Genomic DNA, 53,931 nt, shown 5'->3' on the forward strand with positions numbered 1-53,931 from the left:
TGAAGCGCCTGCGGCTGTCGTCGATCGATTCGATCGAGGCCGATGACGAACTGCTCGACGCCATCGCCATCGAGCCCAGGCTAATGCCGCATCTGCACCTCTCGCTGCAGTCGGGCGACGACATGATCCTGAAGCGCATGAAGCGCCGCCATCTGCGCGACCAGTCGATCCGCTTCTGCGAGGATGTGCGCAAGCTGCGCCCTGCAATCGTCTTCGGCGCCGACATCATCGCCGGCTTCCCGACCGAGACCGACGACATGTTCGAGAACTCGATCAATATCGTCGCGGAGTGCGGCCTGACCCATCTCCACGTCTTTCCGTTCAGCCCGCGCGAAGGCACGCCCGCGGCACGCATGCCGCAGCTGCGCCGCGAGGTGGTCAAGCAGCGCGCCGCCCGGCTGCGCGCGGCCGGCGAAGCCGCCTATCGCCGTCACCTGTCGTCACTTCCCGGCACGCGCCAGTCGATCCTGATCGAGCGTGACGGGCTTGGCCGCACCGAAGGCTTCACGCTTGCAGCGCTCGGCACCGGCACGCCGGGCGAGATCGTCGAAGCGACAATTACTGGCCACGATGGCGCCCGGCTGATCGCGGCCCCGCTTGCCGCTTGCGCCGCCTGAGAAACGCAAAGCATGGCTGGTTTTTTCAAGAAGATATTTTCGTTCGGCAAGAAAGAAATTGTCGAGGAGCGGATCGACGAAACCGCGCCCCTCCCGCCGATCAAATGGGATGCGCTGGACGCGCTGAAGCCGGCGGCCGAGCCTGCGCCCCACCCTCCCCTCGAGGGGGAGGTAAAGCCCGCGCCTCAGCCGGCACCCGAAGAACCAGCACCCGAGCCGGCGCCCACCATCCCGCCTGCGCCCGAGCCGACGGTTCCATCCGAGCCGGAACCGCTGCCCGGACCGGAGCCGGACGAGGAGCCGGCACCCGCGCCAGAGACCCCGGAGCCACCGGCGCCAGAGGAAATTCCGGTACCCCCGGCGGCTCCGGAGCCCGTTCCCGAGCCTCAGCCGCAAGAAGTTCCTGCTCCCGCGCCGGCCGAGCCGGAAATTGTTCCGTCGCGCCCGGAGGGACCGCCGGAACAAGCGCCCGTCGAAGTGCCGGTCCCGCCTGCCGAGGTCCCAGCCGAACAGCCCGCACCTGTCGAGGTGCCGCCGGCCGCGCCTTCCGCACAGCCGACTTCAAAGGCCAGCGCCGCCCCTCATCCGCCTGCCGGCACCTTCTCCTCGTATAGGGACGGGGAGAAGGAAGAAGCACCAGCGCCCCACCCTCCCCTCGATGGGGAGGGTCGACGCGAAGCGGCGGGGTGGGGTGATAGCGCCGACGCCGACGCCAGTCACCCCCACCCCCAAGCTTCGCTTGGGACTTCCCCCATCGAGGGGGAGGTAAAACCAGCGCCTGTTCCGCCACCGCCGGCGCCGGAGCCCAAACCCGCTCCTGGCAAGGTGACCGTCACCAAGAAGGTCGAGCAGAAGGCCGAATCGGCGAAGGCGCCGGAGCCGGCACCGAGGCGCTCCTGGTTCCAGCGCATGCGCGACGGGCTCGCCCGCTCCTCGCGCGAACTCACCGGCAACATCGCCGGCGTCTTCACCAAGCGCAAGCTGGACGAGGACACGCTGCAGGACCTCGAAGACGTACTGATCCGCGCCGATCTCGGCATGGAGACGGCCTTGCGCGTCACCGATGCTCTAGCCTCCAGCCGCTACGGCAAGGACGTCTCCGACACCGAAGTGCGCGCCATCATGGCGGCCGAGGTGGAGAAGGTGCTGACCCACGTCGCCATGCCGTTGGAGCTCGACCTCTCGCACAAGCCGCATGTCGTCCTGGTGGTCGGCGTCAATGGCACCGGCAAGACCACGACCATCGGCAAGCTCGCGGCAAAACTGACCGATGGCGGCCTGTCGGTTATGCTCGCCGCCGGCGACACTTTCCGCGCTGCCGCGATCGAACAGCTCAAGATCTGGGGCGAGCGCACGAACTCGCCGGTCATCGCCTCCAAGCTCGGTGCCGATGCCGCCGGCCTCGCCTACGATGCTTTCGAACGAGCGAAGGAAGCCGGCTCCGACGTGCTGATCATCGACACCGCCGGCCGCCTGCAGAACAAGACCGAGCTGATGGCGGAACTGGAAAAGATCGTCCGCGTGCTCGGCAAGCTCGACCCGGAAGCGCCGCACACCGTGCTGCAGACTGTCGACGCCACCACCGGCCAGAACGCGCTCAACCAGGTCGAGATCTTCCGCAATGTCGCCGGCGTCAACGGCCTGGTGATGACCAAGCTGGACGGCACGGCGCGCGGCGGTATTCTGGTGGCGATCGCGGCAAAGCACAAATTGCCGGTCTATTTCATCGGCGTCGGCGAACAGGTCGACGACCTCGAACCTTTCTCGGCAAGCGAATTCGCCAGGGCGATCGCTGGAGTTGCGTAGCGGCATGATCCCGAAGAATTTTGAACGGGATCGTGCGTAAGAAGGAAGATCATGAACCCACCCATTCTCGAACGCGACCCGTCCGACCCGCAGAAAGAGAAGAAGGAAGGCGTCAATCCGCTGCTCAAGCTGGTGCTGGAGCTGGGTCCCTTGCTGGTCTTCTTCTTCGCCAATGCGCGCGGCCCATGGCTGGTGGAGAAATTCCCGGTGCTGGCCGACTTCGGCGGCCCGATCTTCGTCGCCACCGGCCTCTTCATGGCCGCCACGGCCATCGCGCTGATGGTGTCCTGGCTGCTTATTCGCAGCTTGCCGATCATGCCGTTGGTGTCCGGCGTCGTCGTCTTCATCTTCGGCGCGCTGACGCTCTATCTGCAGGACGACATCTTCATCAAGATGAAGCCGACCATCGTCAACACGCTGTTCGGCGGCGTGCTGCTCGGCGGCCTGTTCTTCGGCCGGTCGCTGCTCGGCTATGTCTTCGAATCCGCCTTCAAGCTCGATGCCGAAGGCTGGCGCAAGCTCACTTTCCGCTGGGGCCTGTTCTTCCTGTTCCTGGCCATCGTCAACGAGGTGGTGTGGCGCAATTTTTCCACCGACGCCTGGGTTACCTTCAAGGTCTGGGGCATCATGCCGATCACGCTTCTGTTCACCTTCAGCCAAATGCCGCTGATCCTGCGCCATTCGCTGGACGACAAGGCCGGCGGGGAAGAAAAGACCGGCAAGTAGAGCAATTCCAGGAAAAGCGCGTAACGCCTTCCCTAGTGAATTGCCTCAAGAACCAAATGGGAGAGAGGGCCATGGAATTCGTCACCACGCGCGAGGAACTGCGGACCATCTACAAGACGCCGCGGCCGACCGATGGTTCGATTCGCAAGGAATTGAAGGCGCTCGACGGCCATTGCCGTTCCTTCATCGGCAAGAGCCCGTTCGTGCTGATCGGCTCCTCTGACGGCGAAGGCAATTCCGACGTAACGCCGAAGGGTGACAAACCGGGCTTCGCCATCGTTCTCGACGACAGGACCATCGCCATTCCCGACCGGCCCGGCAACAACCGGCTGGACACGCTGGAGAACATCCTGCGCAATCCCTCGGTCGGGCTGCTCTTCCTCATCCCCGGCATGAACGAGACGCTGCGCGTCAATGGCGATGCCCGCATCACCGTCGACGCGGGTTTGCGCGAGCGCCTTGCCGTCGACGGCAAGGAGCCGCAAAGCGTCATCGTCGTCACCGTCAAGGCCACCTACATGCATTGCGCAAAGGCCTTCATGCGCTCCGACCTGTGGAAGCCGGAGACCTGGTACGACCGCGCGACGCTGCCGACGCTCGGCCAGATCCTGCGCGACCAGCTGGCACTGGCCGATTCGGCCGAGGCGACCGACCGCTGGCTGGACGACGAATACAAGCAGACCATGTGGTAGGCTTTTCCGGACACGATTCGTCCGAACTGGCCTCACCGACTGTGCTGAACATCCTCGCCATTTCCGGCAGCCTGCGGGCGGCCTCCACCAATTCGGCCTTGGTCGAAGCACTGGCGCGCAATGCGCCTTCAAGCTGCCGCGTCACCGTCTATGACGGGCTTGGCCGCTTGCCGATCTTCAACCCCGACGACGAGGGCGAGCGCACGCCGCGCGCAGCCTCCGCCCTGATCGACGCCGTCACCCGTGCCGACGGCGTCATCATCTCTTGTCCCGAATATGCCCATGGCGTGCCGGGCGGGCTGAAGAACGCGCTCGACTGGCTGGTGTCGCGCGACGCGGCCGTCGCCAAGCCAGCCATGCTGATGCACGCCTCGCCGCGCTCGTTGTGTGCCCGCGCCGCCCTGGCCGAGATCATGCGCACCATGTCGTTCGCGCTTTCTGACGGTGGGCTCGAGATTGCGCTGCTGGGGAAGAAGCCGCCCGAGGTGGAGGCTATTTTGGCTGAGCCGGCGAATGTGACAGCGATGCGCGACGCGCTTTCGGCTTTCGCGGGCTTTATCCGCGCACGTTGAATGGCGCCCGCTCTTCCTTCTCCCCTTGCGGGAGAAGGTGGCCTCACGAAGTGAGGTCGGATGAGCAACCGTGCCTCAGACCGAAGCCGGATCCCAAGGTTTGTCGTCCCGGATCATGGCATTGAGGGTTGTGATCAGCTTGCGCATGACAGCAACGATGGCGACCTTTGCCACCTTGCCCTTGGCCCGCAGGCGCTGGCGGAAAGCGGCGAAGACGGGATTATGCACTCCGGCGCTGAGCGCTGCCATGTAGAGGACGTTGCGGACCGGCTCTCGACCACCCCAGATACATCGCTTGCCTTTGAGCTTGCCGCTATCGTGGTCGAAGGGAGCGAGCCCGACCAGGGCGGCGATCCGCCGGTTGGACAAGCGACCGAGTTCAGGCAGCAGTGCGATCAGTGTGGCACTCAAGACCGGGCCGACGCTGGGCGTGGAACGCAGCAAGCTGTTGCGGTGAGCCATGGCGGGATCAGCCGCAATGGCCTGGGCGATGCTTTTGTCGAGCAGCAGGATGTCGGCACGGAGCCGGCTCGCTCGCCGCTTGGCCAGGCGCTTGAGAGCGGCATCGCGCACGTGTTCGAGTTGGTTGTTGACACGGCTGAGTTCGGCATGGAGTTGGCGCCGCACGGTGACCAGTTCGATCACCAACTCCAGACTTGGATCAAACTCCACCGGACGCACCGGCAGCGTTGCCAGGAAGCGTGCGATCACACGTGCATCGAGGCGATCGTTCTTGGCGTTGACGCCGGCCGCCCGTGCGAACTGGCGCAGTCTGTGGGGATTGATGCGACGCACCGGCAGGCCTTTTTGCCACAGTGCCTTGAGCACAGCCCGTTCATAGCCACCGCTCGCCTCAAGGCCAATGGCATCAAGCTCGCAGCCCGACAGCCGCTCGACCAATGCCGCATGACCGGCTTCGTCATTGTCGACCGCGAACAACTCCCCTGTTTCCAAAATGGCCACGTCCAGCCGATCCTTGGCCACATCGATGCCGACATGCAGTGCAATTTGTGTCATCTTCTGATCCCTTCCTTGCCGGTGCGGGGTCGAACCCTAGCAACCGTTCGGGCTGTGGAAGATGCGGTCGGAGCTCCTTGCTCATCCACGGGCTTATGCCAAGGGCTGTACGGGCTTCCGCCGCAACGGGTGATCCGGTCATGACCCGGGTCACCCGTCAGCCCGATCATGCATGATTCGAGAGACACAAGGGGTGTTCCAGCTTGGCGCCGACGGCATTCCGTCACCCACCCCTCAACCGTCTCGGCGCTGGCGCGCCGATCCACCTTCTCCCACAAGGGGAGAAGGGAAGACCTACCCCTTCCGCAACGTCTCCACATCGGTCTTGCCGACATACCAGTCGCGGGCGTTGACCTCTTCGAAGACCACCCAGACATCGTCATTGCCGAGCCCGGTGGCGTCCATGATCGCGGCCGTGACTTTCTTGGCGATGTCAGCCTTCTTGCCTGCCGGATCGGCGGCGATCACTTCCTTGACGATGCGGATGTTGACGAATGGCATGACGTCCTCCCCTTCAAATGGCTAACGCCGTTGAGAGACCGTTTCGAAATTCGCTCTGGCGAGTCATATGATGGTGGTTTCGAGAACCGGAGCGGAGCGTACTTTTTGGGCACGTGAGCACCGGAAGCGCAGAAAACGCCTTCAGATGGCCGTCAGAGTAGAATTTCCAAACGGTCTCACTCAAAAAGTCTTGGCTCCGTTCACCATCAGCCGCACCATGTAGAGCGAGGTGGTGCCGGCGATGTAGAGACAGTTCAGCTTGTTGCCGCCGAACACGCAATTGGCGGTCACCTCCGGCACCTTGACCTTGCCGATCAGCGTACCGTCCGGATCGTAGCAATGGATGCCGTCGGCGGCGCTGGTCCAGATGCGCCCGTCCGCGTCGAGCCGGAAGCCGTCGAACAGGCCGGCCGTGCAATCGGCGAAGACCTTGCCGCCCGACACCTTCTTGCCGTGCTTGCCGACATTGAAGACCCGCATATGCGCCGGGTTCTCGGCGCCATGCGTGCGACCGGTGTCGACGACATAGAGCAAGCTCTCGTCCAGCGAAAAGGCGAGCCCGTTCGGTCTCACCATATCGGTGATGACGGCCTCGATCTCGCCGGTATCGGGATCGACTCGGTAGACGTGGCAAGCACCGATCTCGCTCTCGGCCTTGTCGCCCTCATAGTCGGTGTCGATGCCGTAGGTCGGATCGGTGAACCAGATCGAACCGTCGGACTTCACCACCGCGTCATTGGGCGAGTTCAGCCGCTTGCCCTTCCATTTGGCGGCAATCGTGGTGACCGAGCCGTCATGCTCGGTACGGCTGACGCGGCGGCCGGAGTGCTCGCATGTCACCAGCCGGCCCTGCCGGTCGACGGTGTTGCCGTTCGAATTGCCCGATGGCTGCCGAAAGACGCTGACGCTGCCGTCCGTCTCGTCGTAGCGCAGCATGCGGTTGTTCGGAATGTCGGACCAGACGACATAGCGGCCGGCGGCGAACCAGGCCGGCCCTTCCGCCCAGCGGCAGCCGGTGAACAGCTTTTCCACCTGCGCGTTGCCATTGAACAGGCGCGCGAAGCGCGGATCGAGAATTTCGTAATAGTCTGCGGCCGCCATGCATTTCCTCCCGGCATCACGTGACGCCGGATCAAGCCAGCCCGCGATCGATATGGCAAGACGGGACGCTTGCAATTTGTATGACAAAACGGAGAGGAAGCAGCCGGTCGACCTGGCTCGGCTGCCCGCCGTTCAACAGGGGCGCACTTTAGGACCCCATTAACCGGCTATGCGCTGCGCGCAATGGTGCATTGCAACATCTTCTTTTTGCAACGCACCAATACTATGTCATGTTCCGTACTGCCAAGGGAGGAAGAACCCGCCGCCAGAATGCGGCACAGAAGGACCCTTGCTATGATCTTCAATGATCTCATGACCCGCGCTCGCACCAGCATCGCCAAGCGCAAGCACTACAACCGCCTCGTCGCCGAAATCGACAGCTTTTCCAGCCGCGACCTCGCCGACATGCGCGCCGATCGCTCGGAAATGCTCTACCAGATCCACAAGCAGATCTACGGCTGAGCCACATTCATCATCCTCGGGCTTGACCCGAGGATCCATGCCGCGACTTCAAGCGAAGAATGCAGCGGCTCGGAATAGCGGTTCTATCCACGGTGAGAGTCCCCAATTCTGGCTCCGCCTTGCCTGCCATCAACATCACGGCATGGAAGGCGAAAGAGCACCGTCAGTTCGGCGCCGCCAATGCCTTGTCGATCTGTGGCAGCAACAAATCCCTTGCCGTCTCCGCCGTCAGCGGGCCGACATGCTTGTAGGCAATCTTGCCGTCCTTGCCGATGACGAAGGTTTCCGGCACGCCATAGACACCCCAGTCGATCGCCGCGCGGCCGGCTTCGTCGACACCGATGGCCTGGAACGGATTGCCGAGATCGCCGAGGAACCGTCGGGCGTTCTCCGGTCGGTCCTTGTAGTTCAGCGCCGCCATCACGAACCGCTTGTCCTGCGACAGCGCCAGAAGCACCGGGTGCTCTTCGCGGCATGGCGCGCACCAGGACGCAAAGACGTTGACCAGGGTGACCTTGCCGGCGAAGTTTTTGGAATCGAGCCCCGGCAGGTTCGATCCTTCCAGCGCCGGCAGGTTGGTCTGCGGCGCCGGCAGGCCGATCAGCGCCGACGGCACTTCCGAAATATCGCGCCCCGACAATAGCTGCGACAGGAACAGTCCTGCCAGGCCGAGGAAGACCAGCAGCGGCAAGAGCACGAACAGGCGCCGGCCGCGTGACGGTGTTTCGGTTTCGCTACTCACGGCTTTGCTGTCCCAGCCCTATCGGAACGGCGCTTCACGCCGGCCGCTTCGAGTTCGGCGAGTTCGCGCTTGCGCGCCCGCTGGTCGAGCAGGATCCAGCCGATCAGCCCGGCCAGGACCAACGCGGTGATGGCATAGGCCGCGGTGACATAGAGCGCATGCGCACTCATGCGGTCCGCTCCATTCCAGCGTCTCTTTCCAACCGTCGTTCGATCATGCTCTCCCTTAACCGCGCATCGGCGGCTTCGCAATCGGGCGCCGCGCCGCAGTCCTCAGGCCCATGGTCTTCAGTCTTGTACTGCCGCATCAATCCGTACCGTGGCGCAGGGCCAGCGCCGCCGACACCGGCCCCAGCACGGCAAGAAACAGTGTCAGCGCGGCAAGAATGAGGAAGGGTTGCAAAAACGGATCGGGATTGGCGGTGGCGCCATAGCTCGCCGAAACGCCGAAGATCAGCACCGGTATGGTCAGCGGCAGCACCAGCACCGAGATCAAGAGCCCACCGCGCGGCAGCGCCACCGCCACCGCCGCCCCGGCGGCACCGATGAAGGTGATCGCCGGCGTGCCGACCAGCAGCGTCAGCGCCGTGGCGCCTATCGCCAGCGGCTCCATATTCATGAACAGCCCGAGCAAGGGAGCCGCGACCACCAGCGGCAGCACGCTGCCAGCCCAATGCGCCAGGCATTTCACCAGCACCGTCAGCGCCAGCATGTGCCGGTCGTTGCCGAGCACCAGGAGATCGAGCGAGCCATCCTCGCGATCGGCCTGGAACAGCCGGTCGAGCCCAAGCAGGCAGGACAGCAGCGCCCCGATCCACAATATCGCCGGGCCGATGCGGGCCAGCAGCCTGAGGTCCGGCCCGACGCCGAACGGAATGGTGGCGATGACGGCGAGGAAGAAGATGACACCGGTCAAAGCGCCGCCGCCGGCACGGATGTTGAGGCGGATGTCGCGCAGGAAGAGGGCTAGCATGATGTGAGATGTCGGCGCCCAGGCGCCCCCCTCTGTCCTGCCGGACATCTCCCTCTCAAGGGGGGAGATTGGATGTCACCTCGGCTTTCGCCAATCTTCAACGTCGGAGGGCTGGCGAGACGCATGAACTGCCAATCTCCCCCCTGGAGGGGGAGATGGCCGGCAGGCCAGAGGGGGGCGCCTCGCACCGCCATCAACCCGTTTCCCCCATCCTCAACTCCACCCCATCGATCCCCAGCGGCAGATGCGTCGCCGCCACGATCATCCCACCCTCGGCGCAATGCCTAGCCATCAGCCCCGCAAACCGCGTCTCCGAAGCCTTGTCCAGTCCCGCCGTCGGCTCATCGAGCAGCCACAGCGGCCGCTGGCTGACCAGAAGCTTGGCGATCGCCGCGCGCCGCCTCTGCCCTGTCGAGAGATAGCCGAACGGCAGATGGCCGATGCCGCCGAGCCCGACGGTCTCCAGCGCCTCGTCGACGCCGACGTCTCCACCACCGTTGAAATCGCGCCAGAAGCGCAGGTTTTCCGCAACGCTCAGCGCCGGCTTCATCGCGTTCTGGTGGCCGAGGTAATGACAGGCCGAGGCAATGGACGGAAAAGCCTCGCCGCCGCCTTCGAGCAGCAACCTGCCTTCGGCCACAGGCAACAGCCCGGCGACGATCCTGAGCAAGGTCGATTTGCCCGATCCGTTCGGCCCGGTGACGACCAGCGCCTGGCCTCGGTTGAGCGCGAAACCGACGCCGGAAAACACCGTCTCGCCGCCGCGTTCGCCGCCCAGATTTTCGGCGATCAGCCGCATCCCTCGCCTGCCCTGAAATCAATGTTTCGCGAGCGCTGCCGCATCGCACAAATTTGCTCCGCAACTGTCTAGAACTATTCCAGAAAATTCTCTATATGCGGTGCATCCGTGCCAGCGGTCGGCGCGGGAACAGAATTTGCGCCGAACCAGCGCACGCGCCGCCTTGAACGGCTCGGGTTGCTTGGGAACGGACAGCGGAAATGGCCGTACCCGCACCTTTGCGCGTGATTGCATGCCATCGGCGTCCGTTCCCTTTCAGGCTGAACAGACAAGGACGGATCGCACGTGTCAAAATCCCTCGATAGCTTCAACTGCCGCCGCACCCTGACCGCGGGCGGCGCCGAGTATGTCTATTTCGACCTCGTCGAGGCCGAGAAGAACGGCCTCACCGGCATCGCCCAGCTGCCCTATTCGATGAAGGTGCTGCTCGAAAACCTGCTGCGCAACGAGGACGGCCGTTCCGTCACCAAGGACAGCATCCAGGCGGTCGCCGGCTGGCTGACCGACAAGGGCACGGCCGGCGTCGAGATTGCCTACCGCCCCGCCCGCGTGCTGATGCAGGATTTCACCGGCGTTCCCGCCGTGGTGGATCTGGCCGCCATGCGCGACGCCATGGCCTCGCTCGGCGGCGACCCGCAGAAGATCAACCCGCTGGTGCCCGTCGACCTCGTCATCGACCATTCCGTCATCGTCGACGAATTCGGCACGCCGCTGGCTTTCGCCAGGAATGTCGAGCTCGAATACGAGCGCAACGAGGAGCGCTACAAGTTCCTGAAATGGGGCCAGCAGGCGTTCCGCAACTTCCGCGTCGTGCCGCCCGGCACCGGCATCTGCCACCAGGTCAACCTCGAATATCTCGGCCAGGTCGTGTGGACCAACACCGAGGATGGCGAAACCACCGCTTACCCGGACACCTGCGTCGGCACGGATTCGCACACCACCATGATCAACGGCCTTGGCGTGCTCGGCTGGGGCGTCGGCGGCATCGAGGCCGAGGCCGCCATGCTCGGCCAGCCGGTCTCCATGCTGCTCCCTGAAGTCATCGGCTTCCGCCTCACAGGCAAGCTCAAGGAAGGCGTCACCGCCACCGACCTGGTGCTCACCGTCACCCAGATGCTGCGCAAGAAGGGCGTCGTCGGCAAGTTCGTCGAGTTCTTCGGCCCGGGCCTGTCCAACATGACGCTGGCCGACCGTGCCACCATCGGCAACATGGCGCCCGAATATGGCGCCACCTGCGGCTTCTTCCCGGTCGATTCGGAGACCATCCGCTACCTCACCATGTCCGGCCGCGAGGAAAGCCGCATCGCGCTGGTGGAAGCCTATTCCAAGGCGCAAGGCATGTGGCGCGAAGCCGGCTCCACCGACCCGGTCTTCACCGACCTGCTCGAACTGGAACTGAGCAGCGTCGTGCCGTCGATGGCCGGCCCCAAGCGCCCCGAAGGCCGCGTCGCGCTGGAAGGCATTCCAGCCGGCTTCGCCAAGGCGATGGAGACCGAATACAAGAAGGCCGCCGAAATCTCCAAGCGCTATGCCGTCGAAGGCACCGACCATGATCTCGGCCATGGCGACGTCGTCATCGCCGCCATCACGTCGTGCACCAACACCTCGAATCCGAGCGTGCTGATCGGCGCCGGTCTTTTGGCGCGCAACGCCAACCGTCTCGGCCTCAAGCAGAAGCCGTGGGTGAAGACCTCGCTGGCGCCCGGCAGCCAGGTGGTCGCCGAGTATCTGGAGAAATCCGGCCTGCAGAAGGAGCTCGACCAGATCGGCTTCAATCTTGTCGGCTTCGGCTGCACCACCTGCATCGGCAATTCCGGCCCGCTGCCGGCGCCGATCTCCAAGACCATCAACGATAAGGGCTTGATTGCAGCCGCGGTGCTCTCCGGCAACCGCAATTTCGAAGGCCGCGTCTCGCCCGACGTGCAGGCGAACTACCTGGCGTCACCGCCGCTGGTCGTCGCCCATGCGCTGGCCGGCACTGTCACCAGGGACCTGACCACCGAGCCGCTCGGCGAGGACAAGAATGGCAATCCGGTCTCCCTCAAGGACATCTGGCCGAGCTCGACCGAGATCCAGGAGTTCATCGAGAAGAACGTCACCCGCGAGCTGTTCGCCCGCAAATATGCCGACGTCTTCAAGGGCGACGAATACTGGCAGAACGTCAAGGCGCCGGAAGGCCAGACCTATGCCTGGGACGACAACTCGACCTATGTGCAGAACCCGCCCTATTTCGCCGGCATGACCGCCGGTTTCGGCAAGATCGGCGACATCAAGGGCGCCCGCGTGCTCGGCCTGTTCGGCGACAAGATCACCACCGACCACATCTCGCCGGCGGGCTCGATCAAGGCGGCGTCGCCTGCCGGCAAATACCTCACCGACCACGGCGTCGGCGTCGCCGACTTTAACCAGTACGGCACGCGCCGCGGCAATCATGAAGTGATGATGCGCGGCACCTTCGCCAACATCCGCATCCGCAACCACATGCTGGGCGAGAACGGCCGCGAGGGCGGCTACACCATCCACTACCCGTCGAAGGAAGAGGAAGCGATCTACGACGCGGCGATGGAATACAAGAAGGAAGGCGTGCCGCTGGTCATCTTCGCCGGCGTCGAATACGGCAACGGCTCCTCGCGTGACTGGGCGGCCAAGGGAACGAACCTGCTTGGCGTCCGCGCCGTCATCGCCCAGTCCTTCGAGCGCATCCACCGCTCGAACCTGGTCGGCATGGGCGTCATCCCCTTTGTCTTCGAGGAAGGCACCTCATGGGCTTCGCTCAACCTCAAGGGCGACGAGGTGGTCGAGATCGACGGCCTGAGCACCATCAAGCCGCGCCAGACGATGAACGCCAAGATCACCTATGGCGACGGCACGGTGAAGAACGTGCCGATCATCTGCCGCATCGATACGCTGGACGAGCTCGACTACTTCAAGAACGGCGGCATCCTGCAATACGTGCTGCGCGATCTAGCCGCGTAGCGGCAAGGCAGTAGGGCTTAGGCAGTAGGGAATAAGGACACCTACTGCCTACTGCCCTTGCTTCGGCGCCCCAAACCGCGCCGCCGCCGCCAGCAGCACGCCGAGCATCAGCCCGTTCAGGATGTGCCACAGGAAATGCGTGCCGAGCGGAAAGCTGCCGCAGACCATCGGGTCGATCATGCGGCAGATGACGGACACCACGAAGATCGCCGAACCAGCCAGATTGTACCAGCCTGCGCGGTTGCCGCTCACCGTCACCCAGACGCCGAAGAAGGCGAGCGCCAGGAACGGCGGCAGATAGCCCGTCGTGCCGTTCGATGCCTGCCGCAGCCAGTCCGGCACGGCGAAGGTGATCAGCCCGGCAACCGCGTAGAAGACGACGAAGACAGCGATCGCTTTGCCCCATTCCATGCCGAGGAAACGGCGCAGGTTGAACAGCGTATAGGCCAGGGTAAAGCCTGCGATCGGCAGGATATCGGCCCAGATCGTGCCCCTGGTGGCAAAGGTATGGAAGATCGTCGAGCCGATGCCGATCGCCACCACCCACCAGGCCAGCACTCGCGCGAAGGTGCCGGTTTTGTGCCGCCGCACTTCAAGCACACCCCATAATCCCGCCGCAATGAAGGCGAGGTTGGTCAAAGCATTCGTCGGCTCGGCCCAAAGTCCAGAACCGGTCCGCTCGCAATAGAGATCGACAGGGGTCAGGAGAGTTTGCCACATGGTGATGATCCCAGCCCGAATCGAACCGCGTAGTGAAATGCAGTGCCCACTCCTATTGCGACCTTACCTGCGGCTGCAATGGCAAAATTTCACCGCAACGTGACTTCCCGTTGACTTCGGCTTCTGCCACATATTTCAGCAAATCAGAACAAAGCCGGCATCACCGGCGGGAATTGGAATGGTCATGGCCTCGCGAAGATTCCTGTGGCTGGCAGCCTTTGCGCTGGCCTTCTCGGCGTTTGCCGGTGCTGGCCATGCCAGCGAATCCGAGAAAATGCATGCGGAACCCCAGGCCGACAGGCCGCTCGGCGTGGTCGAGCTGTTCACCAGCCAGGGCTGCAGTTCCTGCCCCCCGGCCGATGCCTTCTTCGCCGAACTCGCCACCAAGGACGACATTGTCGCGCTCGCCTATCACGTCGACTATTGGGACTATCTCGGCTGGAAAGACACGCTGAGCCGCAAGGAGAACACCGAGCGCCAATACGACTACATGCGCGCCTTCGGCAGCCGCTCCGTCTATACGCCGCAGGCGGTGCTCAATGGTCGCATCCATGTCAACGGCGCCAACCGCACCGAGGTCGACGGCGCGCTCGCCCGAATGGCCAGGTCCGGCGAAGGCATGCGCGTCGCCATCAAGGTCAGCCGGACCAGCGACCGCGTGATCATCGATGCCGGCGATGCCGGCACCGGCCCCAGCGATGCCCATGTCGTCATCGTCTATTTCGAGCCGCCGCAAACGATCAACATCGCCCAGGGCGAGAACTCCGGCCGCAAGATGACCTATTGGAACGCGGTCACCGGCATCCAGACCGCGGGCATGTGGCACGGCAAGGCGCAGCGCTATGAATTGCCGATAAGTGAGATCGTCAAGAAGGGCGGCTGCGCCGTGCTCTTGCAATCGGCCGGCAAGGACGGCATGCCCGGCCCCATTCTCGGCGCCGCCTTCATCCACAAGCCCTGATTTCGCGAGCAATTCCAGGAAAAGTGGAAGGCGGCTTCCCGGGAAAAGCGCGTGGCGCTTTCCCTTGGGAATTGCGTCAAAACAAGAGTCTAGTGCCCGGTCAGCCGGTCGGCGAAAGCCGCGAGGCGGGACGTCCGCCCGAGGCCGTTTGCCTCGCGCCGGTCGGCGATGCGATAGAGCTGGTACATGGAGTGGACGCCGAGCCAGCGCAGCGGTTCCGGCTCCCATTTCTTGACCGTCCGGTTGACCCAGGGCAGCCGGGTCAGTTCGGTGTCGTGGCCGAGCACGAGGTCGCGCAGGGTGCGGCCCGACAGGTTCGAGCTCGAAACGCCGAGCCCGACATAGCCGCCGGCCCAGCCGATGCCGGTCTCGCGATCGAAGCCGCAGGTGGTGCACCAGTCGCGCGGCACGCCGAGCGTGCCGCACCAGGCGTGGTCGAGGCGCACCCCCTTGGTCTGCGGCAACAGCTTGGTCAGGATCTCGTGCAACTGGTCGATGGTCGCCTGCTGGGTCTGGCCGCGCACGTCGGTGCGCGAGCCGAACCGGTAGGGCACGCCACGGCCGCCCATGGCGATCCGGCCTTCGCGCGTGCGCTGCGCGTAGCAATAGGTGTGCGCGGCATCGCCCAGCACCTCGTAGCCGCTCCAGCCGATCGTATCCCACAGCTTTTGCGGCAGCGGCTCGGTCACCACGATGGCGCTGTTCAGGGGCAGCCAGAGGCGCTTGAGGCCGGGAATACCGGCCGTGAACCCTTCGGTGGCACGCACGATCTTTTCGGCGCGCACGATGCCGCGATCGGTGGTCACCTTGCCTTTTTCGATCGCCAGAACCTGCGTCTGCTCGTAGATCGGGACGCCTGATCGCGCGACCGCCGCCGCCAGGCCTTGCACCAGCTTGGCTGGTTGCACGCGGGCGACGTTGCGGACGACGAAGCCGCCCAGCACCTTGTCGATGGCGATGCGCTCGCGCGCCTCCCCGGCGTCGAGGAAGGCCAGCCTCTCCGGTGGCATGTCCCAGTGCAGGAGCTCATCGTATTCCGCCCTGGCGCGCTGCAGCTGCGCGGTGTTGGTGGCCACGGTGATGTTGTCGACGCGGCGGATATCGGCATCGATACCCTCGGCCTGCGTCACCGAGATCACTTCGTCGACGGTGCCGAACATGGCGCGCTGCATGTCGATGACAGCGCCCCGCGACGAGGACGCCGCATATTTCTCGCGCGACCAGCTGAACCCGCCCGACAGCCAGCCGCCATTGCGGCCCGAGGCGCCGAAGCCTGCGAACTCCTTCTCGACGATGGCGATGCGCAGCGAGGGCTGCGCCTTCTTCAGGTAATAGGCCGTCCACAAGCCGGTGTAGCCGGCGCCGACGATGCAGATATCGGCCTCGATGTCGCCGGGCAGCGCAGGGCGATAGGCCGGGACGCCGCTTATATCGGCATACCAGAACGACACGTCGCCATTGTGCTTGGCTTGCATGGGGATGCTCTCGAATGGTTCAGGTGAGCGTGACAGGATTCGAGGCTGCGGTCGCGCCAATCATGACGTGGGTTGGCAAACAAGCTCTCGGTCGAGGGAAAGCCGCCGTCGCGGCGATGCGGGCATGAAAAAACCGACGTCAGCTTGCTTCTGACGTCGGTCGTTTAGGTTTTGGGATCGTCGCACCCGGTTTTTCCAAGGAAAAACCGAGGTTGGTTCGATCCGACGCAGACCCGTGGGCGGGGGGCTTGGGGTTTACGAGCCGGTGCCGGACCGAACCGTCTCAGGCAACGCCGGTAAATTCGTCGGACATTGGGGCATGAGCGCGGATAAAAAAAGGCAGAAATGTGGCGAAGCATCACCAATTCCAACATGCGGTTCGCAAATGTGACTGGACGTGACCGAAACAGCGCGTCGCTGGCGCTGCTTCGCCGGCTCTTGCAATTCGATGGCGAAGGGGCCAACTTTGGTTGGCAAAGATTCATTTTCGAAGGATCGAGGCATGACCGATGACAGCGGCGGGATGGGGGATGGGGACGCATCCGCAATATTGATCCCGCTGCACGAGGTGCGACGCGAGCGCCTCGACCAGCCGGTGCGCTTCGAGCGCCGTGAACTCGACCAGATCCTGAGGCTCTACGGACGCATGGTCGCCGCCAATGAATGGCGCGACTACGCCATCGACCATCTCACGGACCGCGCTGTGTTTTCCGTCTTCCGCCGCGCCAGCGAAGTGCCGCTTTTCCAGATCGTCAAGGACCCGAAACTGGCGCGCAAGCAGGGCGCCTTCGCCGTCATCGCCGCCGGCGGCCGCATCCTCAAGCGCGGCCAGGAACTCGGCCGCGTGCTTGGCGTCTTCGACAGCAAGCTCAAGGTTGTAGAGGCCTGATGCGGGAATTGGGGAACTGAGGAACTGAGGAACTGAGGAACTGAGGAACTGAGGAAAAAGGCACTCAGCGCCTGATGATTCGCCTTCTTCAATTCTTCAATTCTTCAATTCTCCAATTCCTCAGTTCCTCAATTCCCCCTGCCCTCGCGAAACCTCCGCTCCGGCAACGAATCAGCGGCGGGCGGGAGCGATGCGCCGCCATTCAGCGGCAGTTGCATGAACACCGTGTCGAGCCAGCGGCCGTGCTTGTAGCCGGAGCCCTCGAGGCGGCCCGAATGGCGGAAGCCGAGCCTTTCATGCAGCTTGACCGAGGCGCTGTCGGGACGGCCGTCGCCGATGACCGCGATGATCTGGCGGAAGCCCGCCGCCTCCGCCGCCGCGATCAGGCTTTGCATCAGTCTGAGGCCGACACCCTGGCCCTTGGCGTCAGGCGCGACATAGACCGAATCCTCGACGACGAAGCGATAGGCCGGGCGCGGCCGGAAGGCGCCGGCATAGGCATAGCCGAGCACGACGCCATCCTTTTCAGCCACCAGATAGGGAAAGCCGCCGGCCGTCAGCGTGTCGAATCGCTTGCCCATTTCGGCGCGGCCGGGCGGCTCCAGTTCGTAGCTCGCCGTGCCGTTCGTCACCGCGTCGGCATAGATTTCGGTGATGGTGTCGAGGTCGGCCGAGGTCGCCGTCCGAATCACGATGCTGCTCATTCTTTACGCAAGCCTTTCATTTGCCTTCGATAACAGCAAAGGCCGGCGCAAAAGAAAAGGGCGGCCGTTGGGCCGCCCTTTCCAAACTCGATGGTCCAGTCAGACCATGACGCGTGCCTCAGCGGCGGTCGCCCATGAACTGCAGCAGGAACGTGAACAGGTTGATGAAGTCCAGATAGAGCTTCAACGCACCCATGGTCGCCTTGCGGCCAGCGACATCCGAAGCATCACCCTCGTAGTACATCTCTTTGATGCTCTGCGTGTCGTAGGCAGTGAAGCCCGCAAAGATGAGCACGCCAATCGCCGAGACCGCAAACGTGAGTGCCGACGAATGCAGGAAGAGGTTGATCACAGACGCTATAATCAGGCCAATCAGGCCCATCATCAGGAACGAGCCAAATCCGGAAAGATCACGCTTGGTGGTGTAACCATAAAGTGACAGCGCACCGAAGCCGGCGGCGGTGGCAAAGAAGGTCTGGGAAATGCTGGCCGTGGTGTAGACCAGGAAGATCGACGACAGCGACAGGCCGATTAGGCCGGCAAAGACCCAGAACGTCGCCTGCGCCGCCGAAACGCTCATAGACTGGATTCGGGCCTGCAAGAAGAACACGACGGCGAGCGGGGCAAAGATCACTACCCATTTCAGCGGCGAGCCGAAGATCGCGTAGCCGAAGGAGGTCAGCATTTCACCGCTCGGCAGCGTTGCGACAGCCGAGGCCGGATCGGTGGTGGTGGCCAGCATGATCGTGCCGACAGCGGCAAGGCCGGTGATGAGGAGGCCAAGCCCCATCAGATTGTAGACCTTGACCATGTAGGCGCGCAGGCCCTGATCGATATCGACGCCGGCGCCGGGCACGGCGCGCGTCTGATAATTGCGAATGGGTTCAGCCATTGTAGTCCTCTATTGCTTCTGCCCCGTCCGGTGTCAGGTCCATCCGGACCCAGGCGCCGCTGGCAGGGCTCCAGCATGCCTGTGGCGAAATATGATGGTTATTCGCGTCGAGAACAAGACCGTAACCGGATGTAACGGTTCGTGAGAGGCCGAAATGCCGATTCCCGGGCTTTCCGGCCGGCATCCTTACCAAGATTTAACCTGGGATGGCCGTTCCGGCCCTGAATTTACAGGTTGCGCAGCACCGGCGCCGCCTTGTGGCCGAGCACCCGCCAGGTGCCGGCAAGACCGATGCCGACCGTGATCACCAGCGCGAAGACGATGGTTGCCACCGCCACCTCCGGCATAAAATGCGATGGCAGGGTCATGATGCGGGCGACGATGTACCAGGCCGCGATCCCCCCGGCCGCCAGCGCGAAGAGTGCCGTGGCCAGTCCGATCAGCATGTACTCCAGCGAGAATGCCGTAATCAGCGTTCGCCTGGTCGCGCCAAGCGTCTTCAGCACCACCGCGTCATGGATGCGCGCCCGGTTGCCGGCGGCAAGTGCGCCGGCCAGCACCAGCACCGAGGCGATCAGCGCCACCCCGGCTGCGGCCCTGATCGCCGTGCCGAGCTGGCCGACCAGCCGGTTGACGACATCGAGCGCATCCTTGACGCGCACCGTCGTCACCGCCGGAAAGGCGCGGGTGACGGCATTGAGGATGCGCGCATCGTCGGCCGTCGTGGCGCTCTTTTCGGTCAGCGTCGCCATCCATCCATGCGGGGCTCCAGTGAATGTGTTAGGTGAGAACACCATGACGAAATTGATGCCCATCGTCTCCCATTCGACCTGGCGGAAACTGGCGATCCTGGCCGTGACGTTGCGGCCGAGAACATTGACGGTAACGGTGTCGCCGAGCTTCAGCCCGATTTCCTTGCCCTCCTGCGCCGAAAACGAGACCAGCGGCTCGCCGGAATAATTGTCCGGCCACCATTTGCCCTCGGTCAGCGTCGCGTTCTCAGGCTGTTTCGCGTCATAGGTCAGGCCGCGATCGCCTTTCAGCACCCAGGCGCCTTCGGCCGGCACCTTGACCTTGTCGACGTCGACGCCGTTCAGCGCCATCACCCGGCCGCGCAACATCGGCACCTTGGCCAGCGTGCCCAGCGGCGCTTCCTTGCCGATCAGGGCGGAGAACGCATCCACATCGCTGCCCTGGATGTCGACGAAGAAGAAGTTCGGCGCCCGCTCGGGCAGGTTGCCGGATATCTGCCGCCGCAGATTGCCGTCGATCAGCGCCAGCGTCACCAATAGCGTCAGCCCGAGCCCCAGCGACAGCACCACCGAGGGAGTCAAGGCGCCGGGCCGGTGGATGTTGCCGACGGCAAGCCGGAGCGCCACGGAGCGCACACGCGGGCTCTTCCTCGCCGCCCACTGCACCAGCGCGCCGACGAGGCGCAGCACCAGGAAGGCGAAGATCGTGGCCCCGACAAAGATCGAGGCGATGCGCTGGTCGCCCGAGAACAGGATCGCCAACGCCGCCAGGAACAGCGCTATGCCAAGCGCCGAAGCGACGTAGACGAGGCGCGGCTGGCCGCGGCCTTCCAGCCCCATCTCCCGGAACAGCGCGGTCGCCGGCACGTCGCGGGCGCGGCCGAGCGGCAGCAGCGCGAAGGCCAGCGTCACCAGCAGCCCGAACAGCGCCGCGATGCCGAGCGCGCCGGGATAGAAGCCGCCTTGCGCCGGCACCGGAATGACGGACTGCAGGGCAGCGCTTGCCGCGAACGGCATCAGCGCCCCGATGACAAGGCCGAGCACGATGCCAAGGGCAGCGATGATCAGGATCTGCACGAGATAAACGGTAAAGACGAAGCCGCCGGAAGCGCCAAGGCTCTTGAAGGTGGCGATGACGCCGCGCTTGCCGTCGAGATAGGCGCGCACCGCATTGGCGACGCCGACGCCGCCGACCACCAGCGCCGTCAGCCCGACCAGCGTCAGGAACTGCGAGAACCGCTCGATGTTGGCCGACAGCGCCGGGGCTGCATTGCCGCGCGTCCGGATCGACCATCCGGCCTCGGGAAAATCCTTGGCCGCCTGATCCCGGATGGACTTCAGCCGCGCCTCGTCGGCGTCAGCGGGCAGTCGGATCTTGTAGGCGTTCTCGACTAGGCTGCCGGGCTGCACCAGCCCGGTGGCGGCCAGCGCCTCGGTCGAGATCATCAACCGCGGCGCGAAGCCGAAACCGTCGGACACGGCATCGGGCTCGGTGACCAGCCTGGCGCGCAGTTCGAAGGTGGCGGTGCCGAGCTTCAGCCGGTCGCCGAGCTTGACATGCAGCCGCTCGAACAAAAGATCGGGCGCGGCCGCACCGAAAACGCCGAATTGCCTGCCGAACAATTCCTGTTCCGTCAGCGCCGGCTCGGTTTCCAGCGCGCCGTAGAGAGGGTAGGCATCGTCGACGGCCTTGGCCTCGACCAGCGCCTGGTCGGACCCGTCGGCCAGACGCGCCATCGAGCGCATGCTGGCGGTGCGCGAGACCGCACCCAGCCCGTCGAGGAAGCCGCGTTCGGCCGGGCTGGCGTCACGCTGGTTGATCTGGAAGCGAAGGTCGCCGCCAAGCAGCGTCTGGCCTTGGCTGGCGACGCCGGCGCTGATCGAGCGCGCCACCGAATTGACGCCGCCGATCGCCGCGACGCCAAGCGCGATGCAGGCGAGGAAGATCAGGAAGCCGGAAAGGCCGCCGCGCATTTCGCGCAGCGAGAAGCGGACGGCAAGCTTCAGTGTCCGCGCCATCGGCATCAGGCGATCACCTTGACCGGCCCCGGCGTCTCGATCAGGCCGGAGCGCATCGAGACCTGGCGCGAGCAGCGCGCCGCAAGAGCCGGATCATGGGTGACCAGCACCAGCGTCATGCCGCGTTCGGCCGCCTTGGCGAACAGGAGATCGGCGACCTGCCGCCCCGTCGCCTGGTCGAGATTGCCGGTCGGCTCGTCGGCGATGAGGATGCGCGGCGACGGCGCCAGCGCCCGGGCGATCGCCACGCGCTGCTGTTCGCCGCCCGAAAGTTCGCCGGGATAATGGGTGACGCGGTCGCTGAGGCCAACCGCGGCCAGTTCCCGCTCCGCCACCGAAAACGGATCGGCGTGGCCGGCCAGCTCCAGCGGCACCGCGACATTCTCGAGCGCCGTCATGTTGGGAATAAGATGAAAGGATTGGAACACAATGCCAATGTTTCGGCCACGAAACGAAGCAATCTGGTCCTCGCTTTTGCCGTTCAGCAGCTCGCCGGCGATCCGTACCGTGCCCGAATCGATCCGCTCCAGACCTGCCAGCACCATCAGCAAGGTCGACTTGCCGGAACCTGACGGGCCGACGATACCGGTCGCTTCGCCGCGCGCCACTTCGAGACTGATGCCCTTCAGCACATGGACGGACGAAGCGCCTTCACCGAGCGTCAGGGATACGTCTTTCAACTCGATGACGGCTTCTGTCAAAATGAAAGCGTCCTATATGGGAGGGGAAGGCTCTGCTTGCCGGAAGCCGTCGCCGGAAGAATTCGTTGCTCATATGGGGCCTGCCGCATGTCTTTCAAACGCCGCATTGCCGCAGGCCTGATCGTTTTCCTCGCCATTTGCGGCGCCATTTCGTCGGCGCGTGCCGAGCCTTTCAAGATCGTCGGCTTCGGTGACAGCCTGATGGCGGGTTTCGGTCTCGGACCCGACGAAGGGTTTACCGACAAATTGCAGGCAGCCCTTCGTGCCAAGGGCCATGATGTGGCTGTCGCCAATGCCGGCGTTTCGGGCGACACCACCAGCGGCGGCCTGGCGCGGCTCGACTGGTCGGTGCCCGACGGCACGCAACTGGTCATCCTCGAACTCGGCGCCAACGACATGCTGCGCGGCGTCGCGCCCGACATCACCAGGAAGAACCTCGACGAGATGTTGGCCAAGCTGAAAGGGCGCAAGATCGCCGTGCTGCTGGCCGGCATGCGCGCCGCGCCCAATCTCGGCGCCGACTATCAAAACGCCTTCGACGCCATTTTCCCGGACCTGGCGAAGAAATACGACATCGACCTTTATCCATTCTTCCTCGACGGCGTCGCTGGAGAGCCCGGCATGCAGCTCGAGGATGGCTTGCATCCGAGCGTCAAAGGCATCGACCGGATGGTCGAGCGCATCCTGCCGACGGTCGAGAAGGCCATCGCGGCTGCCCCGAAAGCTTCGTGAGGACCGAACCGGAACAACTTCCGCTGCGGAAGCTTAGTTAAGGACCTGCGACCAACAAACCACTTGCTCCATTTGATTATCGATGATTCGCTACGGGTGACAGTTTCGATTCGAGGAAGGGAGGCTTTTCATGCCGCGTCTTTTCACCGCCCTCGAAATTCCGCGTGATGCCGCCCTTTCGCTGTCCCTTTTGAGGGGTGGCCTGCCCGGGGCGCGCTGGATCGATGTCGAAAACTATCATCTGACGCTGCGTTTCATCGGCGATGTCGAGGGCCATGTCGCCGACGAGATCGCCAACGCGCTCGACCGCGTCCACCGCCCGTCCTTTTCGCTGACCCTGACCGGCGTCGGTGCTTTCGGCCAGAAAAAACCGCATGCGGTATGGGCCGGCGTGTCGGCTTCGCCCGATCTGGCGGCACTTCAGGGGGAAATCGATCGCATCTGCCAGCGGCTCGGCATCCCCGCCGACCCGCGCAAGTTCATGCCGCATGTCACTCTTGCAAGGCTGCGCAATTCGAGCCCGCTGGACGTCGCCCAATATCTGTCGGCGCGCGGCAATTTCTCGACCCTGCCGTTCCGCATCGGCCGCTTCGTCTTGATGTCGTCGCGCGATTCGGTCGGCGGCGGACCCTATATCGTCGAGGAAGCCTGGCCGCTGTCGAGCACCGACGCCCGCCCGGCCAGCCGCGTCGCCAGCGCTTCCGACGCCTCGCGGATCATGCGGTAGACCTCGGCGAAAGCGTCCTCACCGTCGTAATAGGGATCCGGCACGTCGCGTGGTTTTCCCTCGGCGAAGTCCAGGAACAGGTGCACCCGGTCGCGCATCACCGCCGGCGCCAGCGCCTTCAGGTCGCGAACATTTGATCGGTCCATGCCCAGGATCAGGTCGAAGCGGTGAAAATCCTGTGGCGTGATCCGGCGTGCCCGCAGCGCGGAAATGTCGATGCCGTGATGCACGGCAATCGCCATAGAGCGCGGATCGGGAGCGGAGCCGATCTCCCAGCCGCTTGTGGCGGCCGAATCGAGCAGGATGTCCCGGCCGAGCCCGCGCTCAGCCAAGGCTGTGCGAAGCACGCCCTCGGCCAGTGGCGACCGGCAGATATTGCCGAGGCAAACGAACAGAATGGATTTTATCGGCTTCGCGCTCATCGATCCGGAATTTCCTTGCGCATGTCGTTATCCCAAAACCGCAACGCACTTTTGGGCGAGATGCATTATGGTGACGACTTCAATCGAGATAGCATGGGAAAAGAACATGGCGAGAGAGAAACTGGACAGGCAAGCCGCTGAAGCAGCGCTGACCGGGCTCGATGGCTGGGCACTGGCCGGGGATGCAGGATCCATCAGCCGCACCTTCACCTTCAAGAATTTCTCCGAGGCCTTTGCCTTCATGACCCGCGTCGCCCTTGCCGCGGAGAAGATGGACCATCATCCCGACTGGTCGAACGTCTACAAGACGGTCGAGGTCACGCTCAACACCCATGATGCCGGCGGCCTGACGGCACTCGACATCGAGTTGGCCAAGAAGATGAACCGCTTTGCCGGCGGCTGAACATTGCCTTTCCATGCCCGCAACCGGGCGCGGATCGCCAAATCCGCACCAGCATCTTGCAGCGGGGTTCGGCTTTCACCACATTTTCGCTCGCGAGGCATGCGCTGGGACGCGCATGAGGCCCGCGAGGAGTGATCGATGGCGCAAGAATCCGGTTTTGATTTCTTCGGCTTTGGCGACAAGCTCGCCGGCGAGGGCGAAGTGCGCGAAAAATTCTGGCGCACGGCCAAGAAGGCCGCGCGGCAGATTCCGTTCATGGAAGACGTCGTCGCTGCCTACTACTGCGCCATGGACAAGAACACGCCGCTGCGCGCCAAGGGCATATTGGTGGCGGCGCTTGGCTATTTCGTGCTGCCGGTCGATCTGATCCCCGACTTCATCTTCGGGCTCGGCTTCACCGACGACATTGCCGTGCTGACCGCCGCGATCACCGCCGTCAGCGCCCACATCACGCCGGCGCATCGACAGGCCGCCAGGGATGCCATCGCCGACAAGGGTTGAGCGTCCAGATGCCAGCCAGGCCTCTGGATACAGGCGTTCGGAGGCCCGGCAAAAAAGTCAAACTCTTGCCGCTTTCGTGGCCTCCAAGTCGCCGAAGGGACGTCGCGCCAACCGCTGACAAGGCGGCGGCGCGAAAATGGCGGCGGTTTCCTAGGGTGAGTGTCCTTTTCTCAAGGGAAGTTCACCGTTTGGTAACCCAGATTAAATCAAAATGAAGCGACGGCAGGACGCCATGCGGCCCGCCTCCGCACCATTTGGAATACGGGAAAAACGATGCGCGGATTGATTGCACTAGTCTCGGGTCTGGCCTTGGTGGCCTTTGCAGCGCCGGCGCTGGCGCAGCAGGCGACCAAGATCGGCCAGCACAATGCCTGGGGCACCTACAGCTACCAGGCGTCGGGCGGCAAGGTCTGCTATGTGCTGACCGTACCGACCGACAAGCAGCCGCCGACGCTCGATCATGGCGACATGTTCTTCTTCGTCAGCCAGCGCCCCGGTCAGCAGGTCTCCTACGAGCCCCAATTCATCGCCGGCTACAATTTCCAGGAAGGCTCCAAGGCCACCGTCACCATCGACAAGAAATCCTTCTCGATGTTCACGCGCGGCAAGTCGGCCTGGGTCGAGAATGCCGCCGAGGAACCGGTGCTGATCGCCGCCATGAAGACCGGCAACGACATGAAGGTTTCGGCGAAGTCCGGCCGCGGCAACCCGACCTCCTATGTCTTCTCGTTGAAGGGCATCTCGGCGGCGCTGTCGTCGATCGCCAAGTGCAAATAGGCACGAACCATATTTGAACCGGAGGCCGGGCCGCAAAGCCCGGCCTTTTGCTTTTTTCGGACCCTGCGCCTCAATCCTGCGGGGCCGGCGTGGCTTCCGCCCGCCGCCGCCGGATCGCCTCGGCGATGAAGACGCGCGACAGCGCGTGATAGAGCGGCTCGTGCGAGATCATGCGCGCCGTGCCGTAGCCGAGCATCGAGGCCAGCATCAGCGCGATGACATTGTCGTGATTGCCGGTCATTTCCAGGATGATGACGAAAGCCGTCATCGGCGCCTGTACGACGCCGGCGAAATAGCCGGCCATGCCGAGCAGCGCCGCAGCGCCGGTGCTGGCGCCGAGGACGAGGCCGAGCGAACTGCCGATGCCGGCGCCAACCGCCAGCGATGGCGCGAAGATGCCGCCGGGAATGCCCGAGACCATCGACAACAGCCCGGCCAGGAACTTTTCGGCGAAGAAGAACCAGGGCAGCGGCGTGCCCTCGACGGCGCCGCGCGCCTGCACATAGCCGGTGCCGAAGGTCAGTCCGCCCGACGCGATGCCGATCGCCGCCACGGCAAGCCCGCAGACGGCGGCCACCAGCAAGGCGCGCTGCAGGGGTTGCCCGGTGTGCCAGCGCCGGATCCGCCGCGTAATCTTCAGCGCCAGCAGCGAGAACAGCGCGCCGAAGCCGCCGCCGATGACGCCGCAGGCGATCACCAGCGGCCAGTCGGCGGCAAACGCGATCGTCTCCTTCGAGACGCCGAAATAGGTGTAGTTGCCAAGCAGGCCGAGTGAGGCGATGCCGGCCAGGATCACCGCCGTCAGCACCAGCCCGTTGGTGCGCGCCTCATAGGTGCGCCCCATTTCCTCGATGGCGAAGACGATGCCGGCCAGCGGCGTGTTGAAGGCGGCGGCGATGCCGGCCGCCGAGCCGGCCAGGATCAGGCCGCGCGCCTGCGCCATGCCGCCCCAGCGTGCCGCCTGCAGCATCAGCGACGCGCCGACCTGCACGGTCGGCCCCTCGCGGCCGATCGAAGCGCCGCAGAACAGGCCGACGATGGTGAGCGCGATCTTGCCCGCCACCAGCTTGAGCGAGAGGATGTGGCTGCGGTCGTCGTCGTCGCGCAGGTGCCGGGCGGCGATCGCCTGCGGGATGCCGCTGCCTTGCGAGCCGGGGAAGAAGCTGTGGGCCAGCCAGGCGCACAGCACGAAGCCCAGCGGCGTGAGGATGAGCGGCAGATAGAAACGCCAGCCGTCCTCGCTGCCCGTTATCAGATGGAACAGTTCCTGCGCCCTGTCTGCCAGCACCGCGAACAGGACGCTGATCACGCCGATGCCGACGGCGCCGGCCCAGAACACCAGCCGCGGCTGCCAGACGCGCCGCGAGCCCCACATGGCGCGAGAACGCCGCAACAGGGGATATTTTCGCGAAGGGCCGGCCATGTCTGTCCTCGGATGGAGGCTGAGCCCTAGAGCAATTCCAGGAAAAGTGCGACGCGGTTTTTCCGTCCGGAATTGCGTGAATCAAAAAGATAGAGCGGTTTGCCGTTTCGGTGAAACGGTGAAACGCTCTAGCACAGACATGACGCCGATCAAGCCCGCCGGCGCCTGCGCCGACGGGAGCAGTCGCGACGGATTCAGACCTTACATGGCCATTTTTTCACATTCGGCCTGGGCCTTCTTGGTCGACGTATCGATCATGTAGGCTTTGCCCTTGGCGTCGGTCATCATCATCATGCAATGCTTGATCGGCTTTGCCATCTTCATCATCTCGGCACTCATCTTCGCATCCGGCATCATGGTGCCCATGTGCCCGTCCGGCATGATCGCCGTCACCTCCCCGCCTTTCATCATGGTCATTTTGCCCATCGCGTCTTCGGCAAGTGCCTGCGAGGCGAAAAGGCCGACGAGCCCTGCAAGGACGGCGATCTTGATCGAGTTCATTGTGCATACTCCCATTTGTCGAGGGCATGGTTGCCCCTTTCAGACTTCGAAGCCGGCATGGGAATCGTTACGCCAACACGACAATGTGATCGGTCCCAGCGCACCGGAAGCTGCCGCAAGGCCGGCGTAGCGGGCGTTGTCGTGCGTCAAACCGGGTGGTCCGTGAATTCTCGGTTCAGCCCCATGCGTTCGTCCGTCGACCAGAACCTTCACGATCGAGACACCGCCCGGCACGAAGACGTTGTGTGCCATCCGGCATGACTCCGCCCTCAACCTGTGCTATGCGCCGCGCTTCACGTCCGGCACGATGTCTGAACATTGGCCGCAAACCGCTTATATCTGTGAAACCATGACCCTTTCATTCGACCTCACCGCTGAAGGCGCACGTGACGCGTTGCGCGCCCGCGCCTCGTCGGCCGAAAAACCGTCGCTGATCGGCCTGACCCGGGCCGAACTCGGCGAAGCGCTGGTCGCTTCGGGCATCGTGCCGGAACGCCAAGCAAAAATGCGCGCCCAGCAGCTCTGGCACTGGATGTATGTGCGCGGCGTTTCCGACTTCGCCGGCATGTTCAACATCTCCAAGGACCTGCGCGCCGAACTCGACAAGCATTTCACCGTGGCGCGGCCCGAAATCGTCGAGGAGCAGATTTCCGCCGACGGCACCCGCAAATGGCTGTTCCGCTTCCCGCCGCGCGGCGCCGGCCGGCCGGTCGAGATCGAGACCGTCTACATCCCCGAGGAAGGCCGTGGCACGCTCTGCATCTCCTCGCAGGTCGGCTGCACGCTGACCTGCTCGTTCTGCCACACCGGTACGCAGAAGCTTGTCCGCAACCTGACTGCCGAGGAAATCCTGGCGCAATTGCTCACCGCCCGCGACCGGCTCGGCGATTTTCCCGACCGCGATACGCCGGACGGCGCCATCGTGCCGGCCGAGGGCCGCAAAGTGTCCAACATTGTCATGATGGGCATGGGCGAGCCGCTCTACAATTTCGAAGCGGTCAAGAAGGCCCTGCTGATCGCCTCCGACGGCGACGGGCTTTCCTTGTCGAAAAGACGTATCACGCTGTCGACCTCCGGCGTGGTGCCCGAGATCTTCCGCACCGGCGAGGAGATCGGCGTCATGCTGGCAATCTCCCTGCACGCCACCAATGACGATCTGCGCGACCTCCTGGTGCCGATCAACAAGAAGTATCCGCTGAAGGATCTGATCGCCGCCTGCCGCGCCTATCCCGGCCTGTCGAACGCCAGGCGCATCACCTTCGAATATGTGATGCTGAAGGACGTCAACGATTCCATCGAGGACGCCAAGGGCCTGATCAAGCTGCTCAAGGGCATTCCGGCCAAGATCAACCTGATCCCGTTCAATCCGTGGCCAGGCACCAATTACCAGTGCTCGGACTGGGAGACGATCGAGAAATTCGCCGACTACATCAACAATGCCGGCTATGCCTCGCCGATCCGCACGCCGCGCGGCCGCGACATCCTTGCCGCCTGCGGCCAGCTGAAGTCGGAATCGGAGCGCATGCGCAAGGTCGACCGGCTGGCGCTGGAAGCCATGATGATCGCGGGGCACGGCGAGGCGTGAACCGTCTCGTCGCCGGGCTCAAGCGTTTCGCCATCATAGCGGTCGGTTACGTCGCCGCCGTGCTGACCTCCATCCTGGTGCCCGTCCTGCTGATCACGCTTCTGGAAGGGATCGAATACGGCAACTGGTCCCTGGTTTTCACCTTCGACTGGCTGGGATCCTTTCCGCTCGCCGTGTTGACCGTGGCGGTCTGCGCGCTGCTGATCGTCGGTCCTGCCATCGTTCTCGCCGAATGGCGGTCGCTTCAAGGATGGTTCTACTTCGCGGCCACGGGTGCGATCACGTCCATCGCCTTTGGTGTTTTGGTCCCGGGCTCGGCCGGAGGGTTTGTTTTCAATCCTGGCTTTCTCGGCTTCCTGGCCACGGCCGGCACCGCTGCCGGTTGGGTCTACTGGCTACTGGCCGGGCGCGGCTCCGGTCAGCTCAAACAGCGAGATCCGTGATGGGCCGCTTCGTCACCTACATCGTGCGCCTTGCCATTATCCTGTTCGGCTATGCCGTCGCCGCGCTGGCGGCGAGCGCTTTTCTCAACGTCCTGTTCCTGGCATCGCTCGGCTACACGCCGGAACAGGCGCATCCGGCGGTGACGGCTTCGCTGTATTTTTCGATTCCCTTCGTCGCTCTGTTCGTCGCCTATTTCGCTTTCATGCCGGCGGCGGTCGTCGTCCTGGTCGCCGAAATCCTCGGCCGGCGCGACTGGCTGTTCTATGCGCTGGCGGGTGCCGTGGTCGCGGCCGTGTTCCTCGGCATTGTCGACCACATCGGTGACACCACCTTCGCGGTGACCGGCACCAGCGCCATCATGGCGGTGATCGGCAGCGGCATGGTCGGCGGCATCTTCTACTGGCTCGCCGCCGGGCGCTGGGCTGGAAGCTGGTGGCAAACGGCCACGCGAAGCTTTCAGGCGCCTGATCTCGATCGGCGCTCTTGACCCCGACCGCTTGCTTTCGCATGACTAGGCCATGCCAAAAATGCCGCAGCAGGGCGCAAGGTCGCCACTCCCACCGCTTGTTACACCTCTTGCGGCACAGCGACTGAAGCCGGTCTTTGTCGACAGGTGGAGCGACAAAGCTCGCATCCGAACGCTCGTGCCGTCCGAGGTCACGCCTGAGATCGCGGAATGGCTGACCGATCCGGCTGTCATGGAAGGGCTGAACGCGCCGCAGAAAGCCATGGGTCTCGACGCTTTCCGCGCCTATGTCGCGAGCTTCGACAATCTGAAGCGAAACCTGATGGCGATCCTGCGACGGCCCGATGACGTGCCGCTAGGCCTGGCCGTGATGGAGGTCGACCTGAGGCACCGCCTCGGCTCGCTCCATCTGATCATCGGCGATCCGGACAACCGCGGCCGCAACATGGCATTCGAGGCGTCCGTCGTATTGCTCCGGCATTTCTTTCGCGAGCGCAAGCTGGAGAAGGTTACATTCCAGCCACTGGCACGAAATCAAGCGGCCATCGCCGTCTGCGAACGATCCGGATTGCGGCTCGAAGGCACCTTGCGGTCGCACCGCATCGATGGCCGCACCGGCAAACGCATCGACCAGATGCTCTATGCGCTGACGCTCGAAGAGTATGAAGAGCGTACAAAGATGGCCGAGGCGGCCGGATTGACCCGACTCTTCGCCGGACCCGGTCTTCCCGCCTAGCTTACCCTTAGAAGCGATACGCTATACCGAATTTCACCGTGTCGAGAGACGGCCGGAAACTCGCGCCGGCCGTACCGCCCGGCCCCGGCTCGATCTCGTCGAATATGTAGTGGAGATATTCCGCCTTCAGCGACCACTTGTCAGCCAGCGCATATTCGGTGCCGAGACCGAACACGCCACCGAACTTCACGCCGGAGAAGTCCGAGGTCGACGCCGAGGAAAACGGAGGAAACGGAACGAAGACGTTTGAATAGGATGTCGCCTGAAAATGCCCAGCCGCCACGCCACCGGTCACATAAGCCAGCAAACCGTCCGTCACCGCATAGCCGGCGCGGCCGCGCGCGGTCGCAACCCAGTCGACGTCGTAGGTGTAGGTCTCGCCCTTGCCTAGAAGGTCAAGCTGGCCGAATTCCGTGTCGTGCATGCCGATGAAATCGAAATCACCGACTACGCCATAGACGAATTGTCCGCTTTGCCAGTCATGCCCGGCGTAGATGCCTCCGAGATAACCATCCTTGTGGTAGGTGTCGTCGAAGCTGGTCGCGTCGGCATTGAAGCGGACCGAAGAGCCGGCATAGCCGCCCTCGACACCGATATAAGACCCCGACCAGTTGTAAGGCGCGTCCTGCGCGCTGGCCTCGCAGACCAGCCCGATCAAGGCGACAGATGCCAAAAGTATGCTTTTCATTGATTTCCCCAAGTGCCCTAGCGGTTCTTAGGCGAGCGCAACGGAGCCTACAATTGCAACAATGCAACAGCGCCGGTAAATTTGCGGTAACGGGAAAGCCTATTTCGCGTGCGCCGTCAGGATCTTGAGCGCGAAGGCGGAGAACACGCCGGCGAAGAGATAGTCGACCACCCGTGTGACCCGCGGGCTGGCTTTCATCGCCGCCGAGAACTTTTCCGCCGCCAGCACCATCGGCGCCGTCACCGGGACCGACAGCACGATGAACATGAGCCCAAGGAAAAACAGTTTTCCGGGCGCGTTCGGGTCGTGCGCGGAGACGAATTGCGGCAGGAAGGTCATGAAGAACAGGATGATCTTCGGGTTGAGCAGGTTGACGCCGAGCCCCGCCGCCCAGCTGCGCAACAGCGAGATCCGCGGGCCCGTCTTCTTTTCCGGCGAGAAGGCCGAGCCCTTGGCGATCGCCTGCCAGGCCAGGAAGACGAGATAGCCGGCGCCAAAGATCTTCAGCACGAAGAAGGCCATCGGCGAAGCGACGATCAGCGCCGAGATGCCGACCACCACCAGCGTGGTGTGGACCAGCGTGCCACACAGCGCGCCGGCCATCGAGGCAAAGCCGGTGGCCCGCCCCTGGCTCAGCGTGCGCGAGACGAACAGGGTCATGTCGGGTCCAGGCGTGATCGCCAGGATCACGGTGGCGATGGCGAACTGGATCAGCGTGGTGGTGTCTGGAATGAACGACATGGAAGGCCCCGGGAAGACCTGGAGCCTATACAAGGCGCGTCGCGCCGGCGCCAGATGCCTAGTTAGTGCATCTCCGGCGGGCACCCTCGAGCGGCAAGGGCCTTTTTCTTTTAGGTGGCCGGACGCTTCGGAGCTTCCTCACGTGCATCGATCAGGCTGACGATCCATTCCACATCGCGAAGAGTTTCAGAGACGCCAGCCGCCATGCGCTGGATCAGTAGTCTGGCGCCGCGCATGCTTGCTCGCTTTGCCGTTCCTGCTAAAAGGCGCTCCGACAATGCGTGACGCCCAAGTGTCCGCCATCGACGGAGCAGAAATGTCCAAGACCAAAGACGTCAAGAAGGTCGTGCTCGCCTATTCCGGCGGCCTCGACACATCCATCATCCTGAAATGGCTGCAGACCGAGCTCGGCGCGGAGGTCGTCACCTTCACCGCCGATCTCGGCCAGGGCGGCGAACTGGAGCCGGCGCGCAAGAAAGCCGAGATGATGGGCATCAAGGACATCCGCGTCGTCGACGTGCGCGAGGAATTCGTGTCCGACTTCGTCTTCCCGATGTTCCGCGCCAACACCGTCTATGAAGGCACCTACCTGCTCGGCACCTCGATCGCGCGTCCGCTGATCTCCAAGCACCTCGTCGAGATCGCCCGGGAAACCGGCGCCGATGCGATCGCGCATGGCGCCACCGGCAAGGGCAACGACCAGGTTCGCTTCGAGCTGTCGGCTTACGCGCTGAACCCCGACATCAAGGTCATTGCGCCGTGGCGCGACTGGTCGTTCAAGTCGCGCACCGACCTGATGAACTTTGCCGAACAGCACCAGATCCCCGTGCCGAAGGACAAGAAGGGCGAGGCGCCGTTCTCGGTCGACGCCAACCTGCTGCACTCCTCTTCCGAGGGCAAGGTTCTGGAAGACCCATGGAGCGAGCCGCCGGAATTCGTCCACCAGCGCACCGTTTCGCCGATGGATGCGCCCGACAAGGTCACCGAGATCGAGATCGAGTTCCTGAAGGGCGACCCGATCGCGCTCAACGGCAAGAAGCTGTCGCCGGCAACCATGCTGGCGGCGCTCAACGATCTCGGTCGCGACAACGGCATCGGCCGGCTCGACCTGGTAGAGAACCGCTTCGTCGGCATGAAGTCGCGCGGGGTCTATGAGACGCCCGGCGGCGCCATCCTGATCGTCGCGCATCGCGCTATCGAATCGATCACGCTCGACCGGGGTGCTGCCCACCTCAAGGACGAGTTCATGCCGCGCTACGCCGAACTCATCTACAACGGCTTCTGGTTCGCGCCCGAGCGCCTGATGCTGCAGGCGATGATCGACAAGAGCCAGGAAGACGTCGAAGGCACGGTGCGGCTGAAGCTCTACAAGGGCAACGTCATGGTCACCGGCCGCAAGTCCAGGAAGACGCTCTATTCCGACGCGCTGGTCACCTTCGAGGACGACCGCGGCGCCTACGACCAGAAGGACGCCGCCGGCTTCATCCGCCTCAATGCGCTGAGACTGCGCACGCTGGCTGCGCGCAACCGCAATAAGTAAGTCGGATGCGCAGCCTCGGAAGATGCCTGGCGTCGCTGGTTTTTCTCGCGACGCCGGCCATGGCCGAGGATTTCGATCCAGCCTCGCTCGACCTCGCCGCGCTGATAGAATGCAGGGCGGACGTCCCGGCCTATAATGGTTTTGCCCTTTGGTTGGCCGGCGAACCCGGCGCGGCGGACAGGCTTGGCTGGAAGGAGGTTCCGTCAGGCAATCCCTTCCTACGGCAGTACCAGCTCCCCGCCCCGGTGCATGTCTTCGGGCGCGAGACGGGGACGGTCGTCTTTACCGCGACCGGCCCGATGGCCGTGCTTGACGGCATCGTCGCCCCCGACCTCGCCCGCCAACTCAGTATCCCGGCGACGGTCTCGACACCGGACAAATTCCTTGGCGAGAAGGTCGTGGCCGAAAGCACCGAGGACACCGGCGGCGTGAGCCTTGCCACGCGCATCACGCTCAACGTCTCGACCGTCGAGTCCCATCCCGGCAAGACACTGGCCGGCTGCTCCTATGCGCTTGATGTGAAGTAGCCACCCAGACGCTGAAGCCGTGTTTGCAGCTCCCGTCATCAAAAAGCCCGGCGCGTGGCCGGGCTCTTGTCGAATAGAGATTTCAATCAGTCGGCGTCGATCGCCGTGGCGATTTGGGCGATGGCCTGTTGGTAGACGCTCGCGGAATTCCAGCCGGCAATCGCGCCCATATTCGCGTTTGCGCTCGCGCCGGCGCGCCAGCCGTGGCCTTTGAGGAAGTTGGCGGTGGAAGCGAGCGCCGTCGCCTTGTCGCGCAGGTTCCCGCTGCCGACTGCATACTTCAGGACATTTCCGGGCAGGAACTGCGTGTGGCCGACCTCGCCATGCATGGCGCCGACCGACGAGGCGCTCAACGCTCCGCGGTCGACCAGCTTCAAGGCCGCAATGGCATGCGGGTGGAAATAGTCCGGGCGGCGGCAATCATAGGCCAGCGTCAAAATGGCGGAGACCGTGTTCTGGTTGCCCATGGAAGCACCGAAGCCGGTTTCCATACCCCAGATGGCGAGCAAAACGCCCGGTGACACGCCGTAGTTCCGCTCGATCTGGTTGAACAGCGCGGCGTTCGACTTCTTCAGCGCACGACCCTTGGAAATGATCGCGGACCCGCCACGGCGCTTCATGAAGGCTTCCACCGAGCCGCTGAAAGCTTTGTGGATTGCACGGTCGGCGGAGATCGTCCTTGTTGCGTAGGTGGCGCCGGCCAGGGCGGCCAGACCCCTTGAGCCGACACCTTCGGCCTTGGCGTCCGCGGCAAAATCCTGTTTCCAGGCCTCGAACCCGGCACCGGTCTTGCCGCAGCTGGGCCCTGCCTGCACGCCCGTTGCCAGCGCAAGTACCGCCACTACAGTGGCCGCTAAAATCCTACCCTTGGCAAGAAATGCCATGTTGTTCTCCTGGTTGCCTGATTCACGTCCCGCGCGAATTTGCCAGCGAAACGCGCTCTTGTCACTGTCTCAGACGCGCTCTTTGTCGCGTCTCGGACCTGCTCTTGTCACTGTCTCTACCGCAATGCTGGCGAATGCCGTGGAATCTGCCTACGATCAAGTGATTATTGTGGCGGGTGCGGCCGAAACCTCGCCGATCCTTCCACCATGTTGCTGAATGGTGTCACGGTCGGGAACGACGCCTGATGATCGGCGTTTGAACGACGTCCTTCCCCCAGATTTGACGGTTGAGACCGACATGAAACTCTTCGACTGCCCGCATTGCGGCCACCGTCTCTACTTCGAGAACGCCCAGTGCCTGAATTGCGGAAGTCTCGTGCTCTATGATCCCGGCCATTCCCGCTTTGCCCTGTCGGGCGCCGACAGCGCCTTCCAGTGCACCAACGCCGACGAGTGCGCCTGCAACTGGATGACCGAACCCGGACAGGCTTTTTGCCGTGCCTGCGTGCTGAACCAGCTGATCCCCGATCTTTCGGTCGGCGGCAATCGCCGCCGCTGGATCCGGGTCGAGGCGGCCAAGAAGCGCGCCATTTATTCGCTGCTCGCCTTCGGCCTGCCGGTCGCGCCCAAGCAGGCCCCCACCGACGAGATAGGCCTCGCCTTCGACTTCCTCGCCGATCCGATCGGCGGCGGCCCGGGCGGCGAACGGATACTTACAGGCCATGACAATGGCCTGATCACGCTCAATGTCGCGGAGGCCGATTCCGCCGAGCGCGAGAAGCGCCGCGTCGAGATGGGTGAGAATTATCGCACGCTGCTCGGCCATTTCCGCCATGAGCTCGGCCATTATTACTGGGACCGCCTGATCCGTGACGATCCGCAAAGGCTGGAAGCCTTCCGCGCCCTGTTCGGCGATGAACGCGCCGACTACGAACAGGCGCTGAAGACCTACTATGCCAACGGCGCGCCTCCCGACTGGCAACAAGACCACATCTCGGCCTACGCCACCTCGCATCCGTGGGAGGACTGGGCCGAAACCTGGGCCCACCATCTGCACATCACCGACACGCTGGAGATGGTCCATGCGCTGAACTTCCCGCTCGGCCGGCTGGAGACGGTGGAGGCCAACGACCTGCCGCAAGGCGACACCGGCGGCGGACTGCAGGCAGCACCTTCGGAACCCGCAAACACGCCCGAGCCCTTCGACAAGATCCTTGCCCGCTGGCTGGTGCTGTCGGAAGCCTCCAATTCGATCAACCGCTGCATGGGCCTGCCCGATCTCTACCCCTTCGTCATTTCGGACGCCACGGCGCGGAAACTGGCCCTGGTTCACGACCTTTTGACCGGCTTGCCGAAAGAACCGGGAACAAATCGTGAGTTGGCGCAAGCGCTTTAGCCGGAACGCATGCGCCGCTGCCCCGTTTTCACCGCCGAGGGACCATGAAAACGGAGAGAAACCATGAAATCCGTATTGTTTCCCGCAGTCGCCGGTATGCTGACCGTGATGTCGGGTTCAGCGCTTGCCGATACCGCCGTCTCGGCGGTCACCGATCTCAACGTTCGCGCCGGCCCCGGCCCGCAATATCCGGTCATCGGCGTGCTCGCCGCCGGCCAGTCGGCAACGCTCAATGGCTGCATCGAGAACAGCAAATGGTGCACCATCGCCGAAGCCGGCGGCCAGGGCTGGGTCTATTCCGACTATGTCACGGCCGATTTCGGCGGCAGCCGGGTGGTGCTGACGCAGCGCCCGCACGGCTCCAGCGTCGCCGTCGTCTCGCCGCCGGAAGACATCGGCGACTACTCGACCGATTATACCGGAGCGATCGTCGCCGGCGAGCCGGTCGATGCCATCCCGCGGCCACCGGCCGAAGTCAGGACCTATGTCAGTACACACCGTCTCGACCCCGTCTATCTGGAAGGCGAGGTGGTGACCGGCGCAACGCTGCCCGACACCGTCGAACTGCGCGAAATTCCGGACTATAACTACCGCTATGTCTATGTGAACGGCCAGCCGACGCTGGTCGATCCGCAGACGCGACGCATCATGTACGTGGTGCGCTGATAAAGACCAGCGGTCGCCGAAGCGGCCGCTGCGACTGCTCCCTTCTCCCCGCCTCTATACGGGGAGAAGGTGCCGGCAGGCGGATGAGGGGCAGCGCGGACCTGACGCAATTGTAGCCCTTGCCTTGACTCTTCGGCCGATTTCCTGTCTACACGCCTCGAATTCCGCGACGAGTATCCCTCCGAGCAAGCCGACCAGGACGCCGAAGCCTCTTTGAGGCCAAGTGCTGTAAACAGATCCTGGAGGCCAACATCCGGCAGCGCTAAGCGCCCCCGGGTGCTTTTTGGTTTTGGGCTTTGCTCGCCACGAGACTTGGACACTTGGCGCGAACGCACTACTTCTCGGGCTCCATCCGGTTGCCAGGGAAAAGGAAACAGAATGTTTGAATCGCTACAGGAGCGCACAAGAGGCGTGGAGGGCCATCGGCCCGACAGGGATTACTATGAATCCAAGGCGCTCTCGCGCGGCGAGTTGACCAATGTTTGAATCCCTGCAGGAGCGTCTTGGCTCCATCCTGAACGGCCTGACCGGCCGCGGCGCGCTGTCGGAGGCTGATGTCTCGGCGGCGCTGCGCGAGGTGCGCCGTGCGCTGCTCGAGGCCGACGTGGCGCTCGAAGTGGTGCGCGCCTTCACCGACAAGGTGCGCGAGAAGGCCGTCGGCGCCGCCGTGCTGAAGTCGATCAAGCCCGGCCAAATGGTCGTCAAGATCGTCCATGACGAGCTGGTCGACATGCTGGGCGCCGAAGGCGTCGCCATCGACCTCAATGCGCCGGCGCCCGTCGTCGTCATGATGGTCGGCCTGCAGGGCTCCGGCAAGACGACCACTTCGGCCAAGATCGCCAAGCGCCTGACCGAGCGCCAGAACAAGAAAGTCCTGATGGCCTCGCTCGACACGCGGCGGCCTGCCGCGCAGGAGCAGCTGCGCCAGCTCGGCGAGCAGGTCAAGGTGGCGACGCTGCCGGTCATTGCCGGCCAAAACCCGGTCGACATCGCCAAGCGCGCCGTCCAGGCGGCCAAGCTCGGCGGCCATGACGTCGTCATCCTCGACACTGCCGGCCGCACCCATATCGACGAGCCGTTGATGGTCGAGATGGCCGACATCAAGAAGGTGTCGAGCCCGCACGAGATCCTGCTGGTCGCGGATTCGCTGACCGGCCAGGACGCCGTCAACCTGGCGAAAAGCTTCGACGAACGCGTCGGCATCACCGGCCTTGTGCTGACCCGCATGGACGGCGACGGCCGCGGCGGCGCCGCACTTTCGATGCGCGCCGTCACCGGCAAGCCGATCAAGCTGATCGGCACCGGCGAAAAGATGGACGGGCTGGAGGAATTCCACCCCAAGCGCATCGCCGACCGTATCCTCGGCATGGGCGACATCGTCAGCCTGGTCGAGAAGGCCGCCGAGAACATCGACGCCGAGCAGGCGGCGGCGATGGCCAAGAAGATGCAGTCGGGCAAGTTCGACCTGAACGACCTCGCCCAGCAGCTTCAGCAGATGTCGAAGATGGGTGGCATGGGCGGCATCATGGGCATGATGCCGGGCATGGGCAAGATGAAGGACCAGATGGCCGCCGCCGGCCTCGACGACAAGATGTTCGGCCGCCAGCTCGCCATCATCTCCTCGATGACCAAGGCCGAGCGCGCCAATCCCGATATGCTCAAGCACTCGCGCAAGAAGCGCATCGCCGCCGGCTCCGGCACCGACGCGGCCGAGATCAACAAGCTCCTGAAGATGCATCGCGGCATGGCCGACATGATGAAGGCGATGGGCGGCAAGGGCAAAGGCGGCGGCCTGATGCGCGGCATGATGGGCGGCCTTGCCTCCAAGATGGGCCTCGGCGGCATGATGCCTGGTGGCATGGGAGGTATGGGCGGGATGCCTGACCTGTCCAAGATGGATCCCAAGCAGCTCGAAGCCCTGCAGAAGCAGGCGCAGGCCGCGGGCCTTGGCGGCATGAAGGGTCTTCCTGGCGGTAGTGGCCTGCCCGGCCTGCCCGGCGGCACGAAACTTCCGGGGCTTCCCGGCCTGGGTGGCGGCGGACTGCCCGGCCTTGGCAAGAAGAAGTGAGAATACGGATGAACGAAGACAAGGACATGGCCGACGCACGCACCATCCTGGCCGGCTACCGCGCCTCGATCGACAACATCGATGCCGCCCTCATCCACATGCTGGCCGAGCGCTTCCGCTGCACCAAGGCGGTCGGCGTGCTGAAGGCCGAGCATGGCTTGCCGCCGGCCGACCCGGCGCGCGAGCAGCAGCAGATCGCCCGTCTTCGCCAGCTGGCGCATGACGCACATCTCGACCCCGATTTCGCGGAGAAATTCCTCAACTTCGTCGTCCGCGAAGTGATCCGACACCACGAACAGATCGCCGCTTCGAGCAGCGGCGGGACAAAAAATCCGCTGCCAACGGCGTGACGAAACCGGCTGAGAAATCTCAGTCGAAATCCAATCAAACGAAATCAGAGCTTTTAGGAGAAAAGAAATGGCACTGAAGATCAGACTGGCCCGTGCGGGCTCGAAGAAGCGTCCTTACTACCACGTTGTCGTCGCCGACGCCCGTTCGCCGCGCGACGGCCGGTTCATCGAGTCGCTCGGCTCGTGGAACCCGCTGCTGCCCAAGGACGGCGAGCGCGTCAAGGTCGACGCCGACCGTGTCAAGCATTGGCTGTCGCATGGCGCCCAGCCGACGGACCGCGTGCTGCGCTTCCTCGACGAGGCCGGCCTTGCCAAGCGCGACGCCCGCTCCAACCCGAAGAAGGCCGAGCCGGGCAAGAAGGCGCAGGAGCGCGCCGCCCTGCTGAAGAAGGCGCAGGAAGACGCTGCTGCCGCCGTCGCGGCTGCTGCCGCCGCTCCGGCCGAAGCGGAAGCCGCCACCGCCGAGTAAAATATTGCTTCATCGCATCGACGAAACGGCGGGCCTGTGCCCGCCGTTTTGCTATTATCCGGCAATGCCACGGTGGCATTCAATGCATGTCGCCCAAAGTGATCTCGGTTTTGGGGGGACGACATGCATAAAAACAAGGACCTGAAGCGCGTCGCATGAATCCGTCTCGACGCGACACGCTTTAGGCCGATGGAGCGGATGGGCGAACGGGCAATCACGGAAGACATCCTGTCCGGTGGCGTTGCCGGAAAGCTGTTGCGATGCACCGGCGCCACGACGGGCGTCGTTGTCTTGAGCGGATCCAGCGGCCGCGTCGACGTCGCTCGCGCGCGGCTGTTTGCCAGGCAAGGGGCGTCGGCGCTCGCTCTCCGCTGGTTTGGCGGCGAAGGCCAGGTTCCCGGCATCTGCGAGGTCCCTCTCGAGACGTTTTTCGCCGCAACCGACCATCTCGCCGGACTGGGATGCCGGCGCATCGTCTATGTCGGCACGTCCAAGGGTGCCGAAGCATCCTTGCTCGCGGCGGCCCATGATCCGCGCATCGATGCCGTGGTGGCGATCAGCCCGACATCGGTGGTTTGGGGAAACATCGGGCCGGGCCGCGACGGCATCGCCTGGCCTGAACGATCGTCGTGGACCCTGGAGGGGCTTCCATTGCCGTTCGTTCCAACCGAGCCGAACTGGAACGCAAGCCATGTCGACGGCCTGGTGTCCTACCGAGAACTCTTCAAGCACTGCCTGACAAATTTCTGGGAGGAAGCGGCCAGGGCCGCCATTCCGGTCGAGGCAATCCCGGCCGAGATCGTGCTGGTCGCGGGCGGCGACGACGCGCTGTGGCCATCGCTGGATTTCGCCGAAGCGATCGTTCAGCGCCGAAAGGATGCCGGAAAGGCCACACGCCTGATTTCAGCGCCCGACGCTGGCCACCGCATCCTCTTGCCGGGGGAAACCACCTCACGTTCGATATCCCACGCGCATGGCGGCAACGATCGCGCCGATGCGGATCTCGGCCGGGAAGCCTGGGAATACATCCGAAAACTGCTCTGACTCTTTGTTCTGACGCAATTCCCAAGGGAAAGCGCTATGCGCTTTTCCCGGAAAAACCGTCTCACACTTTTCCTGGAATTGCTCTGATTTATCCATCCCATGAAAACGGCGGGCCCGGGCCCGCCGTTTTGATCTCAGCCCGGAGGCAATCAATAGCCGCTCGGACAGCGGTCGACATAGACCCGACCATAGCGGTCGCGGTATCGGCACTTGCCGCTTTCGCTGGCATGGCCGATCAGCGCGCCGGCCACGGCACCGACAGCGCCCCCGACAACCGCGCCCTGCACCGGATCGCCCGCAACCGCGGCACCGACCGCGGCACCGCCAAGGCCACCCACGGCAGCGCCTTTTTCCGTCTGCGAACATGCGCCGAGCGCCGTCGCCAACACCAGAATGGTCAAGATTTTCGTCATCTTTTCGTTCCTCTCACACGCGGATCGCCGTCTCGCCGCCTGGTTCTTAACTCTCAGACGGCTAATTTGATCCCGAGGAGAACAAAGATCGCGATGCCGCCGGCTCGACAAGCGGTAGCGTGCCGTGCCGGTCATGCCTCGGTTTCGCGCTTCAGATTGGCGAGGCCGACCCCGAAATCCCTGCCGATCAGCGAAATTGGCTATTGGCGAAAACAGAAGCGACATCCGGGGTGCTGTCCCTCCAGCTTCACATCGCGACTATCGGCATTCACCGCTCGCGGCTATGGATGCATTCGGTGAGGAACAAATGACTGGCGAAACCGATCTGAAGATATTGCTGGCATCGATGACGCCGGAATTGCTGGATGGCATTTATGTCTTCGCCACGCTGGCGCCTGGAATTCCCCAGCCGGAAGGCCTCGAACCGGTGATGGTGTTTCGCGAGCGCGAGGGCACGACGCTGATCGTGCCCGAGGCGGCGGCCCATGCCGCCGGGCTGGCCGCCTCGTTCCGCTGCCGGATGATCACGCTGAACATCCACTCATCGCTGGAAGCAGTCGGCTTCCTCGCCGCCATCACCACGCGACTGGCAACCGCCGGCATGGGCGTCAATCCGGTCTCGGCCTTCTACCACGATCACCTGTTCGTCCCCGCCGGACGGGCCGAGGAGGCAATGGAGCTGCTGATGGAACTGGCCAAGGAGAACAGAGTTTAGCGCGGCGGCCATTGGCGCGACTGACGTCGATTGAGAGGAAAGAGGGACAGCGCCCCCCTCTGTCCTGCCGGACATCTCCGCCGCGAGGGGGGAGATTGGCTAACGGCCGCAGGCCGAGCCCGCGACCGCGGGCCGCCGGTCGTCCGGCGCCCTCGCGGAGGGCCAGCCGCGCAAGCGGCGGTGCGGCCCGTGAGCGATAACCAAAGACCCGTCAGGCCGCCTTCTTCTTCGGCTGGATCAGGCCGCGCTCGACCAGCAGCTCGGCGATCTGCACCGCGTTGAGCGCCGCGCCCTTGCGCAAATTGTCGGAGACGATCCACATCGACAGGCCGTTGTCGACGGTCGAATCCTCGCGGATGCGCGAGATGAAGGTGGCGTCTTCGCCGGCCGATTCCAGCGGCGTGATGTAGCCGCCGTCCTCGCGCTTGTCCAAAACCTGGCAGCCGGGAGCATCGCGCAGGATATCGCGCGCCTCGTCGGCGGTGATCGGCTTCTCGAACTCGATGTTGACCGCTTCCGAATGGCCGATGAACACCGGCACGCGCACGCAGGTCGCCGTCAGCTTGATCTTGGGGTCGAGCATCTTCTTGGTCTCGGCCACCATCTTCCACTCTTCCTTCGTGAAGCCGTCGTCGAGGAAGACGTCGATATGCGGGATGACGTTGAAGGCGATGCGCTTGGTGAACTTCTTGACGTCGACCTGGTCGGCGACAAATACCGCGCGCGTCTGCGTGAACAGCTCGTCCATGCCTTCCTTGCCGGCACCGGACACCGATTGGTAGGTCGCGACGACGACGCGCTTGATGGTGGCGGCATCGTGCAGCGGCTTCAACGCCACGACCAGCTGCGCCGTCGAGCAGTTCGGGTTGGCGATGATGTTCTTGCGCGTGAACAGCGAGATCGCGTCGGGGTTTACTTCCGGCACGATCAGCGGCACGTCCTGATCGTAGCGGAAGGCCGACGAATTATCGATGACGACGCAGCCCTGCTTGCCGATCTTCGGCGACCATTCCTTGGAGACGTTGCCGCCGGCCGACATGATGCAGATGTCGGTGTCGGAAAAATCATACTGGTCGAGCGTCCTGACCTTCAGCGTGCGGTCGCCGAACGACACTTCCGTACCCTGGCTGCGCCGCGAGGCGAGCGCCACCACTTCGCTTACCGGAAAGCCGCGCTCTTCCAGTATGTTGAGCATTTCCCGACCCACATTGCCCGTGGCGCCGACGACTGCAACCTTGAAACTCATCGAAATCTCCTGTCCCTCTCCGCTTGGTTTTTGGAGAAAACCCGCCGGCCAATGCGGGTTCCGTCCCCCGGGCCAGACCCGGGAGAGGGTGGTTAGGCCAAGGGAATCACACCGTTTTGGTGGTGGTTTTGGCCATGGTTTTAGGGGAGCGGTAAGACGCGCGAACGCGCCCGGCCAGATGATTGTGGCCAGGGAGGTCGAATGCAATAAAAGCCATCAAAAGGCCGCGCATCGAAATGATCCCGTTCAGTGGCGGCTTTTACGCGGTTTGTATCAGGAGTCAATCGGGCGAGGGGGAAGGCGCGTGCCGCTTGCCCTGTACAAGAGCGGCGGCAGGAAGTACGAACGGCCAAGATTGTTTGGCTGGCGATGCCGGCCCCGGCTCGTGCTCCCATGATGAGCGCAGAACCCCGAATTCCGAAAGAGTAAGATGTCCAACTTCGAAGCACTTGTTCCCGCGCTGGCAAAGGCGCTGGAAAAACGCGGCTATTCCGACCTGACCCCGGTGCAGAAGGCCGTCCTGGAGCTCGGCCAGGCCGACGCACTTGTGTCGGCGCAGACCGGCTCCGGCAAGACCGTCGCCTTCGGCCTTGCCATGGCGCCGACGCTGCTCGACGGTGCGGAACGCTTTGCCCCAGCCACGGCGCCATTGGCGCTGGCGGTGGCGCCGACGCGCGAACTGGCGCTGCAGGTGACGCGCGAACTGGAATGGCTCTACGAAATGACCGGCGCCACGGTGGCGTCCTGCGTCGGCGGCATGGACATGCGCACAGAGCGGCGCGCGCTGGAGCGCGGCGCCCACATCGTCGTCGGCACGCCCGGCCGGCTGCGCGATCATATTACCCGAAACTCGCTCGACATGTCGGCGCTGAAAGCCGTCGTGCTCGACGAGGCCGACGAGATGCTCGATCTCGGTTTTCGCGAGGATCTCGAATTCATCCTCGACGCAGCCCCCGCCGAGCGCCGCACGCTGATGTTCTCGGCCACCGTGCCGCGCTCGATCGCCACGCTCGCCCAGGGCTATCAGCGCGACGCCGTGCGCATCTCGGCCGCCGGTGAGGAAAAACAGCATCTCGACATCGAGTACCGGGCGCTCAGCGTCGCCCCGGCCGACCGCGAGAACGCTATCATCAACGTACTGCGTTTTTACGAGGCGAAGAACGCGTTGGTGTTCTGCAACACGCGCGCCGCTGTCAATCATCTCACCGCGCGCTTCAACAACCGCAACTTTTCGGTCGTGGCGCTGTCGGGCGAGCTCAGCCAGAACGAGCGCAGCCATGCGCTGCAAGCAATGCGCGACGGCCGCGCCAAGGTGTGCATCGCCACCGATGTCGCGGCGCGCGGCATCGACCTGCCCAATCTCGAACTGGTCATCCACGCCGACCTGCCGACCAACCCGGAAACGCTGCTGCACCGCAGCGGCCGCACCGGGCGCGCGGGGCGCAAGGGCGTCAGCGCGCTGATCGTGCCCAACAGCGCCCGCCGGCGCACCGAACGCCTGCTGCAGAGCGCCAAGCTGACCGCGACATGGGCAAGCCCGCCATCGGCCGACGACGTGATGCGGCGCGACGACGAGCGCATTCTTGCCGATCCGGCCTTCGACGAGCCGGTCAAGGACGACGAGCGCGCCTTCATCGACGCGCTTCTGAGCCAGCATGGCGCCGAGCAGGTGGCCGCCGCCTTCGTGCGCCAGTGCCGCGCCAGCCGCTCCGCGCCAGAGGATCTGATGGATGTGGCACCCTTCACGCCCTCGCGTGAAAGACCGGCGGGCGAAGGTTTCGCGCGCCGCGACGAAGCGCCCAGCCGGCGCGACGATTTCGGCGCCAGCGTCTGGTTTTCGCTGTCAATCGGACGCCGGCAGAATGCCGAGCCGCGCTGGCTGATCCCGATGCTGTGCCGTACCGGCAGCATCTCGAAGCGCGAGATCGGCGCCATCAAGATGCAGCCGGAAGAGACCTTCGTGCAGATCGCCGCCGACTGGGCCGATCGTTTCCTGACGGCGATCGGTCCCGACCGCAAACTCCAGGGCAACATCGTGGTCAAGCGGCTGGACGGCACGCCGGACCTGTCGCGGGCCGGCTACCAGCCGCCAAGCCCCGACAAGAAGCCGCATCGCGGCAAGGCGCCATTCGACCCCAACGCACCGAAGCACAAGTTCGAGAAGCGTGCACCGGCAGCCGAACGCCCCGCCGCCGCGCATGAGGCGAAGCCGTGGGCGAAGAAGCCGGGCAAGCCGAAATTCGACAATGCCGGCCCGCCGAAGCACAAGAAGGCGAAGAAGCGGCCAGGTTGAGCATGATGCCGAAAAGTGTGTGAAACGGGTTCCCGTCCGCAATCGCATCAAAGCCAAGAGATAGAGTGGGTTGCCGTTTCCGTGAAACGGTGAACCGCACTCGCGCTGTCGATCATTTGGATGTCGCCGCCTTGTGCTGCCGCGATGGCATCCATCATGCGGCCTCCGGCTTTCACCAGCGCACAAAGCGATTGTGATTTGATCGTGCCCGGGCCGTAGCGCGCTGGCAGATCGCGCCATGGCGTCCAGGCCCCTGTTGATCCATGCCAAAATCGCAAGATCGGTCGAGCGCGACATATCCGGAAAGGCCTAGTTGGTGTCGCCACGGAGGAAGAGCGTTGAAGGCAGCACTTGAAAACTACCAAGCCCGAATGCAGCGGGTGCTGGACCACATCGACCAGCATCTGGATGACGATCTGGGCCTGGAGGCGTTGAGCGGTGTCGCGGCGTTCTCGAAATACCATTTCCATCGGCAGTTCACGTCCACCTTCGGGTTGTCCGTGCATCGCTATGTCCAGCTCGCCCGCATGAAGCGCGCTTCATACAGGCTTGCCGAAAGTGACACCCAAAGCGTCACCGATATCGCGATGGATGCCGGCTACGACGCGCCGGATGCCTTCGCACGCGCCTTTCGGCAACGGTTCGGACAATCGCCCTCGTCGTTCCGGAAATCTCCCGACTGGGGGTCGTGGCTTATGGCCTTCGGGCCCCTCGAAAAAGCAAGGAACACGCTCATGCAGATAATTTTTGATCACACCGACGTGACGATCCGCGATGTGCCCCCGACGCCGGTGGCGATCATGGAGCATCGCGGAGACCGGGCGACGCTCCAGGACACCATCCAGCGGTTCATCGCCTGGCGTAAGGCCGCGGGCTTGTCGCCCGAGACAAGCCCGACCTTCAACGTCTTTCGTTCCGAAAGGGAACCTGCGGTTCCGGCTGACTATAGCATGGACATCTGTGCCGGGACCGACCAACCGATCGAGGCGAATGACGCGCAGATGAAGGCTGGCGTGATCCCTGGCGGACGCTGTGCGGTGCTGCGCTACCCCGGCAATACCAACAATCTCGAACCCGCAGCACTTTACCTTTATCGTGAGTGGCTTCCTGCCAGCGGCGAGGAAGCACGCGACTTTCCAATCTATTGTCAACGACATCTGTCCCACTTCCCGGAGGGGCCGCTACGCGAAGTGGTCGTTGAACTCTTTCTGCCTCTGAAATAGCTCGGCAGGGCAAGCGGCCTGTCCCTTCCGATGGCAAGAAACGGACAGGCCGCTGTCACTCCCATCTCGGCCATTCCGCATTATGAGTTCACGATCTGGATCATTTGCTGGCGTTCTTCATTCAAGCGCATGTTTTGCTTGACCACCTGGCTGTCTATCGTCACCGGGCGGCCGTCTTCATCGAAACATGTCTTGAAATCGAAGGCAAAAGGGCTGGCTTTGTGGTCATGGAGAAATTCGTGCCTGACCACGGCTTCCGTCCAGGTGGGCGTATAATCCCGCTCGACCCACCACAGCACATAGGGCGGCCAGGCGGGTTTGAGAAACCATTCTCGTCCGTGCCTCATCGCCTCCCTATGAATTCCGGCATAGGAGAATGCCATCGGCGATGCCAGGTCCTTCCACAGCGACAACGTCGATGGCGACCAACCGTCTCCACGTTCACTATAGAAGCGCGGAAAGACCTGCACGCCCCAGCTTTCGGGGCCGGGCTCTTCATCATAGCCCGACCTTGCGATGAATCCTTCGCTCGTTTCGGCAACCAGAAAATTGCGATCGTTGCGGTCATGAAAGCCCTGGTTCACGGGATCACTGGCTGGAGCACGGAATATGCCGAAAGTGTACAGGGCAAGTCTTTTGCTCTTCATTTTACCTCCGCCAAAACAGCCCTGTTGCACTCGTTTTTCTCCATTGTTCCAGGCCAGTAACGGATCGAACCCGGCCGGTTCGGTCAGGCGTTCGAAGCCCGGGAGACCGACGCATGCAGACCGGCCTTGATGGCGGCCCAGCTTGCCGATGCAGGCGTCCGGCGGTGCTGCTTGGCGATGCGCTCGGCCAGCGACGAACGCCAGGCGTGGTCCTCCGCCATCCTGCGGGTGGCGGCATACCAGCCTTGCACATCTTCGGAATCGATCGCCGGCATCAGCCCGCCGGTCGCTTCGATCAGCGACGGCGCCGTCGACACGATGACCGGAACGCCGAAATCGAGGCATTCCGAGGCGCCGTAGCCCCAGCCCTCTATATGTGAGGGAAAGACGCCGAACGTGGCGCTGCGATAATACTGGATCAGCTGCTCGTCGCTGACCAGCCCGGTGAAGGTGATCGACTGGAGCAGTTCGGGATGCGCCTTGAGAAAGGCGCGCAGCGGCTCGATCATCCAGCCCCAGCGCCCGGCGCAGACAAGCCTTGGCAGCTTGACCCCTTCTTCCAGCGCCTGCTGCCAGATCCGCGCCAGCAGGATGTGGTTCTTGCGCACTTCGATGGTCGAGCAGTAGATCACGAATGGTTCGCCGGTCTCGATGCGCGACGTCGCGCCCATGCGCGATGCCGTCTCGTGCAGGATCGAGGGCATCGGGAACCGGTACACGACCGGCGCAGCGATGCCGGCCTTGCGCATGTGATCGGTGAGCGTGACGCCGACCGCGTCGGAAGCGCAGAACGCCGGCGCGCCCAAACGCACGAGCTGTTCGAGATAAGACCCGAAACGGCGCTCGCCGACACTCGCGCCAAGCAGCTCGGGGCGCAGTGTCGGGATAAGATCGTGGCAGAGGAAGGCAAGCCTGCCGGCGGCACCAGAGACTGCGGACCGGTCCTCCTGGGTCAGGACGTGATGGCTGATCAGTACAAGGCCCGGCTCCGCCTCGGCGGTCGGACTCGCCGCGTCAGGCCGTGCTCCCATCCAGATCCGCGCCTGCTGGTAGAGACGGCAAATGCGGATCAGCAGCCTCGTTGCCCGGTAGACAATTCCCTTGCGGCCATTGGTCACCGTTTTGGCCAGATGACGGTCCGCCTCGCGCTTGCCCCACGGATGCCGCCTCACCGCTTCGAAAGCCTGCGCCAGTGCCGTGCGTTTTCCCGGCCACCGTTTGCGCCGATGCGATGAAATCTCGCCCGCCGCGACATGATCCTGTTCGAAGGGCGCAAGCGGCCGGAAGCGGCCTTGCCCGGGCCTGAACGCCACCACCTCGACGCCAGGATCGGGATCGGCCAGCGCCGCGTTGACGAGAAAGCTTTCCACCCGCGGGATGCCGGCCAGCCCCTTGCCGGGTGGCCAGAACATCAGGCCGGTGGCGTCGATCGCCAATACCGAGGGGACCAATACAGAGGGGTCCGGCCTCGCAGGCCTCTCGGCCTCGCCATCTTCGGTCGCGACACGGGCATCGGGGCACTCGGCTGTCATTGTCTGCTTTGGGCGAGGATGGCTGCTTCTGATGTCTTATGCTTCATTTGCCGCTGATATGGTAGCCATGGCGCATGGCTTGCCCATGGGCGCGGCCCCATGCGACACCTTGGCAGGGACATTGGCGACAGGGGTGGCGCATGCGCGGCGAAGTTCTTCACTATGACGAGGATCAAGGCTTCGGCTTCATCACCGGAGCCGACGGCAACCGCTACACCTTCACCCGCGAGAACCTGCGCCGGCAAACCGCGCTAACCATGGGGACGGCGGTCGAGTTCCAGCCGGGCGGCGGCCAGGCGCGCGATGTTTTTTCGATCGCCGCCGCAAGCCCTGTTGCCGACGCCGCTTTGAGCGCCGCACCGGCTCATGCTGCCGCAGCACCCGCAGCCGCCCCATCGCAGGCACGGCATTTCGGCCGTTCCTCCGAGCCGGCCGAACCCAGCGACCTCTGGGGTTATTTCTGGCGGGGCCTGACCCAGAACTACTTCAATTTCGCCGGCCGCGCCCGCCGCAAGGAATATTGGGGCTATTGCCTGTTCTGGACGATCGCGTTGCTGGTGGTCATCGGCATCGGCGTTTTCGCCGATTCCGAGATGGGCAATTTCGATAACGCCGAAATCCCGGCGGTGACGGTCGGGCTCTTTGGTGTTTTCCTGCTGGCCACGTTCTTGCCCGGTCTCGGTATGATCGTGCGCCGACTGCACGACCTCGGCCTGACCGGCTGGCTCTGCCTGCTGATCCTCATCCCGACCTTCGGCAGCCTGATCATCCTGGTCTTCGCCCTGATCCCGACGCAGGGACGCGAAAACCAATGGGGACCGGTGCCGGCGGGTGTCAGCACATAGCTTGACGTGCATATTGCAATCATGAACAACCTTGGGTAGTATGCGCATCGCAGCATGGCGGGGGCAAGGTATGCGTGGCGCGGTCTTTCACTACGACCAGGACCAGGATTTCGGTTACATCAATGGGGTCGACGGTAAGCGCTATATGTTTGCCCGTAATGATCTGAACCACGGTGTGGCCCTCGTGAGAGGCACTCTCGTCGAGTTCCAGCCGGATGACGGGACGGCCCACAATATAGTCGCCGTTGCCTCAACCACGCCCTCGTCAGGCACCGGTCAACCACCTGAGCCTAGCCGGTTTGCCGAAAAGCGGCCTGCCGGCTCTACAGGACTGTGGGCCTATTTCAGGCAGACGGTGAGCGTGAATTATCTTAATTTCAACGGACGCGCACGCCGCAAGGAATTCTGGGCCTTTTGGCTGTGCTTTATCCTGGTGCAGTTAGCACTTGTTGGCTTCGGGATACTGGTGAATCTGGCCATTAATGGCTTTGGCATCAACGCGGGCCGGAGCTCGATAGGGTTTATACCCGCTCTTATCTTCACATTGGCATTCGGCCTGTCGTGGATCGCGCTTGTCGTCCGGCGTCTTCACGACATCGGCCTGAGTGGCTGGCTTGTCTTGATCTGCTTCATCCCGGTCATCGGCGAAGCGGCTTTTCTGGTCTTCGGACTTATACCGTCTCAGGTGGGCGAAAACCCTTGGGGGCCGGTGCCGGCGGGCGTCAGGGGTCTAGAAGACCAGTCCCGATAAAAAACTTTCCCGCTCGAAGAACAAAGTCGTCGCGCTGAAGATTCCTCTTGCAATTCAATCCGTGCACAGATAGTCTGTGCACAGATCGAATGTCGATCGGAACAAGGTAGATGAGGCAAGACAATGTGGACCAATGAATACACCGCAATTTCGCCTCTCCCGGCGCAAGCCATCTGGAACGCGCTGAAGGCGTTGCACGAGGGCCGTCTCGCCTATGAAGGCTCCGACACCTTCGTGCTGCACGGCCCGTTTGCCAAGGGCAGCCGTGTCTCGGTGACGCCGGTGGGGCAGGACACGTTCGAATCGACCATCGTCGATCTCGTCGACAACGTCACCTATGCCGACGAGACGTCGTTCGGTGACACGAAACTGCTGTTCAGGCATACGTTGGTCCCAGTCGCGGGCGGCACGCAAGTCACCCACCGGCTTGAGATTTCCGGCCCCTCGGCCGCCGAGGTTGGACCCGAACTTGGGCCGCAGATCAGCGGCGATTTCGACACCTCGATGGCCAGGCTGTTCGAGCAGGCAGAGGAGCTGGCAAGCCGTGGCTGATGGGCAGGATTTGAACACACGCTTCAGCGGACCATCGGAGAGCCCCGGCTTGTTGCTCTGGCGAACCACCATGCGCTGGCAGCGCATCATGACGGCGGCGCTGGCACCGCTCGACCTGACACATGTCCAGTTCGTGTTGCTGGCTTCGGCGATGTGGCTCGGCCGCAATGGCGAGCCGCCCAACCAGGTTCAGCTCGCCGCCCAGGCCGGCACCGAGGTGAAGATGACTTCGGATGTCGTCGCCCGGCTCGAGGCAAAGGAATTGATCGTGCGGGAGACCGACCCCAGGGATTCCCGCGCCAAGGTGATCCGCATCACCCCAGCCGGAGCCGCCGCTGCCCAGCGCGCCATCATCGCTGTCGAGGCCGCCGACGCGGCCTTTTTCGAGCCGGTGGACGAAGCTCAGCTCGTTACTATGCTGCGGCAGCTGGCCGGCGATATTCGTTGAGGCACGGCCCTGCGGCTTAAGCCAGGAACTTGGCGATGATCGCGTCGCCCATCTCGACGGTCCCGACCTCGGTCATGCCCGGCGAGAAGATATCCTTGGTGCGCCGACCCTGGTCGAGCACGGCGGCGATCGCGCCTTCCAGCCTGTCGGCTTCATCGACCATGCCGAAAGAATAGCGCAGGCACATGGCGAAGGAAGCGATCATGGCGATCGGGTTGGCGATGCCCTTGCCGGCAATGTCCGGCGCCGAGCCATGCACCGGCTCGTAGAGCGCCTTGCGCTTCTTGGTCTTGGCGTCGGGCGCGCCGAGTGAGGCCGACGGCAGCATGCCGATCGAGCCGGTCAGCATGGCGGCGATGTCGGACAGCATGTCGCCGAACAGATTGTCGGTGACGATGACGTCGAACTGCTTGGGCCAGCGCACCAGCTGCATGCCGCCGGCATCGGCCAGCATGTGGTCGAGCTTGACGTCGGAATAGCGCGCCTTATGGGTCTGGGTGACAACCTCGTTCCACAGCACGCCCGACTTCATGACGTTGCGCTTTTCCATCGAGGTGACGTGGTTCTTGCGCGTGCGCGCCAGCTCGAAGGCGACGCCCGAAATGCGTTCAATCTCGAACGTATCGTAGACCTGGGTGTCGATGCCGCGCTTCTGGCCGTTGCCGAGGTCGATGATCTGCTTGGGCTCGCCGAAATAGACGCCGCCGGTCAATTCACGCACGATCAGGATGTCGAGGCCTTCGACCACTTCCTGCTTGAGCGAGGAGGATGCCGCCAGCGCCGGATAGCAGATGGCCGGGCGCAGATTGGCGAACAGCTCCATGTCCTTGCGCAGCCGCAGCAGGCCGGCTTCGGGGCGCACCTCGTAGGGCACAGCATCCCATTTCGGCCCGCCAACGGCGCCGAACAGCACCGCATCCGCCGCCATAGCCTTTGCCATATCGGCATCCGAAATCGCGGCACCATGCGCATCATAGGCGCAACCGCCGACCAGGCCTTCGTCGGTGGCGAAGTCGCTGCCGAGCTTTTCATTCATGGCAGCGATCAGTTTCTTGACCTCGGCCATGGCCTCGGGGCCGATGCCGTCGCCGGGGAGCAGGAAAAGATGCTTCGTTGCCATGAAAACCGTCCCAGAAAGATTTGAACCGGCGCTTTGCTAAACGCCAAGCGGGCTGGGCGCAAGCAGGAACGCAGCGATCAAGGACAACCTCGTTAGTTTGCGATCCTTCACGCCCCCCTCTGCCCTGCCGGGCATCTCCCCCTCAAGGGGGGAGATTGGATGTCACCTCGGCCTTCGCCAATCTCCTATGCCGAAAGCGAGGCGAGACGGCGAGGCTGCCAATCTCCCCCCTTGAGGGGGAGATGTCCGGCAGGACAAAGGGGGGCGCTGTCCCGCCGCCATCTCGCAAATTGCAGCGCCTGGCCTTCACCGATGCGAGAGAATATTCACCAGCCGGCCGAAGGGATCGCGCACATAGAAGCGGCGCACGCCCCAGGGCTCGTCGGCCGGCCCGTATTCGATGGCAAAGCCTGCCGTCTTCATGCCTTCGAGCGCCGCCTCGACATCGTCGACCTCGATCGAGAGATCCGGCACCGGCGTGCCGGAGCCGCCTTGGGCCATGAAGGAGACCTGCACCTGCATCTCCGCCTCGGAACCGTAGGTGGCGATCCAGCCAAGGTCCATCAGGACGTCGAGGCCGAGCACGTCCTGATAGAAGCACTTCGCAGCCGCGATGTCTTGCGTGGCAATATTGGCGACGATGCGCCGGACCTTCATGGCCTTGGCCTCAACTACCTGGAGCAATTCCAGGAAAAGTGTGAACGGTTTTCCGTCCGGAATTGCGTCAAAACAAAGAGATAGAGCGGTTCGCCGTTTCGTGAAACGGTGAACTGCTCTAGGCCGAGCGCCGCAGCGCCGTCACCTCGATCTCGATCTTCATCTCCGGCTTGTTGAGCTGGCAGACGATCATCGTCGCCGCCGGCCGGATGTCGCCGAACGTCTCGCCCAGGATCGGGAACACCACGTCCACGAAAGCCTGGTCGGTGATGTAGTAATGCGCCCGCACCACATCGGCCATGG

60 protein-coding genes and 1 pseudogene (2 of these 61 only partly in view) are annotated in these 53,931 nt (G+C 63.7%); 33 read left to right on the forward strand and 28 right to left on the reverse strand.

From position 1 onward, the window contains the following. The 5 genes from mtaB to FJ978_RS11430 all read left to right on the forward strand — a co-directional run. Window positions 1-617 carry the 3' end of a tRNA (N(6)-L-threonylcarbamoyladenosine(37)-C(2))-methylthiotransferase MtaB gene (mtaB, locus tag FJ978_RS11410; protein WP_181176804.1) on the forward strand. It extends 724 nt beyond the left edge of the window, so only the last 617 of its 1,341 coding nucleotides appear in the window; the start codon falls outside the window, past its left edge; its stop codon occupies window positions 615-617. Between the two features lie 12 nt (window positions 618-629). After that, complete coding sequence (ftsY, locus tag FJ978_RS11415) at window positions 630-2,423, forward strand: signal recognition particle-docking protein FtsY (RefSeq protein WP_140572200.1); 1,794 nt, start codon at window positions 630-632, stop codon at window positions 2,421-2,423. A gap of 51 nt (window positions 2,424-2,474) precedes the next feature. Continuing rightward, on the forward strand, window positions 2,475-3,149 hold the full coding sequence (locus tag FJ978_RS11420) for a septation protein A (RefSeq protein WP_140572201.1): 675 nt from the start codon (window positions 2,475-2,477) through the stop codon (window positions 3,147-3,149). 71 nt (window positions 3,150-3,220) lie between these two features. Next, complete coding sequence (locus tag FJ978_RS11425; RefSeq protein ID WP_140572202.1) at window positions 3,221-3,841, forward strand: pyridoxamine 5'-phosphate oxidase family protein; 621 nt, start codon at window positions 3,221-3,223, stop codon at window positions 3,839-3,841. Between the two features lie 41 nt (window positions 3,842-3,882). Then, window positions 3,883-4,413: an NADPH-dependent FMN reductase gene (locus tag FJ978_RS11430; protein WP_140572422.1), complete on the forward strand. Its 531-nt coding sequence runs from the start codon at window positions 3,883-3,885 to the stop codon at window positions 4,411-4,413. Between the two features lie 75 nt (window positions 4,414-4,488). Here FJ978_RS11430 and FJ978_RS11435 read toward each other — a convergent pair whose 3' ends face one another. The 3 genes from FJ978_RS11435 to FJ978_RS11445 all read right to left on the reverse strand — a co-directional run bounded on the left by FJ978_RS11435 (window position 4,489) and on the right by FJ978_RS11445 (window position 7,032). Then, window positions 4,489-5,430, reverse strand: a complete 942-nt coding sequence (locus FJ978_RS11435) for an IS110 family transposase (RefSeq protein ID WP_031257431.1) — start codon at window positions 5,428-5,430, stop codon at window positions 4,489-4,491. 294 nt (window positions 5,431-5,724) lie between these two features. Then, window positions 5,725-5,931, reverse strand: a complete 207-nt coding sequence (locus tag FJ978_RS11440; protein WP_013892236.1) for a 4-oxalocrotonate tautomerase family protein — start codon at window positions 5,929-5,931, stop codon at window positions 5,725-5,727. 180 nt (window positions 5,932-6,111) lie between these two features. Continuing rightward, window positions 6,112-7,032, reverse strand: a complete 921-nt coding sequence (locus FJ978_RS11445; RefSeq protein WP_013892235.1) for an SMP-30/gluconolactonase/LRE family protein — start codon at window positions 7,030-7,032, stop codon at window positions 6,112-6,114. A 294-nt stretch (window positions 7,033-7,326) separates the two neighbouring features. Between FJ978_RS11445 and FJ978_RS11450 the strand changes: the two genes are divergently transcribed. Beyond that, window positions 7,327-7,494 (forward strand): hypothetical protein, encoded by a 168-nt coding sequence (locus FJ978_RS11450; RefSeq protein WP_013892234.1) that lies wholly within the window; start codon window positions 7,327-7,329, stop codon window positions 7,492-7,494. A gap of 163 nt (window positions 7,495-7,657) precedes the next feature. On the opposite strand, the gene FJ978_RS11455 is transcribed toward FJ978_RS11450, so the two are convergent. From FJ978_RS11455 to ccmA, 4 genes are all read right to left on the reverse strand, one after another. Continuing rightward, complete coding sequence (locus tag FJ978_RS11455) at window positions 7,658-8,236, reverse strand: DsbE family thiol:disulfide interchange protein (protein WP_140572203.1); 579 nt, start codon at window positions 8,234-8,236, stop codon at window positions 7,658-7,660. Next, the gene (gene ccmD / locus FJ978_RS11460; RefSeq protein ID WP_013892232.1) at window positions 8,233-8,406 is read right to left on the reverse strand and encodes a heme exporter protein CcmD; all 174 of its coding nucleotides are present in this window, start codon (window positions 8,404-8,406) and stop codon (window positions 8,233-8,235) included. Before ccmD ends, FJ978_RS11455 begins: the two co-directional genes overlap by 4 nt. A 136-nt stretch (window positions 8,407-8,542) precedes the next feature. Further along, window positions 8,543-9,208: a heme exporter protein CcmB gene (gene ccmB, locus FJ978_RS11465; protein WP_041163999.1), complete on the reverse strand. Its 666-nt coding sequence runs from the start codon at window positions 9,206-9,208 to the stop codon at window positions 8,543-8,545. Window positions 9,209-9,401: 193 nt separating this feature from the next. After that, window positions 9,402-10,007 carry a heme ABC exporter ATP-binding protein CcmA gene (gene ccmA / locus FJ978_RS11470; protein WP_140572204.1) on the reverse strand — a complete coding sequence of 202 codons (606 nt, stop codon included), beginning with the start codon at window positions 10,005-10,007 and terminating at the stop codon, window positions 9,402-9,404. 285 nt (window positions 10,008-10,292) lie between these two features. Between ccmA and acnA the strand changes: the two genes are divergently transcribed. Then, window positions 10,293-12,983 carry an aconitate hydratase AcnA gene (acnA, locus tag FJ978_RS11475; protein WP_140572205.1) on the forward strand — a complete coding sequence of 897 codons (2,691 nt, stop codon included), beginning with the start codon at window positions 10,293-10,295 and terminating at the stop codon, window positions 12,981-12,983. A gap of 48 nt (window positions 12,984-13,031) precedes the next feature. On the opposite strand, the gene FJ978_RS11480 is transcribed toward acnA, so the two are convergent. Further along, a complete protein-coding gene (locus FJ978_RS11480) occupies window positions 13,032-13,703 on the reverse strand; it encodes a ceramidase domain-containing protein (RefSeq protein WP_140572206.1) in 672 nt (223 codons plus the stop codon). Window positions 13,704-13,881: 178 nt separating this feature from the next. Between FJ978_RS11480 and FJ978_RS11485 the strand changes: the two genes are divergently transcribed. Next, window positions 13,882-14,664, forward strand: a complete 783-nt coding sequence (locus FJ978_RS11485; protein ID WP_013892227.1) for a thioredoxin family protein — start codon at window positions 13,882-13,884, stop codon at window positions 14,662-14,664. Window positions 14,665-14,753: 89 nt separating this feature from the next. Here the strand turns inward: FJ978_RS11485 and FJ978_RS11490 are convergent, their stop codons facing one another. Then, window positions 14,754-16,139 (reverse strand): FAD-binding oxidoreductase, encoded by a 1,386-nt coding sequence (locus FJ978_RS11490; protein ID WP_140572207.1) that lies wholly within the window; start codon window positions 16,137-16,139, stop codon window positions 14,754-14,756. Between the two features lie 502 nt (window positions 16,140-16,641). Here FJ978_RS11490 and FJ978_RS11495 point away from each other — a divergent pair. Further along, window positions 16,642-17,028: a DUF2794 domain-containing protein gene (locus FJ978_RS11495; protein WP_140572208.1), complete on the forward strand. Its 387-nt coding sequence runs from the start codon at window positions 16,642-16,644 to the stop codon at window positions 17,026-17,028. A 128-nt stretch (window positions 17,029-17,156) separates the two neighbouring features. On the opposite strand, the gene FJ978_RS11500 is transcribed toward FJ978_RS11495, so the two are convergent. The 4 genes from FJ978_RS11500 to FJ978_RS11515 all read right to left on the reverse strand — a co-directional run bounded on the left by FJ978_RS11500 (window position 17,157) and on the right by FJ978_RS11515 (window position 22,096). Then, window positions 17,157-17,732, reverse strand: a complete 576-nt coding sequence (locus tag FJ978_RS11500) for a GNAT family N-acetyltransferase (protein ID WP_140572209.1) — start codon at window positions 17,730-17,732, stop codon at window positions 17,157-17,159. Between the two features lie 118 nt (window positions 17,733-17,850). Next, a complete protein-coding gene (locus FJ978_RS11505; RefSeq protein WP_140572210.1) occupies window positions 17,851-18,624 on the reverse strand; it encodes a Bax inhibitor-1/YccA family protein in 774 nt (257 codons plus the stop codon). Window positions 18,625-18,851: 227 nt separating this feature from the next. Beyond that, window positions 18,852-21,401 carry an ABC transporter permease gene (locus FJ978_RS11510; protein WP_140572211.1) on the reverse strand — a complete coding sequence of 850 codons (2,550 nt, stop codon included), beginning with the start codon at window positions 21,399-21,401 and terminating at the stop codon, window positions 18,852-18,854. Next, window positions 21,401-22,096 carry an ABC transporter ATP-binding protein gene (locus FJ978_RS11515; RefSeq protein ID WP_140572212.1) on the reverse strand — a complete coding sequence of 232 codons (696 nt, stop codon included), beginning with the start codon at window positions 22,094-22,096 and terminating at the stop codon, window positions 21,401-21,403. Before FJ978_RS11515 ends, FJ978_RS11510 begins: the two co-directional genes overlap by 1 nt. A gap of 87 nt (window positions 22,097-22,183) precedes the next feature. Between FJ978_RS11515 and FJ978_RS11520 the strand changes: the two genes are divergently transcribed. Continuing rightward, window positions 22,184-22,828, forward strand: coding sequence for an arylesterase (locus FJ978_RS11520; RefSeq protein ID WP_140572213.1), 645 nt, complete (start codon window positions 22,184-22,186; stop codon window positions 22,826-22,828). A gap of 130 nt (window positions 22,829-22,958) precedes the next feature. Continuing rightward, window positions 22,959-23,555, forward strand: coding sequence for an RNA 2',3'-cyclic phosphodiesterase (gene thpR / locus FJ978_RS11525; RefSeq protein ID WP_013892219.1), 597 nt, complete (start codon window positions 22,959-22,961; stop codon window positions 23,553-23,555). Here thpR and FJ978_RS11530 read toward each other — a convergent pair. Then, window positions 23,459-23,977 (reverse strand): low molecular weight protein-tyrosine-phosphatase, encoded by a 519-nt coding sequence (locus FJ978_RS11530; RefSeq protein ID WP_140572214.1) that lies wholly within the window; start codon window positions 23,975-23,977, stop codon window positions 23,459-23,461. The two genes, thpR and FJ978_RS11530, sit on opposite strands and share 97 nt — an antisense overlap. 106 nt (window positions 23,978-24,083) lie before the next feature. On the opposite strand from FJ978_RS11530, the gene FJ978_RS11535 reads away from it, so the two are divergent. The 3 genes from FJ978_RS11535 to FJ978_RS11545 all read left to right on the forward strand — a co-directional run bounded on the left by FJ978_RS11535 (window position 24,084) and on the right by FJ978_RS11545 (window position 25,658). Further along, window positions 24,084-24,380, forward strand: coding sequence for a 4a-hydroxytetrahydrobiopterin dehydratase (locus tag FJ978_RS11535; RefSeq protein ID WP_140572215.1), 297 nt, complete (start codon window positions 24,084-24,086; stop codon window positions 24,378-24,380). A gap of 138 nt (window positions 24,381-24,518) precedes the next feature. Then, on the forward strand, window positions 24,519-24,881 hold the full coding sequence (locus FJ978_RS11540; protein ID WP_023778919.1) for a YkvA family protein: 363 nt from the start codon (window positions 24,519-24,521) through the stop codon (window positions 24,879-24,881). Between the two features lie 273 nt (window positions 24,882-25,154). Further along, window positions 25,155-25,658, forward strand: a complete 504-nt coding sequence (locus FJ978_RS11545; protein WP_140572216.1) for an invasion associated locus B family protein — start codon at window positions 25,155-25,157, stop codon at window positions 25,656-25,658. A 70-nt stretch (window positions 25,659-25,728) separates the two neighbouring features. Here the strand turns inward: FJ978_RS11545 and FJ978_RS11550 are convergent, their stop codons facing one another. The 3 genes from FJ978_RS11550 to FJ978_RS11560 form a co-directional block, all read right to left on the reverse strand. Next, the gene (locus FJ978_RS11550) at window positions 25,729-27,081 is read right to left on the reverse strand and encodes a chloride channel protein (RefSeq protein WP_140572217.1); all 1,353 of its coding nucleotides are present in this window, start codon (window positions 27,079-27,081) and stop codon (window positions 25,729-25,731) included. Window positions 27,082-27,282: 201 nt separating this feature from the next. Beyond that, complete coding sequence (locus FJ978_RS11555; RefSeq protein ID WP_013892213.1) at window positions 27,283-27,582, reverse strand: hypothetical protein; 300 nt, start codon at window positions 27,580-27,582, stop codon at window positions 27,283-27,285. Window positions 27,583-27,621: 39 nt separating this feature from the next. Next, entirely contained in the window at window positions 27,622-27,834 is a 213-nt protein-coding gene (locus FJ978_RS11560; protein ID WP_140572218.1) for a hypothetical protein, read from the reverse strand. A gap of 97 nt (window positions 27,835-27,931) precedes the next feature. Here FJ978_RS11560 and rlmN point away from each other — a divergent pair, with 97 nt between their 5' ends. The 4 genes from rlmN to FJ978_RS11580 all read left to right on the forward strand — a co-directional run bounded on the left by rlmN (window position 27,932) and on the right by FJ978_RS11580 (window position 30,813). Continuing rightward, window positions 27,932-29,167: a 23S rRNA (adenine(2503)-C(2))-methyltransferase RlmN gene (gene rlmN, locus FJ978_RS11565; protein WP_041164530.1), complete on the forward strand. Its 1,236-nt coding sequence runs from the start codon at window positions 27,932-27,934 to the stop codon at window positions 29,165-29,167. Further along, on the forward strand, window positions 29,164-29,610 hold the full coding sequence (locus tag FJ978_RS11570) for a hypothetical protein (RefSeq protein ID WP_140572219.1): 447 nt from the start codon (window positions 29,164-29,166) through the stop codon (window positions 29,608-29,610). Before rlmN ends, FJ978_RS11570 begins: the two co-directional genes overlap by 4 nt. After that, on the forward strand, window positions 29,610-30,098 hold the full coding sequence (locus FJ978_RS11575) for a hypothetical protein (protein WP_140572220.1): 489 nt from the start codon (window positions 29,610-29,612) through the stop codon (window positions 30,096-30,098). The genes FJ978_RS11570 and FJ978_RS11575 overlap by 1 nt, the downstream gene beginning before the upstream one ends. Before the next feature lie 157 nt (window positions 30,099-30,255). After that, window positions 30,256-30,813, forward strand: a complete 558-nt coding sequence (locus tag FJ978_RS11580; protein WP_181176805.1) for a GNAT family protein — start codon at window positions 30,256-30,258, stop codon at window positions 30,811-30,813. A gap of 7 nt (window positions 30,814-30,820) precedes the next feature. Here the strand turns inward: FJ978_RS11580 and FJ978_RS11585 are convergent, their stop codons facing one another. Together FJ978_RS11585 and FJ978_RS11590 are read right to left on the reverse strand one after the other, a co-directional pair. Further along, window positions 30,821-31,501, reverse strand: coding sequence for an outer membrane protein (locus FJ978_RS11585; RefSeq protein WP_140572222.1), 681 nt, complete (start codon window positions 31,499-31,501; stop codon window positions 30,821-30,823). A 99-nt stretch (window positions 31,502-31,600) separates the two neighbouring features. Beyond that, complete coding sequence (locus FJ978_RS11590) at window positions 31,601-32,242, reverse strand: LysE family translocator (protein WP_023778925.1); 642 nt, start codon at window positions 32,240-32,242, stop codon at window positions 31,601-31,603. Window positions 32,243-32,558: 316 nt separating this feature from the next. Here FJ978_RS11590 and FJ978_RS11595 point away from each other — a divergent pair, with 316 nt between their 5' ends. Both FJ978_RS11595 and FJ978_RS11600 read left to right on the forward strand, forming a co-directional pair. Continuing rightward, window positions 32,559-33,782: an argininosuccinate synthase gene (locus FJ978_RS11595; RefSeq protein ID WP_140572223.1), complete on the forward strand. Its 1,224-nt coding sequence runs from the start codon at window positions 32,559-32,561 to the stop codon at window positions 33,780-33,782. A 5-nt stretch (window positions 33,783-33,787) separates the two neighbouring features. Next, the gene (locus FJ978_RS11600) at window positions 33,788-34,309 is read left to right on the forward strand and encodes a hypothetical protein (protein WP_140572224.1); all 522 of its coding nucleotides are present in this window, start codon (window positions 33,788-33,790) and stop codon (window positions 34,307-34,309) included. An 86-nt stretch (window positions 34,310-34,395) separates the two neighbouring features. On the opposite strand, the gene FJ978_RS11605 is transcribed toward FJ978_RS11600, so the two are convergent. Further along, entirely contained in the window at window positions 34,396-35,193 is a 798-nt protein-coding gene (locus FJ978_RS11605) for a lytic transglycosylase domain-containing protein (RefSeq protein ID WP_013892205.1), read from the reverse strand. Window positions 35,194-35,491: 298 nt separating this feature from the next. Between FJ978_RS11605 and FJ978_RS11610 the strand changes: the two genes are divergently transcribed. The 6 genes from FJ978_RS11610 (at window position 35,492) to FJ978_RS11640 (ending at window position 41,186) form a co-directional block, all read left to right on the forward strand. After that, the gene (locus FJ978_RS11610; protein WP_140572225.1) at window positions 35,492-36,589 is read left to right on the forward strand and encodes a putative zinc-binding metallopeptidase; all 1,098 of its coding nucleotides are present in this window, start codon (window positions 35,492-35,494) and stop codon (window positions 36,587-36,589) included. 63 nt (window positions 36,590-36,652) lie between these two features. After that, entirely contained in the window at window positions 36,653-37,255 is a 603-nt protein-coding gene (locus FJ978_RS11615) for a DUF1236 domain-containing protein (protein ID WP_013892203.1), read from the forward strand. Window positions 37,256-37,733: 478 nt separating this feature from the next. Beyond that, a complete protein-coding gene (ffh, locus tag FJ978_RS11625; protein ID WP_140572226.1) occupies window positions 37,734-39,323 on the forward strand; it encodes a signal recognition particle protein in 1,590 nt (529 codons plus the stop codon). Window positions 39,324-39,331: 8 nt separating this feature from the next. Next, the gene (locus FJ978_RS11630; protein WP_013892200.1) at window positions 39,332-39,673 is read left to right on the forward strand and encodes a chorismate mutase; all 342 of its coding nucleotides are present in this window, start codon (window positions 39,332-39,334) and stop codon (window positions 39,671-39,673) included. A 67-nt stretch (window positions 39,674-39,740) separates the two neighbouring features. Continuing rightward, window positions 39,741-40,142: a 30S ribosomal protein S16 gene (gene rpsP / locus FJ978_RS11635; RefSeq protein WP_010912392.1), complete on the forward strand. Its 402-nt coding sequence runs from the start codon at window positions 39,741-39,743 to the stop codon at window positions 40,140-40,142. A gap of 198 nt (window positions 40,143-40,340) precedes the next feature. After that, the gene (locus FJ978_RS11640) at window positions 40,341-41,186 is read left to right on the forward strand and encodes an acyl-CoA thioester hydrolase/BAAT C-terminal domain-containing protein (protein WP_140572227.1); all 846 of its coding nucleotides are present in this window, start codon (window positions 40,341-40,343) and stop codon (window positions 41,184-41,186) included. Window positions 41,187-41,335: 149 nt separating this feature from the next. Here the strand turns inward: FJ978_RS11640 and FJ978_RS11645 are convergent, their stop codons facing one another. Continuing rightward, window positions 41,336-41,599: a YMGG-like glycine zipper-containing protein gene (locus FJ978_RS11645; RefSeq protein ID WP_013892198.1), complete on the reverse strand. Its 264-nt coding sequence runs from the start codon at window positions 41,597-41,599 to the stop codon at window positions 41,336-41,338. Window positions 41,600-41,906: 307 nt separating this feature from the next. Between FJ978_RS11645 and FJ978_RS11650 the strand changes: the two genes are divergently transcribed. Further along, the gene (locus FJ978_RS11650) at window positions 41,907-42,314 is read left to right on the forward strand and encodes an ACT domain-containing protein (RefSeq protein WP_140572228.1); all 408 of its coding nucleotides are present in this window, start codon (window positions 41,907-41,909) and stop codon (window positions 42,312-42,314) included. 211 nt (window positions 42,315-42,525) lie between these two features. Here the strand turns inward: FJ978_RS11650 and FJ978_RS11655 are convergent, their stop codons facing one another. Beyond that, a complete protein-coding gene (locus FJ978_RS11655; RefSeq protein ID WP_013892196.1) occupies window positions 42,526-43,560 on the reverse strand; it encodes an aspartate-semialdehyde dehydrogenase in 1,035 nt (344 codons plus the stop codon). Between the two features lie 430 nt (window positions 43,561-43,990). Between FJ978_RS11655 and FJ978_RS11660 the strand changes: the two genes are divergently transcribed. Continuing rightward, window positions 43,991-45,853 carry a DEAD/DEAH box helicase gene (locus FJ978_RS11660; RefSeq protein WP_140572229.1) on the forward strand — a complete coding sequence of 621 codons (1,863 nt, stop codon included), beginning with the start codon at window positions 43,991-43,993 and terminating at the stop codon, window positions 45,851-45,853. 98 nt (window positions 45,854-45,951) lie between these two features. Here the strand turns inward: FJ978_RS11660 and FJ978_RS33165 are convergent. Beyond that, window positions 45,952-46,110 (reverse strand): annotated as a pseudogene (locus FJ978_RS33165) (IS5/IS1182 family transposase); the annotation flags it as partial. Window positions 46,111-46,191: 81 nt separating this feature from the next. On the opposite strand from FJ978_RS33165, the gene FJ978_RS11665 reads away from it, so the two are divergent. Continuing rightward, window positions 46,192-47,076 (forward strand): AraC family transcriptional regulator, encoded by an 885-nt coding sequence (locus FJ978_RS11665; RefSeq protein ID WP_031250732.1) that lies wholly within the window; start codon window positions 46,192-46,194, stop codon window positions 47,074-47,076. A gap of 80 nt (window positions 47,077-47,156) precedes the next feature. Here the strand turns inward: FJ978_RS11665 and FJ978_RS11670 are convergent, their stop codons facing one another. Further along, entirely contained in the window at window positions 47,157-47,723 is a 567-nt protein-coding gene (locus FJ978_RS11670; protein WP_140572230.1) for a DUF3291 domain-containing protein, read from the reverse strand. Window positions 47,724-47,806: 83 nt separating this feature from the next. Then, entirely contained in the window at window positions 47,807-49,255 is a 1,449-nt protein-coding gene (locus tag FJ978_RS11675) for a glycosyltransferase (protein WP_140572231.1), read from the reverse strand. 140 nt (window positions 49,256-49,395) lie between these two features. Between FJ978_RS11675 and FJ978_RS11680 the strand changes: the two genes are divergently transcribed. The 4 genes from FJ978_RS11680 (at window position 49,396) to FJ978_RS11695 (ending at window position 51,851) form a co-directional block, all read left to right on the forward strand. Then, window positions 49,396-50,100 carry a DUF805 domain-containing protein gene (locus FJ978_RS11680; protein ID WP_140572232.1) on the forward strand — a complete coding sequence of 235 codons (705 nt, stop codon included), beginning with the start codon at window positions 49,396-49,398 and terminating at the stop codon, window positions 50,098-50,100. A 70-nt stretch (window positions 50,101-50,170) separates the two neighbouring features. Next, window positions 50,171-50,851 carry a DUF805 domain-containing protein gene (locus FJ978_RS11685; protein ID WP_140572233.1) on the forward strand — a complete coding sequence of 227 codons (681 nt, stop codon included), beginning with the start codon at window positions 50,171-50,173 and terminating at the stop codon, window positions 50,849-50,851. Between the two features lie 123 nt (window positions 50,852-50,974). After that, a complete protein-coding gene (locus FJ978_RS11690) occupies window positions 50,975-51,403 on the forward strand; it encodes a polyketide cyclase (RefSeq protein ID WP_140572234.1) in 429 nt (142 codons plus the stop codon). 49 nt (window positions 51,404-51,452) lie between these two features. Next, complete coding sequence (locus tag FJ978_RS11695; protein ID WP_246678110.1) at window positions 51,453-51,851, forward strand: MarR family winged helix-turn-helix transcriptional regulator; 399 nt, start codon at window positions 51,453-51,455, stop codon at window positions 51,849-51,851. A 16-nt stretch (window positions 51,852-51,867) separates the two neighbouring features. Here the strand turns inward: FJ978_RS11695 and leuB are convergent, their stop codons facing one another. The 3 genes from leuB to FJ978_RS11710 all read right to left on the reverse strand — a co-directional run. Beyond that, window positions 51,868-52,971 carry a 3-isopropylmalate dehydrogenase gene (leuB, locus tag FJ978_RS11700; protein ID WP_140572236.1) on the reverse strand — a complete coding sequence of 368 codons (1,104 nt, stop codon included), beginning with the start codon at window positions 52,969-52,971 and terminating at the stop codon, window positions 51,868-51,870. A gap of 306 nt (window positions 52,972-53,277) precedes the next feature. Next, window positions 53,278-53,628 (reverse strand): VOC family protein, encoded by a 351-nt coding sequence (locus tag FJ978_RS11705; protein WP_140572237.1) that lies wholly within the window; start codon window positions 53,626-53,628, stop codon window positions 53,278-53,280. 118 nt (window positions 53,629-53,746) lie between these two features. Further along, window positions 53,747-53,931, reverse strand: the final stretch of a protein-coding gene (locus FJ978_RS11710; protein ID WP_013892185.1) for a RidA family protein. 199 nt of this gene lie beyond the right edge of the window; 185 of the gene's 384 nt are visible here — the last part of the coding sequence; its start codon lies off the right edge, out of view; the stop codon is at window positions 53,747-53,749.

This window comes from Mesorhizobium sp. B1-1-7 (genome assembly GCF_006442705.1).
GTDB lineage: Bacteria > Pseudomonadota > Alphaproteobacteria > Rhizobiales > Rhizobiaceae > Mesorhizobium > Mesorhizobium opportunistum.

Excerpts from the sequence above, each read along its gene's own strand:
- ftsY (WP_140572200.1), top strand. The coding sequence starts at position 630 with ATGGCTGGTTTTTTCAAGAAGATATTTTCGTTCGGCAAGAAAGAAATT.
- FJ978_RS11420 (WP_140572201.1), top strand. The coding sequence starts at position 2,475 with ATGAACCCACCCATTCTCGAACGCGACCCGTCCGACCCGCAGAAAGAG.
- FJ978_RS11425 (WP_140572202.1), top strand. The coding sequence starts at position 3,221 with ATGGAATTCGTCACCACGCGCGAGGAACTGCGGACCATCTACAAGACG.
- FJ978_RS11435 (WP_031257431.1), bottom strand. The coding sequence starts at position 5,430 with ATGACACAAATTGCACTGCATGTCGGCATCGATGTGGCCAAGGATCGG.
- FJ978_RS11440 (WP_013892236.1), bottom strand. The coding sequence starts at position 5,931 with ATGCCATTCGTCAACATCCGCATCGTCAAGGAAGTGATCGCCGCCGAT.
- FJ978_RS11445 (WP_013892235.1), bottom strand. The coding sequence starts at position 7,032 with ATGGCGGCCGCAGACTATTACGAAATTCTCGATCCGCGCTTCGCGCGC.
- FJ978_RS11450 (WP_013892234.1), top strand. The coding sequence starts at position 7,327 with ATGATCTTCAATGATCTCATGACCCGCGCTCGCACCAGCATCGCCAAG.
- ccmD (WP_013892232.1), bottom strand. The coding sequence starts at position 8,406 with ATGAGTGCGCATGCGCTCTATGTCACCGCGGCCTATGCCATCACCGCG.
- ccmB (WP_041163999.1), bottom strand. The coding sequence starts at position 9,208 with ATGCTAGCCCTCTTCCTGCGCGACATCCGCCTCAACATCCGTGCCGGC.
- ccmA (WP_140572204.1), bottom strand. The coding sequence starts at position 10,007 with ATGCGGCTGATCGCCGAAAATCTGGGCGGCGAACGCGGCGGCGAGACG.
- FJ978_RS11480 (WP_140572206.1), bottom strand. The coding sequence starts at position 13,703 with ATGTGGCAAACTCTCCTGACCCCTGTCGATCTCTATTGCGAGCGGACC.
- FJ978_RS11485 (WP_013892227.1), top strand. The coding sequence starts at position 13,882 with ATGGTCATGGCCTCGCGAAGATTCCTGTGGCTGGCAGCCTTTGCGCTG.
- FJ978_RS11490 (WP_140572207.1), bottom strand. The coding sequence starts at position 16,139 with ATGCAAGCCAAGCACAATGGCGACGTGTCGTTCTGGTATGCCGATATA.
- FJ978_RS11495 (WP_140572208.1), top strand. The coding sequence starts at position 16,642 with ATGACCGATGACAGCGGCGGGATGGGGGATGGGGACGCATCCGCAATA.
- FJ978_RS11500 (WP_140572209.1), bottom strand. The coding sequence starts at position 17,732 with ATGAGCAGCATCGTGATTCGGACGGCGACCTCGGCCGACCTCGACACC.
- FJ978_RS11505 (WP_140572210.1), bottom strand. The coding sequence starts at position 18,624 with ATGGCTGAACCCATTCGCAATTATCAGACGCGCGCCGTGCCCGGCGCC.
- FJ978_RS11510 (WP_140572211.1), bottom strand. The coding sequence starts at position 21,401 with ATGCCGATGGCGCGGACACTGAAGCTTGCCGTCCGCTTCTCGCTGCGC.
- FJ978_RS11520 (WP_140572213.1), top strand. The coding sequence starts at position 22,184 with ATGTCTTTCAAACGCCGCATTGCCGCAGGCCTGATCGTTTTCCTCGCC.
- thpR (WP_013892219.1), top strand. The coding sequence starts at position 22,959 with ATGCCGCGTCTTTTCACCGCCCTCGAAATTCCGCGTGATGCCGCCCTT.
- FJ978_RS11530 (WP_140572214.1), bottom strand. The coding sequence starts at position 23,977 with ATGAGCGCGAAGCCGATAAAATCCATTCTGTTCGTTTGCCTCGGCAAT.
- FJ978_RS11535 (WP_140572215.1), top strand. The coding sequence starts at position 24,084 with ATGGCGAGAGAGAAACTGGACAGGCAAGCCGCTGAAGCAGCGCTGACC.
- FJ978_RS11540 (WP_023778919.1), top strand. The coding sequence starts at position 24,519 with ATGGCGCAAGAATCCGGTTTTGATTTCTTCGGCTTTGGCGACAAGCTC.
- FJ978_RS11545 (WP_140572216.1), top strand. The coding sequence starts at position 25,155 with ATGCGCGGATTGATTGCACTAGTCTCGGGTCTGGCCTTGGTGGCCTTT.
- FJ978_RS11550 (WP_140572217.1), bottom strand. The coding sequence starts at position 27,081 with ATGGCCGGCCCTTCGCGAAAATATCCCCTGTTGCGGCGTTCTCGCGCC.
- FJ978_RS11555 (WP_013892213.1), bottom strand. The coding sequence starts at position 27,582 with ATGAACTCGATCAAGATCGCCGTCCTTGCAGGGCTCGTCGGCCTTTTC.
- FJ978_RS11560 (WP_140572218.1), bottom strand. The coding sequence starts at position 27,834 with ATGGCACACAACGTCTTCGTGCCGGGCGGTGTCTCGATCGTGAAGGTT.
- rlmN (WP_041164530.1), top strand. The coding sequence starts at position 27,932 with ATGACCCTTTCATTCGACCTCACCGCTGAAGGCGCACGTGACGCGTTG.
- FJ978_RS11575 (WP_140572220.1), top strand. The coding sequence starts at position 29,610 with ATGGGCCGCTTCGTCACCTACATCGTGCGCCTTGCCATTATCCTGTTC.
- FJ978_RS11585 (WP_140572222.1), bottom strand. The coding sequence starts at position 31,501 with ATGAAAAGCATACTTTTGGCATCTGTCGCCTTGATCGGGCTGGTCTGC.
- FJ978_RS11590 (WP_023778925.1), bottom strand. The coding sequence starts at position 32,242 with ATGTCGTTCATTCCAGACACCACCACGCTGATCCAGTTCGCCATCGCC.
- FJ978_RS11595 (WP_140572223.1), top strand. The coding sequence starts at position 32,559 with ATGTCCAAGACCAAAGACGTCAAGAAGGTCGTGCTCGCCTATTCCGGC.
- FJ978_RS11600 (WP_140572224.1), top strand. The coding sequence starts at position 33,788 with ATGCGCAGCCTCGGAAGATGCCTGGCGTCGCTGGTTTTTCTCGCGACG.
- FJ978_RS11605 (WP_013892205.1), bottom strand. The coding sequence starts at position 35,193 with ATGGCATTTCTTGCCAAGGGTAGGATTTTAGCGGCCACTGTAGTGGCG.
- FJ978_RS11610 (WP_140572225.1), top strand. The coding sequence starts at position 35,492 with ATGAAACTCTTCGACTGCCCGCATTGCGGCCACCGTCTCTACTTCGAG.
- FJ978_RS11615 (WP_013892203.1), top strand. The coding sequence starts at position 36,653 with ATGAAATCCGTATTGTTTCCCGCAGTCGCCGGTATGCTGACCGTGATG.
- ffh (WP_140572226.1), top strand. The coding sequence starts at position 37,734 with ATGTTTGAATCCCTGCAGGAGCGTCTTGGCTCCATCCTGAACGGCCTG.
- FJ978_RS11630 (WP_013892200.1), top strand. The coding sequence starts at position 39,332 with ATGAACGAAGACAAGGACATGGCCGACGCACGCACCATCCTGGCCGGC.
- rpsP (WP_010912392.1), top strand. The coding sequence starts at position 39,741 with ATGGCACTGAAGATCAGACTGGCCCGTGCGGGCTCGAAGAAGCGTCCT.
- FJ978_RS11640 (WP_140572227.1), top strand. The coding sequence starts at position 40,341 with ATGGGCGAACGGGCAATCACGGAAGACATCCTGTCCGGTGGCGTTGCC.
- FJ978_RS11645 (WP_013892198.1), bottom strand. The coding sequence starts at position 41,599 with ATGACGAAAATCTTGACCATTCTGGTGTTGGCGACGGCGCTCGGCGCA.
- FJ978_RS11650 (WP_140572228.1), top strand. The coding sequence starts at position 41,907 with ATGACTGGCGAAACCGATCTGAAGATATTGCTGGCATCGATGACGCCG.
- FJ978_RS11655 (WP_013892196.1), bottom strand. The coding sequence starts at position 43,560 with ATGAGTTTCAAGGTTGCAGTCGTCGGCGCCACGGGCAATGTGGGTCGG.
- FJ978_RS11660 (WP_140572229.1), top strand. The coding sequence starts at position 43,991 with ATGTCCAACTTCGAAGCACTTGTTCCCGCGCTGGCAAAGGCGCTGGAA.
- FJ978_RS11670 (WP_140572230.1), bottom strand. The coding sequence starts at position 47,723 with ATGAAGAGCAAAAGACTTGCCCTGTACACTTTCGGCATATTCCGTGCT.
- FJ978_RS11675 (WP_140572231.1), bottom strand. The coding sequence starts at position 49,255 with ATGACAGCCGAGTGCCCCGATGCCCGTGTCGCGACCGAAGATGGCGAG.
- FJ978_RS11680 (WP_140572232.1), top strand. The coding sequence starts at position 49,396 with ATGCGCGGCGAAGTTCTTCACTATGACGAGGATCAAGGCTTCGGCTTC.
- FJ978_RS11685 (WP_140572233.1), top strand. The coding sequence starts at position 50,171 with ATGCGTGGCGCGGTCTTTCACTACGACCAGGACCAGGATTTCGGTTAC.
- FJ978_RS11690 (WP_140572234.1), top strand. The coding sequence starts at position 50,975 with ATGTGGACCAATGAATACACCGCAATTTCGCCTCTCCCGGCGCAAGCC.
- leuB (WP_140572236.1), bottom strand. The coding sequence starts at position 52,971 with ATGGCAACGAAGCATCTTTTCCTGCTCCCCGGCGACGGCATCGGCCCC.
- FJ978_RS11705 (WP_140572237.1), bottom strand. The coding sequence starts at position 53,628 with ATGAAGGTCCGGCGCATCGTCGCCAATATTGCCACGCAAGACATCGCG.